Genomic DNA, 56,950 nt, shown 5'->3' with positions numbered 1-56,950 from the left:
CTTCGGCCAGGTCGGCCGTGACGTCTGCATCCTGTCGCTTACCGGTGTGCTGGGCGACCATCCGCCGACCGACCACGAGGGGTTCCTCGCCTTCGCCCGATCGCTCCCGGTGCCGGACGTCTACGAGGGGGTACGGGACGCCGAGGCGCTCGACGACCCGGTGTCCTTCACCTTCCCGGCGAGCGTCCGGCGTCGCTACGAGCGGCTGACCCGGATGCCCGACCGCCTCCTCGTCATGGGTGACGCGGTATGCAGCTTCAACCCGGTCTACGGGCAGGGGATGAGCGTCGCGTCCATCGAGGCGCTGACGTTGCGCGAGCACCTGCGGCGGGGTCGACCGCCGCGGACGGGCGAGTTCATGGCCGACATGTCCCGGGTGATCGACACTCCGTGGGACATCTCCGCGGGTGGTGACCTGGACTTCCCGGGCGTGCAGGGGCGACGGACCCTGCAGGTGCGGGTCGGCAACGCCTACATGGCCCGGGTGCAGTACGCGGCCACCAGGGACGCCCGGGTGACCGAGGGCTTCATGCGTGTGGCCGGGCTGATGGATCCGCCCCAGGCGCTGATGCGGCCGGCGATGGTGCTGCGGGTGCTGCGGCACGCGCCGCTGCGCCCGGCAGCTCCGCCCGGCAACCCCTCGCCCGCCACGCCCCGGGCAGGCACGGCGGTGCCGCCGGCCGCCTGATCCCGTCGCCGTGAACCGCCCCGGGCCGTGCGTCGGCCCGGGGCGGCTTGCGTCCGCCGACACCCACGGTGGGCCGTGGTCGGACAGGCGCCGACACCCACGGTGGGCCGTGGTCGGACAGGCGTGCCGGCAGCCGGGCGGATGCCCAGGAGTCACACCGGCCGCTCCGGCCCCCGCGAGGGGTGACCGGAGCGGCCGCGGTGGATCGGCGACGCGGTGGCTCAGTGCACCGGCTGCGCCGGGACTGCGGCGTCCGAGGTGGGCTCCGTCTCCTTCGGAGGCATGCCGGGCATCGGCATGTCACCGAGCGACGGCACGTGCCGCAGCCCGAAGAACGCCACGACGGCCAGGGCGACGAAGAGGAACACGCAGACCAGCGCGACGGTGTTCAGGCCGCTGGTGAACGCCTCCCGGGCCGAGTCGAGCAGCGCGCCGGCGGGCGAGCCGCCGACCTGCTCGGCCACCACGTTGGCGCCGGCGATGCTCTCCTTGGCGGTGGCCGCCGCGTCCGCCGGCAGGTCGGCCGGAACGCTCACCTGACCCCGGTAGGTAGCGGTGCCGATGAGGCCGAGGATTGCCACACCCAGGGCGACGCCCAGCTCGCCGACGGCCGAGGAGAGCGAACCGGCGGCGCCGGCCTTCTCCGGCGGCGTGGACGACATCACCAGGAACGGGGTCATCGGGCCGATGGAGGCACCACCGACGTAGACGATCCCGAGACCGACAAGCAGGGTGGTCAACCCGGCGGTGCTGCCCACCTGGGTCAGCACCACCATGCCGAGCGCCGCGATCAGGGAGCCACCGGCGAGCACGTAGGCGGGTCGGACCTTGCGGGCGATCGCCGGCGCCAGGTTGCCCACGACGATCATTACGACGGACGGGATCAGCAGCAGCGTGCCGACCCGCACCGGGGTGAGGCCCTCGACCATCTGCATGTAGAGGCTGCCCATCAGACCGGCGCCGCCCATGACGAAGGCGATCATCAGGGCCATCGTCAGGGCCGTCGAGAGCGCGCGGATCTTGAACAGGCTCAGGTCGAGCAGCGGGTGGGTCAGGTGGGCCTGTCGACGCAGGAAGACGACGAGGAAGACCAGCCCCGCCACCAGGGAGATCAGCGGCACCGGCGCCCAGCCGTCGCGCGCCAGCTCCTTGAGGCCGTAGACGAACGGCAGGATGGCCAGCAGCGACAGCGCCACGCTGAACAGGTCCAGACGGCCAGCGCTCGGGTCCTTGGACTCGGGGATCAGCGCCGGGCCGGCGAGCAGCAGCAGGCCCATGATCGGGACGGCGAGCAGGAACACCGAGCCCCACCAGAAGGCGCCCAGCATCAGGCCGCCGACCACCGGGCCGAGCACCACACCGGCCATCAGGGACGTGCCCCAGACGCCCATGGCGGCGCCCATCTGCTTCGGGTCCTTGAACATGGTCCGCAGCAGGGCGAGGATCGACGGGATCAGCGTCGCGCCGGCCACGCCGAGCAGCGCGCGGGCGATGATCAGGACGATCGTCGAGGTCGCGAACGCGGCAAGCAGCGACGCCGCGAGGAACGCCGCGCCGCCGAACAGCAGGACCTTCTTACGCCCGACCCGGTCGCCCAGCGTGCCCATGGTGACCAGGAAACCGGCGATCAGGAAGGCGTAGATGTCCGAGATCCACAGCTGCTCGGTGCTGCTCGCCCCCAGGTCCGCGGTGACGTGTGGCAACGCCAGGAACATGACGTTGAGGTCCACCGTCGTCAACATGGTGGGCAGGCACATCACGGCCAGGGCGAACCACTCCCGCCGGGTGGCCCGAGGAGCCACGGCCGGGGTGGCGGCTGCGCCCCCCTGCCCGTCGACTGTTGTCATGCTCTTGGTCCTCTCGATTACGGCCGCGCTGTCCCGCGGCTCACTGTTGAGACGGCAGCGCCCCGAAAAAGTCATCGCTCTATGGGCTGCCGTGTCACGAGGGGTCCGGGCGGAGGCCGCCACGGCCCGGCGTCTTCCCGGTTGCGCTGTGCCGCGTACCGCCTTGTCCCAGCCTCCGGCGCTCACCATGCTGAATGCGGGCCAGGCCGGCGTGACGGCTGCCCGGTCCGATCGGACCCGATGGCCTGCCCGGCCCGGCGAAAGGCGACCCATGACCGAGTTGGCAGACCGACCGACGGCCGACGTCCGCCGGACCCGCCCGATGACCGGCGACGAGTACGTCGAGTCGCTGCGGGACGGTCGGGAGATCTACCTCTACGGCGACCGGGTACGGGACGTCACCCGGCACCCCGCCTTCCACAATCCGGTACGGATGACCGCCCGGCTCTACGACGCCCTGCACGATCCACGGGCCCGTCCGGTGCTGACCACGCCCACCGACACCGGCAGCGAGGGCTGGACGCACCGGTTCTTCACCACGCCGCACAGCGCCGAGGACCTCGTCGCCGACCAGCGGGCCATCGCCGCGTGGGCCCGGTTGAGCTACGGCTGGATGGGGCGCAGCCCGGACTACAAGGCCTCGTTCCTCGGCACGCTCGGCGCCAACGCCGACTTCTACGAGCCGTTCGCCGACAACGCCCGCCGCTGGTACCGGGAGGCGCAGGAGAAGGTCCTCTACTGGAACCACGCAATCGTGCACCCGCCGGTGGACCGGTCCCGGCCGCCGGACGAGGTCGCCGACGTCTTCATCCACGTGGAACGGGAGACCGACGCCGGGGTGATCGTCAGCGGCGCGAAGGTGGTCGCCACCGCGTCGGCGTTGACCCACCACAACTTCCTGGCCCACTACGGCCTGCCGGTCCGCAAGCGGGAGTTCGCCCTCGTCGCGACCGTGCCGATGGACGCCCCCGGGATGAAGCTGATCTGCCGACCGTCCTACTCGGCCACCGCCGCGGTCATGGGCAGCCCGTTCGACTATCCGCTCTCGTCACGGCTGGACGAGAACGACACCATCCTGGTGCTGGACAAGGTCCTCATCCCCTGGGAGAACGTGTTCATCTACGGCGACCTCGGCAAGGTGCAGATGTTCGCCGGCAAGTCCGGCTTCACCGAGCGCTTCACCTTCCACGGCTGCACGCGCCTCGCCGTCAAGCTCGAATTCATCGCCGGCCTGCTGGCCAAGGCCCTGGACACCACGGGAACGTCCGACTTCCGGGGCGTGCAGAGCAGGCTGGGGGAGGTGCTCGCGTGGCGCAACCTGTTCTGGGGGCTCTCCGATGCGGCCGCCCGCAACCCGGTGCCGTGGCACAACGGCGCGGTCCTGCCCAATCCGGCGTACGGAATGGCGTACCGCTGGTTCATGCAGGTCGGCTACGCCCGCGTCCGGGAGATCATCATGCAGGACGTGGCAAGCGGCCTCATCTACGTCAACTCCAGCGCCGAGGACTTCGCCAACCCCGACCTGCGCCCCTATCTCGACAAGTACGTTCGTGGCTCGGGCGGGGTCGAGGCGGTCGAACGCGTCAAGATCATGAAGCTGCTCTGGGACGCGGTCGGCTCCGAGTTCGGTGGCCGGCACGAGCTGTACGAGCGCAACTACGCGGGCAACCACGAGAACACCCGGGTCGAGCTGCTCAACGCCCAGATCATCGGTGGCGAGCTGGACAGCTACAAGGCGTTCGTCGACAAGTGCCTGGGGGAGTACGACCTCAACGGCTGGCTTGTCGACGACCTCGACTCCTTCGAGGACCTGCGCGGGCTGCGCGACGTGCTGCGCGACAGGTGAGGGCTCACCTCAGCACGTGGCGCAGCGCCCCGACCGCCTCGCGCTCGGTGTCGTAGACCGCCTGGATCTGCTCGGACAGCCGGGCCAGGTCCGGCTCGGCGGGGAGCTTGCGGTCGTACTCGCCGATCAGGTCCCACAGCGTGTCGGCGGCCTCGGCGCGTTCGGCGACGGCGGAGTCGCCGGCCGCGACACCGGCGGAGATGGTGGCGACCAACTCCCGGAGCCGGGCGTACTCGGGGACGTCCCAGGGCAGCGCCGTCTCGGCCACGTCGTGCCACAGCCGCGCGGAGTCGCGGAACAGCCGCGCCGCGTCGGCCGCCGCGTCGGCGGAGTCGCCGAGCAGGGGCGCCGCCTCGTCCAGGAAGTCGGCGTAGAGGCCGCGCAGGTTGCCGCCGGTGAGCCCGGCCGGTTCGACGTGCTCCCAGACCGACAGCAGCGTGGTGACCATCCCCGCCTTGCCGTACAGCTTGGGCCAGCCCTTGGCGTTGCGGGGATCGGTGACCAGTCGGCTCCACTTGCTCCACGCCGGCAACGCGACGGTGGCGGCCTTGGCGTCCAGGTGCGCCACGCAGTCGGCGATGCCGGCGCGCACCGCGTCGGCCAGTGGGAGTGTCTCCGGCACCGAGTCCACGACGATCATGCGGTTCTTGGTGGAGCTGACCCGGGCCCGCGCGTCGGCGAGGGTGTCCGCGTCGACGGTGAGCGGGGCGAGGTTGCGGTCGTCGACCCGGATGCCGTCGTCGGTGACCGCGTACGCCACCACGGGACTGCGCCGGGCGCCGGAGAAGACCGGACGGCCACGGCCGGCCAGCGCGGGCTCCGGGGGCAGGTGCCAGTAGCCGACCAGCTGCCGGTCCGGCGCGATCATGACCGGGGTGCCGTCGGCGAGCTGCTCGTGCAGCGCGGTGGACGCGGACTTGCTGCTGCCTGTCGTCTTCACCTGGTAGCCCACGCCGAGCCGGTCCATTGTGCGCTCGGCCCAGTCGTGGAAGGTCCACCGGTAGCGGAATCCCAGGAAGAGGTTCGGGGTCTGCCCCTTGATCTCCCAGAGCATGTAGCCGGCCCCGAGGCCACCACCGACGCCGAGCAGCATCGCCTCGGTCAGCTCCGCGTCGCTGGAGCCGGCGCCCAGGTGGGTGAGCATGTTCGTCACGTTGGAGGTCTCGGCGTGCAGCCCACCGCGTAGCGCCCAGCCGGCGTCGGTCACCGGCCGCGGCGCTGTCCGGGCACCGGACAGCTCGGCACGCGCGGTCGGGTAGCTCTCGCCGGTGCGGGCCATCCGGGTCCGGATGCGGGCTTCGCTGGGCTTGCGGGTGGTCATGGTCCCCCTCGGGCGAGCTGTCGCTGGCGGCCGGCGGGGCGGCCGGGTACGTAGCCGGGCGCGCCAGGGCCGGGGCGTCCCGGTCGACGCCTCGTCGGAGGATACGTGCTAGCGGCGACCGTCGGGGTTGGTTCGACACGCGAGCCGCCATGACGACGGAAGGACCTCGCCCCCCGGTGGGGGCGAGGTCCATCGTGCCGTCGTCTGTCGGCCGGGAGGACGACAGGTGCCGGGGTGACCGGCGGGTCAGAACCGCCCGCCGAACAGCGGCATCTCGGCACGCGAGTGACGCATCACCCGCCACACCACGGCCGGGCGCAGCAGGGCCTCCAGCGGGTCGACCAGACCGGCGGAGCGCATGAACGCCTCGGTGAGGCTCGCGTCCTTGGTGGCCGCCATGTGCAGTCGCTTCATGTACGCGTGCAGCATCAGCACCTTGCGGGTGCGCTTGCCCTCGACGTCGGGGAAGCTGAGGTTGATCGCCTCGGTCATCTCCCAGGCCGGGTCGATGATCCGCCCGACCGTACGCATGAAGTCCTTGGCCTGTGGGGCCTGACCCGAGCGCAGCAGGTCCCGCAGCGCCAGCGCCTGCAACGCGGCAAGGGTCTGCGCCTGGGCGAACACCGGGTTCGGGGTGCAGACCGCGTCGCCGAGCACCAGCAGGCCGTCGGGGAAGCGGGACATCAGCTCGTAGCGCCGGCGCAGCGTGGTGGGGAACTTGAACAGCACCGGGTCGTCGAGCGGCTCGGCGTCGGAGATGCCCTCGTAGATCTCCGGGGCGGACAGCGACTTGACGAACTGGTTGAAGCCCTCCGGGTCGGTGGGCGGGTGGTCGCCCATGATGCCGTACGTGGTCAGCTCTACCCTGCCGCCGTCGGACTTGGTGAAGATGGCGCCCCGGGGGTTGTCCGCCGACGCCACCGAGATGATCGAGTGGCTGGTGCCGAACGGGTCGTGCCGCAGCTTGTAGTGCCGGGTGACGTAGCCGAGCCCGATCTTCGTGCCCTCCTCGGGCACGCGCTGGTAGCCCTGCGCCTCCAGCCAGACCGGGGTGCGCGACCCCCGGCCGGTGGCGTCGACGACGAGGTCGGCGGTGAGGATCTCCTCGCTGTTGCCCTCGCCCTGGCGCTGCACCCGCGCCCCGATGACCCGGGACTTGTCCGAGCTGAACACCAGGCCGGTGATGTCGGTGCGCTCCATGAAGGTCACGTTCTTCAGCGCGGCGACGCGCCGCCGCACGTGTCCCTCCATGATCGGCCGTCGGGCCGCGACGCAGGTCAGGCCGGCCCGGGTCTGGGCCAGTGGCCTGCCGTTCATGTACCACTTGACAGTGCCGGCCAGGTCGGTCAGCGGGCATCCGGCGGTGACCATCTGGGCGGTGATCTCGGGGAACAGGTCTTCCATGGCCCGGGAGCCGCGGGCGATGAGGCCGTTGATGTGACGGCCCTGCGGTGCGCCTCGGCGCGCGTCCCAGACGTCGACCATGTCGTCGCGATCGACAATGACGACCTCTCGATAGCCTTCGCTGAGCGCGCTGGCGGCGAACAGCGCCGTGATGCTCCCGCCGAGCACCACCACGCGATTTCCAATTTCGGAACCCACGGCTAACCTCTCCTGCCTGTCGAGCGAAACCGGGGAAACTGTCAGCGGTGGGGAATCGTGATTGGTGCTTCTCACACTCCGCCAATGCCGCTTCATAGCCGCCGACAAATGATGCCGGACCAGCTGGCGAAAAACGTTCTGCCGACCGGTCTTCTTCTAATCGGCCACAACGTAATGGTGGCATTAGGCGGCGGGGGAGGGCATCTTCTGTGTTGCCCCGGTCTTTCGTTCATGGCGGAGGACTCCTCGCGCCGCAAACACGACCGTGCCCACGCCCGGAACGGGCGTGGGCACGGAAGTGCGTAGCTCAGACGATGCCGCGCGCGGTGGCCAACCGGTGGAAGTTCGCCGCCATCTTGTTCGCCGTTTCGATGTCGGTGACGATGCCGTAGTAGAGCACGTTGCCCATCACCACCATCACGATGTGCTTGAAGCGGTCGATCCCACCGTTGGGCTCGACGCCGCCGTAGTACGTCTCAAGGATCTTGGTGCCCGCCGCGTCCTTCTGCGGCGGGAACGTGATCCGCTGGACCAGGCCCTTGACCTCGGCGCCGGCCAGCGATGGCGTCTCGAAGTTGACGTTGCTGAGCTTGCCCGGGGTCTTGCCGTCCAGCGTGATGTCGCCGTTGTTGCAGGCGGTCGCCGCCTTGTGCATGGCGTCCAGCTTCGGCCCCTCCGGCAGCTCGACCACGAAGTGCGCGAAGAAGTTGTCGTGGCCCAGGTTGTGGTCCTTGCCCACCGGGCTGGCGGTGTTGAACTGCATGAACCCGTTCAGGCCGGCGATGGTTGCCGGCGCCGCGGTCTGTAGCGGGGTGCCGGCCGCGTCGCCGATGGTCACGTAGTTGACGCAGGAGTCCGGAGTGAAGGCCATCCCCTTCGGGGGCGCCAGCAGTGACTTCTCCGCCACCTGCTTGAAGTCGAAGGTCAGCACCTCGTCCTTGCTGGCGTCGTCGTGCGGGTTGGTCAGCAGGTCCTTGAGGTCGGCGGGCGCCTTCGGCGTCGCCGGGGCCGGCGTCTCGGCCTTGGCGTCGGTGCCGGCCGAGTTGCCGTCCCCACACCCAGCCACCAACACCAGCATCACCGCGGCCATCACCGCGGAAATCTTTCCGCCCCGTACGGGCATGTTCTCCCCCATCCTGGTAAATGCGGCTTCAAATTCGTTCGCGCCGCTGATTCATGAGCGAAATGGGTGGTCGACAGCTGTTTCTGCGGCCCGCCACCACTTAATACCTCGAACGCGTACGGTAAGCAGTGGTCCGGCTTGTCGGCATCTTCCAGAGTGCTTATTTCGTGACCCGGCACCACGACGTGACCCATGCGGGGCGTTGCGCACGGCCGAAGATGTTCTGGCCGCCTGCGGCTGCCATTGTTTCGGGGAGTCCACCGGTAGGGCGCAGGTACGCCCGGCCGCCCACGCCTCGAGGAACAGGTGCGGTGGTGGACACAGTGGATCGCCGCCTGTCGGCCGTCCCCACCACGTACCGCGAAGCCCGCATCGTCTGCAACGAGGGAGTAGTCACGTGACGATTTCTACGACCAGAGCCGGGCGCGCCGTGTCCGGTGCCGACCTGGGGGAGCTGGACAAGCGCTACGTCCTGCACTCGCACCAGCGTGACAAGCGGCCGTTCCGCCGGATGATGGTGCGGGGCGTCGGCTCCACCGTGTGGGACGCCGAGGGCCGGGAGCTCCTTGACATGCTCGGTGGCGGCATCTGGGTCGCCCAGGTCGGCCACGGTCGCCGGGAGCTGGCCGAGGCGGCCGCCGCGCAGATCACCGAGCTGGCCCACTTCACCAGCTTCTTCGAGTTCGGCAACGACAAGTCCGCGCTGCTCGCCCAGCGGCTGGCCGACCTGGCACCGGGCGACATCAACCGGGTCTTCTACACCTCCGGCGGCTCCGAGGGCGTGGACACCGCCATCAAGCTGGCGCGGCTCTACCACCACCGGCGCGGGCAGACCGAGCGCAACTGGATCATCGCCCGGCACTTCGGCTACCACGGCGCCACCCTCGGCGGCGGCACCGCGACCGGCATCCCGGACATGCAGATCGGTGTCGGCCCGAACCTGCCGCACGTGGAAAAGGTCACCCCGCCGTACCCGTACCACAGCGAGATGTACGGCGGCGAGGACCCGACCGCCTTCCTGCTGCGGGAGCTGGAGGCGACGATCGAGCGGCTCGGGCCGGAGAACGTCGCCGCGATGATCGGCGAGCCGATCCTCGGCGGTGGCGGCGTCATCGCCCCGCCCGCCGACTACTGGCCGCGTGTGCGCGAGCTGCTTCGCGGCTACGGCATCCTGTTGATCGCCGACGAGGTGATCACGGCGTTCGGTCGTACCGGCACCTGGTTCGACTCCGCCGACCGTGGCATGGACGCGGACATCATCGTCACCGCCAAGGGCCTCACCAGCGGCTACCTGCCGCTGGGCGCGGTGCTGATGCGCGACGGGGTGGCCGACGTCATGGCCGCCGGGGAGGCCAGCTTCTTCCACGGCCACACCTACTCCGGTCACCCCACGGCCTGCGCGGTGGCGCTTGCCAACCTGGACCTGCTGGAGAACGAAGGGCTGCTGAAGCGGTCGTTGGAGATCGGTGACTGGATGCGGGCGGGCCTGGCGCCAGCCGCGGCCCTGCCCGCTGTCGGCGAGGTGCGCGTCGAGGGCGCGACCGTCGGCATTGAGCTGGTCAGCAACCCCGAGACGCGGGAGCCCGTCGCGCCGGACCTCGCGCTGGCCGTCGCCGACGAGCTGTACGAGAACCACCGCGTCATCACCCGCAACTACGGCCCGACCCTCGTGCTGTCCCCGCCGCTGGTCCTCGACGACCAGCAGGCCAAGCGGGCGTCCGCCGCGATCGTGGACGTGCTGTCCCGATTGGACGTCGAGGCCGGCAAGGTCAACCCCAGCTGACCCGCCCCGATCCCCGGTGCCCGGCAGTGGCTGTCCCCGCCGCTGTCGGGCACCGGCGTGTGCGAGACCGTTACGCGGCCGGCACGTCCTATAGTGCCGCGATGGACGAGGTCGTGGATCGGTACCTGCGCCGCTTCGACGCGTTCGCCCGGACGGCCGCGACGGTGCCGGACGCCGGCTGGGACGGCCCGACACCCTGCGGTGACTGGACCGTGCGCGATCTGGTGACCCACGTGGCCGAGATGAACACCATCCACCTCGGACGCGCCGGGGCGCCGCCGCCGGTCGTGCCGCCTGTGACCGAGGACCCGCTCGGCGCGTGGAACGCCATCCAGCAACAGGTACGCGCTGCGCTCACCGACCCCGAGGTCGCCGGCACGCGGGTCGGCGGACGACTGGGCGACTGGACGTACGCCGAGGTCGTGGACCGGGCGATAGGCATGGAGCTGGTGGTGCACCACTGGGACCTGGCTCGTGCCCTCGGATTCCGGGCGCGCGTCGACCCGGCCGACATCGACCACCTCTGGCGCACGATCGAGCTTGTCGGCGAGGACGAGGTCCGGTTCGGCTTCGGCCCAGCAGTGCCGCCGCCGGCCGCCGCCGACGAGCAGGCCCGACTCCTAGCCCACCTAGGCCGTCACGACAACGGCCGCTAACCCCCCCCTGCCCACCCGCGATCTTGCACTTTCGGTCCCTGATTCGTCCCGGTTCGGGGCTTTGGTCCAGGCAGAAAGTGCAAGATCGCGGGGGTGTTGAGGGCGGGCGCTCAGGGTCGAGGCGTGAAGGTCACCGGCAGCCGCTCCAGGCGGTGCAGCACGAAGCTGGCCTTCCACGTCAGGTCGTCCGCCGGCACGGCGAGCGCGAGGCCCTCCAGCCGCCGCAGCACCGTCTCGAACGCCACCTCACCCTCCAGTTTGGCGAGCGGCGCACCGAGGCAGAAGTGGATGCCGTGGCTGAAGCTGAGGATCTGCCCCTTGTTCTCCCGGCGCACGTCGAGCCGGCCCGGGTCGGCGAAGACCGACGGGTCGTGGTTGGCCATCGCTGCGGCGATGACCACGTGCTCGCCGGGGTGGATCTCGAAACCGCCGATCTCGAGTCGCTCCCGCGCGAAGTGGTACGTCACGCAGGACACCGGGCTGTCGTAGCGCAGCAGCTCGTCGACGGCGTTGGGCATCAGCGCCGGCGTGGTCCGCAGCAGTTCGGCCGCCTCGGGGTGCCGCAGCAGCGCGAGCAGACCGTTGGCGACCAGGTTGACAGTCGTCTCGAAGCCCGCGCTGAGCAGCAGCAGCGCGTTGGAGCGCAACTCCAGGTCGCTGAGCCGGTCACCCTGCTCCTGAGCGGCGATCATGGCCGAGATCAGGTCGTCGCGGGGATCCGCGCGGCGCAGCTCGACCAGGTCGCTGAGGTACCTGTCGAACCAGGTGCCCGCCGCGATGATCGAGTCGAAGCTCGCCGAGGCGTTGATGCCGGTGAGCGTCTCCGCGTGGTGTTCGAACTCGGCGCGGTCCTCGTACGGCACGCCGAGCATCTCGCTGATCACCGCGATCGGTAGCGGCAGGGCGAGGTCCCGGACGAGGTCCGCCTCCCCCCGCGCGATCACCTCGTCGAGCAGCCGGTCGGTGATCTCCTGGATCCGCGGCTTCATCTGCTCCACGCGGCGCCGCGTGAACGCCTTGGACACCAGCCGTCGCAGCCGGGCGTGGTCTGGCGGGTCCGCGAAGAGCATGTGCCGGGAGAGCGGATAGTCGTCACTGGCCAGCGGGTGGTATTTGTGCAGCTCCGGATCGGCGGCGTCGATGCTGCGCACCAGCCTGGGGTCGGACAACGCCTCCCGAGCCTCGCGGTTTCCGGTGACCAGGACGGACGGCATCCCGTCCGGCAGGGTCACCCGGTGGACGGGTCGCCGCTCACCCAACTCGGTGAGCAGCGCCAACGGGTTGGCGAACACCTCTGTGCTCAGCGCGACTGCGCCGTCTGGGTTGTGCATCGGTCTCCTCGGTGACTGCGGCGGGATGAGCAGGCCGCCGGAGGCTCCTCCGGCGGCCGGGCAGTGCGGTTCACCAGACGACGGGCAGGCACGCCAGGCGCTCGACGTCCCCGCTCTGGAAGGTGGGGATCTGTGCGGCCGGCACCGCGAGCCGCAGGTTGGGCAGCCGTCGGACAAGCGCGCGGAACGCGATGTCCAGCTCCAACCGGGCCAGGTTGTGCCCCAGGCAGTGGTGGATGCCGAAACTGAAGGCGAGGTGGTTCGACGGCGGCCGGGTGACGTCGAGGACTCCGGGGTGGCTGGTGACGCTCGGGTCCAGGTTGGCCCCCGCGAAGCTGACGAGGATGCCGTCACCGGCCCGGATGACGTGGCCGCCGATCTCGATGTCCTCGGTGGCCACCCGGGCGAGCTGCTCCACGAGTGAGATGTGGCGCAGCATCTCCTCGACCGCTCCGGGCACCAGGTCGGGATCGGCCACCAGGCGCTGGTACTGGCCCGGGTTCTCCAACAGGGCGAGGGTGCCCAGCCCGATGATGCTCGACGTGGTGATGGTGCCGGCGACCAGGATCGCCATCGCGAAGGAGACCAGCTCCTTGGGGGTCAGGGTGCCCTTGGAGACCTGGCCGGCGATCAGGTCGTCGATAAGGCCGGTGGCCGGTTGCGACTGCCGCGTCTCGACCAGGCCGGTCAGGTACGTGGTCAGCCACTCCATCGCGTCGTCGGCGCGCTCCGGCTCGAACAGGTCGCGGGTGAGCGGCTCGAAGATGGCACGGTCGGCGTACGGCACTCCGAGGTAGGCGCAGACCACACGGGTCGGCACCGGAGTGGAGAACGTGGACACCAGGTCACCCGGAGGGCCCTCGTCGAGCAGGGTGTCCAGGCACTCCTCGACGATGCGCTCGATCTCCGGGCGCAGCACCGCCACCCGCCGCACGGTGAAGCGCGGCACGAGCATCTGCCGCTGCCGGGTGTGCTCCGGCGGGTCCACCCCGAACAGGGCGCCGGCAAAGCCGCCCTCCTCCTCCTTCGCCATCTCCCGGGTGGCCCGCATCCGGGTGTGGCGCTCGTCCATCACCGGATAGTTGGGGAAGTCCGAGCGGTTGGAGACCCGGCGGTCGGCGAGCAGGGCACGGGCCTCCGCCGGCCCGGTGATGAACCAGGCGACCTTGCCGTCGTAGAGCCGCACCTTCGAGACCGGTCCGGGCTCACGCAGGCGTGCGGTCTCCGGCGACGGGTGGTACGGACACTCACGGGGGATCGGGTAGCTGGGCAGTTCCGACGAGCCCGGCTCCGATGTGGTCTTCGTAGGCACGGCCATGGCCACCTTTCGAACGAAAGTGGAACCGTCGTCCTGCGGACGGCGCGGTCTGCTGCTGACAGGACACCGTCAACCGTCTCTTTCCCTGGCTGGCCTGCGCATCCTCCCGATTGCGATGGGCGCTGCCGCGGCCCGGCCCGGTCGGCTGCCACGCGCCCGCAGATCAGCATTTCCGGAGAACTGACGGGGGATCCACGTTGCTAGATTGCCGGCAACGCAAATGGCAGTCGCGTCTGCCGTGTACATAGATCTGGCGCCCGGAGAGGACGGCCGCGAAAATGACAGCGATAGACGAGGCGTCGACACAGACGAAGGAGTCCGTTCCGACGAGACTTCCGTCCCTGACCGCACTGCGCATCATCGCCGCGAGTCTGGTGTTCATCGGGCACGGGCTGATCTTCCCGTTGTTCCGCAACGGCGACGTCAACGAGATGTACGGCAGACTCGCCCACAACACCGGATCGGTCGGCGTCGCCTTTTTCTTCGTACTCAGCGGATTTGTCCTCACCTGGTCCGCCCGGTCGAGCGACTCCACTGGTGCGTTCTATCGCCGACGCTTCTTCAAGATTTTCCCCAATCACGTGGTGGTCTATCTCGGCGTGTTGGCCCTGATGTTGATCGCCGGTCTGCCGGTCATGCTCGGGCCGACCCTGGCCAGCCTTCCGCTCATCCAGGGCTTCCTGCCGGATCCGAATTACCACCTGTTCGCGGTAAACGGTGTCACCTGGTCGCTCTCGGTCGAGCTGCTCTTCTACGCGCTCTTCCCGCTGCTGCTGCCGCTTGTGAACCGGATCCGGCCGCAGCGGCTCTGGCTCACCGCCGGGCTGTTCACCGCCGGAGCCATGCTGCTGCCGGTGATCGCCCGCGCGGCGCTGCCGGACGGCCCGCTGAGCCCGATGTCGACAACGCTGACCTGGACGGAGCAGTGGTTCATCTACTTCTTCCCGCCGGCGCGGCTGTTCGAGTTCCTGGTCGGCATGGTGATGGCCCGGATCCTGATCTCGGGTCGCTGGATCGGCCTGCGCACCGTGCTGCCGACGCTGCTACTTGTCGCGGTCTACGCGGCGACGATCCCGCTGAGCCTGATGGACGGCTACCAGTCGGTGCTGCTCGTCCCCATGGCACTGCTGATCACCGCCGCCGCGGCGGGCGACGTGGCGGGCCGCCGCTCGCTGCTGAACAACGGGCCGATGGTCTGGCTCGGCGAGATCTCCTACGCGTTCTTCCTGGTCCACGTGCACGTCCTGTTCCTGCTGCACGCGGCGGTGAACGGTCAACTCGGCGTGCGAGCGGCATACCAGCCGTACCAGTTCGACACGTTCACCGGCTTCGCCTTCCTGATCGGCGTCTACCTGGTCTGCATCCTCGTCTCCTGGGTGCTCTACACAGTCGTGGAACGGCCCGCGATGCGGCTCTTCGCGTACCCCCGGCGTGAGGAGCGGGCTCCGTCCGTGCCTCGCTGACCCCGCCGCCGGCCCCGGCCGGCCGGTGGAGGATCCCCGGTGGGTGGCAGCGTCGCCAGCCCGCCGGGGATCCGACCGTCGACAGCGCCCCCGCCCGGATCGGGCGGGGGCGCTGTGTCGTGGCGATCAGTCCGCGGGAGCAGGCGCGGGCGCGACAGTCACCGGGACACCGCTGAACACGGCGTTGCCGGAGAGTACGTCCACGACCCTCTCGTCGGTCAGGGCGTTCGCGTTGACGCCCGGGTCGCGGGCGGCCAACCGCTGGCCGGTACGGCGATGCCCCCAGCCGTGCGGCAGGCTCACCACGCCGGCCATCACCGTGTCGTTCGGCTCCACAGGCACGACGACCTCGCCTGTGGCGGACCGGACGACGGCGTGCCCGCCGAGGCCGAGCCGTGTGACATCGGCCGGGTTGACGTGCAGGGTGCACCTGTTGCTGCCGCCGGTCAGCGACTCGGTGTTGTGCAGCCAGCTATTGTTCGAGCGCAGCTGGCGCCTGCCGACGAGGAGGAACTCCGGCTGCGGCCCGGCGAAGCGGGTCCGCAGTCGCGCCACGTCCGCCGTCAACGGCGGCGGGGCCAGCTCGACGCGCCCCGACGCGGTGCGCAGCAACTCCGGCAGGCGCGGCTCCAACGGCCCCAGGTCGATGCCGTGCGGATTGGCCCGCAGCTTCTCCAACGACAGGTCGTACGGCCCGAGCCGCAACATCGCGTCGAGCATCAGCTCCGGGCCGCTGTCGCCTGTCAACTCGGCGCGCAGCTGCGCCACGTCCGCGCCGGCGAGCGGCGAACCCGGCGCGGACGTGCCGCCGCGCAGCACCGCGTCGATGATCGCCTCGTCGGCCAGTGCCGGGTCGGCGTCGGCACCCTGACCGGTGATGATCAGCAGCAGCCGGGCCATGATCTCGGCCTCGGACGGCTGGCCCGGTGCCAGCGGCAGGATCTGCGGCGAGAACCGGGTGTAGTTGCGGACCGTCACGATCAACAGCAGGAAGTCGTAGTGCGGCATCTGCAGGATCCGGGGCGGAGGCAGGATGACGTCCGCGTGCCGGGTGGTCTCGTTGAGGTACGGGTCGATCGCGACCATGAAGTCCAGGTCGGGCAGCGACTGGTCCAGTCGTGGCCCGTTCGGCGCCGAGAGCACCAGGTTGCCGGCGATGCAGACGAACGCGCGGATCTGACCCTCGCCCGGGGTGTCGATCTCGTCGGCGAGGGTCGCCACAGGGATCTCCCCGAGCACCTCCGGCAGCTTGCGGACCCGGCTGTGCCACCGTCCCGTGGTGAACGGCTGTCCGGTGCGGAAGATCTCCAGCGCCGCCGTCCGGGTGAACATCACCCCGCCGGGGCGGTCGAAGTTGCCGGTGAGGATGTTCACCACGTCGACAAGCCACTGGGCCAGGGTGCCGAACTCGACTGTGGACGTACCCACTCTGGTGTAGACCGCTGCGGTGGGCGCGGCGGCCAGGTCACGGGCGAGCCGTCGGATGTCGGCGGCGGCGACTCCGCAGACCGGCGCCACCGCCTCCGGGCTGAACTCGTCGGCCAGGGCGCGCATCTCGTCGAGGCCCTCCACCTCCACGTCGACCTGGGTCAGCCCGTCGGTGAAGAGGGTGTGGACGATCCCGAGGAGCAGGAACGCGTCGGTGCCGGGACGGACCGGCAGGTGCTCGTCGGCGAATGCCGCGGTGCGGGTCCGTCGTGGGTCGACCACCACCACCCGGCCGCCCCGGGCCCGCAGCGCCCGCAGCCGGTTCCCGAAGTCCGGCGCGGCGCAGAGCGACCCGTGTGACTCCAACGGGTTCGCCCCGATGATCAGCAGGTAGTCGGTCCGGTCCACGTCGGGCACCGCGATGGCGAACGGGTCGCCGAACATGTAGCCGGTCGAGACGTGCTTCGGGATCTGGTCGATAGTGCTGGCCGAGAAGACGTTGCGGCTACCGAGGGCCTGGGTCATCGGCTCGCGGTACATGAAGCCCGCCATGGTGTGGTAGGTCGGGTTGCCGAAGTACACGGCGAGCGCCTCGCGGCCGTGCTTCGCGATCACCCCGCTGAGGCCCTCGTCGACCCGGCGGAAGGCCTCCTCCCAGCTCACCTCCCGCCACTGGTCCCCATCGCGGACCATAGGCGTGCGCAGCCGGTCCGGGTCCTCGTCGAGCCGGCCGAGGCTGGCACCCTTCGGGCAGACGTACCCGCCGCTGAACGGGTCGTCGGGGTCACCCCGGACGGAGGTGACGTGGTCGTTGTCGTCGAGGGTGAGCCGCAGGCCGCAGACGGCGTCGCAGATCGGGCAGGTCCGGTGGACGGTTCGCATGGTGCTCCTGGGGGTCGGGCCCAGCGCCGACCGTGGCACGCGGGACGGGACCTGACCCCTCCCGCCGGCTGGCCGGGGGACCTCGAAGGGTCCCCCGGCCGGGTGCCGACGCGGGCGCGGCGGGCTGCGGTGACTGTGGTTGTCGGCCGGACCGCGATGGACCGGCCGGAGGTTCAGCGGCGGGCCGCCTGGAAGCCGAGGTGCGCGTAATGGTCGGCGATGGCGTGGAAGGACTCCTTCGGCTCGACCCGGTACGTCGACGCCGTGTCGGCGAAGTCGTCCCGGATCGTCTTGACGATCGCCATGCTCGCGGTGTCCAGGTCGAGGCGGGGATCGGCGGAGTGCGGGTGGGTCGGGTGGATGAACTCCGAAACCCACACGCCGTTCACCCCGGCCTGCTCGAACAGCTCGAACATCCGCAGGTGGTACGCCGCCTGACGACCCTCGTCACGGATCACACCGTCGAACACGAGCGGCGTCGGACCGGACCGGTCCACCACGTCCCAGAAGAAGAACGCCTTTTCCTCCGCACCCTGATAGGTGGCGGTGCCGAACTCGGCGACCTGGATGGGCAGCCCCCAACGGCGGTAGCCGTCGAGCACCGCATGGTGCTGCTCCGGCGTGTGGTGGGTGGGCAGGTACTGCCACATCAGCCCGATCCGGTCGAACAGCGACCAGTCGACCTGCTCGAAGGGCGCTGCCGAATAGCTGACCGGCCCGGCGAACGCCTGCTGCGCCACCTTGCTGGCCCGCGCCAGAAACTCGTTGAGCCGCGGCGACGCCTCCGCGAAGTCGATCTGGCCGGTCGGGTGGAGCAGGTGATGGTCCGCGTCCGCGTACGCGTTGGCCATCCGCTGGTGGTACTGCTCGCCGTCGGTGATGCCCGGGGTGAACAGCAGGTGCACCGCGCCGACGGTCAGGTCGATCCGGGCGTCCTGCTGGCGCAGCGACTCGGCCAGCCGGGCGGCCTCGGCGAGGTGGTCGAGCACCTCACCCTGCGGCCGGTCCACCAGCCGGGGCTGCAACCGTACGTGCAGGTCCCGCTCGATCGCGGCCTCCGCGGTCTCCCGCAGCCGCTCCAGGTCGGTGCCGTAGATCGTGATGGAGTTGCAGTTGAGCTGATCGCTGATCAGGCTCAACTCCTCAAGCATCTGGCGTCTGCTCCACGCCATCCGGGACAGGTCGCCCTGGCCGGTGGCGAAGTTCGTGCCGGTGTCGTAGGCGATGCCGCGATACTCCAGGGCCTCGCCGGTCGCGTCACCGGCTTGGCCGGTGCGGGGCTGTGCCATGCTGCTCCTTCGCCTCGTAGCCGTCAGGGCCGGTCACCACTGCACGGGCAACTCGTACAGCCGTTGCAGGGTGCCGTCGTTGTTGTTGCTGGGCAGGTTGTCGAGCGGGACCGCCGCGCGCAGGTTGGGCATCCGCTCGACGAGCGTCTTGAAGGCGATCTCCAGCTCCAACCGGGCGAGGTTGTCGCCGGGGCAGCGGTGGATGCCGTGGCTGAACGAGAAGCTGGGCTTGGCGGACCGGCGGATGTCGAACGTGTTCGGCTCCTGGACGTGCGCCGGGTCGAAGTTGACCCCGGCGCAACTGATCAGGATCCCCTCGCCGCTGCGGATCACGTTGCCGTCGCCCAGGTCGATGTCCTCCACCGCGACCCGGGCAAAGGCCTCGACGAGGGAGACGTAGCGCAGAATCTCCTCGACGGCGGCCGGCACGATCTCCGGGTCGGCCCGCAGCGCCTCCCACTGCTCGGGGTTGTCCAGCAGCGCCATCGTGCCCAGCGAGATCACGTTGGTGGTGGTGTCGGTGCCGGCCACGAGCATCGCCATGGCGATGTGCACGAGCTCCGAGCGGGTCAGCTCACCCGTGTGCAGGTGGTTGGCGATCAGGTCGTCGAGCAGACCGACGGCACCGGCGCCCGGGTCGTTCTCCTTCTTCTGGATCAGCCGGTCGAGGTACTCGCCCAGCTCGGTGGTGGCCTCGTCGGCCAGCTCCGGCACGAAGAGCTTGTGCGCGGGCGTCTCGAAATCCTCGTGCTCGTCGTACGGCACGCCGAGCACCGTGCTCATCACCATCGAGGGCACCGGCTGGGCGAACATGCTCACCAGGTCCGCCGGCGCGCCGTGGCGCATCATGTCGTCGAGCTTCTCGTCGACGATGCGCTGGATGTCCTCGCGCAGCAGCGCGGTACGCCGCAGCGTGAAGCTCGGCATGATCATCGAGCGTTGTTTGGTGTGCTCCGGAGGGTCCACCCCGAACAGGACGTCCGCGTAGCCGCTGTCGACGACCTTCTCGAACTCTTCGTTCAACAGTGGATAGTTGCCGTGGTACGGGCGGATCGACACCCGCCGGTAGTCGGAGAGCACCGCCCTGGCCTGCGCCGCTCCGGTGACCAACCAGGCAATACGTCCGTTGTAGAGCTTGACCTTGGTCATCGGGCTGTCCGCCCGCAGGTCGACGTGTCGGGCTGACGGCCGGTACGGGCATTCCCGGGGGATCGGGAAGGCCGGCGGGTCGACGGCTTCGGTAATCGCCATGGGTCACCCCTCACTGCCCACGGGTCGCCGCACGCGTGTTGGCACACATGTCGCCCGCAGGATCCGATGTCGTCCGGCGCTCATCGTCCAACCGGCCGCGAACGGACAGCAACTTCCCGATTGCCCACCGTCAACCGGGCGGGCTGCCGGTCGGACGAACCGGTGCGGGCCTGCGCACAGCAGGAGAAGCCGGGCCGGCGTGGTGTCGGCATCCTGATCACCAGGCCGGCGACCGCCGTGCCGGTGCCGGTGCGGTGTCCGTGCCTGCCCGAGTGGGGTGTGCCGTGCCCGGACGCCGAGGACCGACAGTCACCCCGCGTGCCCGAGGAGGACCCGTGCGTGTCTTGATAACCGTCTATCCAGCCGTGGCTCATCTGTACCCCGTCGTGCCGTACGCCTGGGCTTTGCAGAGCGCCGGGCACGAGGTCCGGGTCGCGTCCCACGCCGGCTTCGCCGACACCATCGCCAGCACCGGCCTGGTCCCGGTCGCGCTTGGCGACGCGGGGTCACCGGAGCCACGACTGCGCGACGACGCCCGCCAGCCACCGACGCCGGAGAACGTCAACGCGTACGCGCGGGCCATGGGCCTGAGCCCGGAGGAGCGCGAGCACTGGATCGCCTTCTACCAGTGGAACCTCAACCCGGCTTCGGACTACGTCCGCGCGGACCTGCCCGACGCGCCGGATCTGGTCGAGTTCGCTCGCGCCTGGCGTCCGGACCTGGTGCTGTGGGATCTGGTCTTCCCGGCCGGTGCGGTGGCGGCGCGGGCCGCCGGCGCGGCACACGGCCGGCTGCTCGGCAGCAACCTGGACTACTTCGCGTTCAGCCAGGAGCGGCTTGCCGCGCATCGGGACGCCGTGCGCAGCGCCGGGCTCGCCACCGACCCGCTCGGCGACCTGGTCCGCCCGCTCGCCGAGCGGTACGGGATGACGGTCGACGACGAGCTCCTTCTCGGACAGTTCACAGTCGACCCGCTGCCCAAGGGGCTCAGCCTCTCCACCGCCACCTCGAAGGTGGCGGTTCGCAAGGTCCCCTACACCGGCGCGTCGGTCTTCCCGCGCTGGCTGTACGCCCGGCCGCAGGGGCGGCCCCGTGTCGCGTTGTCGCTCGGCGAGTCCACCCGCCGCTACGTGGCGGGCGACTGGGGTCGTACGCCCAAGCTGCTGGCCGCCCTGGCCGAGCTCGACGTCGAGGTGGTCGCCACGCTCAGCCCGCTGCAACTGGAGGCCGTGGGCACGTTGCCGGACAACGTACGTGCGATCGAGTGGGTGCCGCTCACCCAGTTGCTGCCCACCTGCGACGTTCTCGTGCACCACGGCGGCATGGGAACGCTCAGCTCCGCCATCGCCGCGGGCATCCCGCAACTGGTCTGTGACACCGACGACTCGCTGCTCTTCCGCCCCGCGTCGGCGGCCCCGGCCGAGGCCGACAGCGGCACCTACCGGGCCGGCCGGGAGTTCGGCGCCGAGACCGGGCAGGCGGCCGAGGAGGCGGCCGGTTGGCTGCACCCGGAGAAGAACCTGCTGGCCACGCCCTGCGCCAGCTACGTCACCGACCAGGGCGCCGGGGTCCGGCTCGACCACCAGAAGCAGTCCGTCGAGGAGATTCGGGCGGACATCCACCGGGTGCTCAGCGAGCCGGCCTTCCGGGAGGCCGCGACAAGGCTGCGCGACACCTGGCAGGCGATTCCCAGCCCCGCCGAGATCGTTCCGGCGCTTGTGGCGTTGGCCGACCGTCGGCCCTGACCGGCCGTCGCCGTGATGCGGCAATCGCAAGGATGTAGCGCCGGTCGGGCCGGGGCGAGCATGCAGGAACGGCGCGGGCGGACGATCGTCCGCCCGCCCGCGCCGCCGGTCTGACGCCGTGGCGTTCGGACGGAACCGATTTCGAGTCGTGCACAGGACGGGTGGTGGTTGGTGATGAGAGCGGCGGTTGTGCCGGGAGTCGACGTTGCCTGGGAGTTGCGTGAGGTGGCGAACCCCGAGCCGGGACCCGGCGAGGTTCTCGTTCGCGTACGGGCCTGCGGGGTGTGCGTCAACGACGTACTCGCCACCCGGGGGATGCTGCCCTTCCCGGCGATCGAGCCGGCCGTCACCGGGCACGAACCGGTCGGCGAGGTGGTCGACGTGGGTGCGGGGGTGACGAGCCGGCGTCCCGGTGACCGGGTCGGTGTGACCTGGGTACGGTCCGGCTGCGGCAGGTGTGACTACTGCCTGCGCGGCCTGCCGGTGACCGGGCAGACCGCGCTGAACTGCCCCGCGCCGACGACCACCGGGTTCACCGCACCCGGCGGGCACGCCGAATATCTGGTGGCTGCCGCCGAGTCGACGGTGCTCCTGCCCGACGGGCTCGCCTGGGAGCTGGCTGCCCCGGTGATGTGCGCCGGTTACACCGCCTGGTCGGCGCTGCGCGCGGCGGAGCCCCGCCCGCACGACAGGGTGGCCGTGATCGGCATCGGCGGCCTCGGCCACCTGGCCCTTCAGTACGCCAAGGCGTGCGGGCACGAGACCATCGCGGTCACCGGCTCGGCGGACAAGCACGAGGCGGCCCGCCAGCTCGGCGCCGACCTGGTGGTCGCCGACGGGGACCAGTTGCGCGCCGCGGGCGGCGCCGACGTGGTCCTGCTCACCGCCCCGTCCCACCGGGCGGCCGCCGCCTGCCTCGCCGGGCTGCGGGTGCAGGGGCGGATGGTGCTGGCCGGCATCGACGGCGCCGAGCCGTTCACCATCCCGCCGGCCATGGCCTACCCGTTCTTCGCGCAGGGGCAGCGGATCACCGGCGCCACCCATGGTGGCCCCCACCTGCTACGGGAGGCGCTGGACCTGGTCGCGGCGGGCAAGGTCACCCCGTGGGTGGAGACGTTCGAGGCGCACCGGGTGGCCGAGGCCGTCGACCGCGTCGCCAAGGGCGAGGTGCGGTTCCGCGCCGTCGTCGAATACTGACGCCGCACGGCCCACCCATCGCACGCCGTCGGGCGGCGTCGTCGGACGGCCGCGTCGTCGGTGCCGGCGTTGCCGGAGCGGCGTTGCCGGAGCGGCGTTGCCGGAGCGGCGTTGCCGGAGCGGCGTTGCTGAGTGGCGTTGCTGAGTGGCGTTGCTGAGTGGCGGCGTTGCCGGGCAAATCGGTGGACGACACGCCGAACCGGGCGTTCCGCCGATGATTTTCGCGCCTGCCGACCGTCGTACAGGTAGTGCCCCGGTGCCGCCAGGACTGGCGTCCGCCGGGGCCACCTGACGTCGAGTGGCAGGAGAGCGGTTATGTCAACGGTCAAGCCTGGACGGACAGCCGATCCGTCGGTGCGTGGTGCGGGGCTCACGGCGGAGGAGCAAGCCGTAGCCGACCGGTTCGCCCGGCTCGGCGCGCAGTTCGCCGACCGGGTCGCCGCGGTCGGAGCGGACGCGTGGTCGGGGCCGACGCCCTGCACCGAGTGGACCGTGCGTGACCTCGTCGCGCACGTCGTCGAGATGAGCGAGATCCACCTCAGCATGGTCGACCTGCCGGTGCCGGAGGGCCCCGGCGTGGACGTCGACCCGTACAAGGCGTTCGTGCGCGTACGGGACCAGATCGAGACCAGCCTGAACGACCCCGAGCAGGCCCGCGCGGAGTTCGACGGGCGGTTCGGCCTGCGCACCTTCTCCCAGGCGATCGACAGCGCGGTCTCCACCGAGCTGGTCGTGCACGGCTGGGACCTGGCCCGCGCCACAGGCCAGGACGAGCGGATCGACCAGTCCGACATCGACAAGGCGTGGGAGTCGCTGCGGATGGTTGGGGAAGAGGTGGTGCGCAGCCGCATGGTGAGCGGGCCCGCCCTCGAGCCGCCGCCCGGCGCGGACGAGCAGACCAAGCTGTTGGCGTACCTGGGGCGCCGCGCCTGACGGGCCGCACCGCCGGCCGGGACGGCCCGGCCGGCGGTGCCTCCACCGTTCCTCGACGGATCCTCGACCGGTGGCGTTGACCATGGGCGTACCGATCGTGGAGCGGAGAGGGTGCGAACATGACGTCGCTGAAGGATCTGGTGCTCGAACAGACCCGCAAATACCACCGGGAGAAGGAGTCGACAGACTTCGTGCCCGGGATGACCCCGATCCTGTCGTCGGGGGCGGTGCTCGACGAGGACGACCGCGCCGCCTTCGTCGAGGCCGCACTGGAGATGCGGATCGCCGCCGGGATCAGCGCGCGGCGCTTCGAGAGCGCGTTCGCCGCCTACTACAAGCTGCGCAAGGCGCACCTGGTCAACTCGGGCTCGTCGGCGAACCTTCTCGCGCTGACCGCGCTGACCTCCCCGAAGCTCGGTGAGGCACGGCTGGGGCCCGGCGACGAGGTGATCACGGTGGCCGCCGGCTTCCCGACCACTGTCAACCCGATCCTGCAGAACGGCTTGGTGCCGGTCTTCGTCGACGTGGAGTTGGGCACCTACAACACCACCGCCGAGCGGGTCGCCGAGGCGATCTCGCCGCGTACGCGGGCGATCATGATCGCGCACACCCTGGGCAACCCGTTCCCCGTCGCGGAGATCGCGGACCTGGCCACCGAGCACGATCTTTATCTCGTCGAGGACAACTGCGACGCGGTCGGTTCGACGTACCGTGGCCGACTGACCGGCACCTTCGGCGACCTCACCACTGTGAGCTTCTATCCGGCGCACCACATCACCGCCGGCGAGGGGGGTTGCGTGTTGACCGGCAGCCTGGAGCTGGCCCGCATCGTCGAGTCGCTGCGGGACTGGGGCCGGGACTGCTGGTGCGAGCCCGGCACCGACAACACCTGCCTCAAGCGGTTCGACTACCAGTTGGGCACCCTGCCCGCCGGCTACGACCACAAGTACGTCTACTCGCACGTCGGCTACAACCTGAAGGCCACCGACCCGCAGGCCGCGCTCGTACTCAGTCAGTTGCGGCGGCTGCCGGAGTTCATCGAGGCCCGGCGGCGCAACTTCCGCCACCTGTACGAAGGGCTCGCGGACCTGCCCGGCCTCCTGCTGCCGCAGGCGACCCCGGACAGCGACCCGAGCTGGTTCGGCTTCCCGATCAGCGTGCGGCCCGAGGCCCCGTTCACCCGCCAGGAGCTGGTGGCGTGCCTGGAGGACCGGAAGATCGGCACCCGGCGGCTCTTCGCCGGCAACCTGACCCGGCACCCGGCGTACCAGGACGTGCCGTGCCGCATCGTGGGGGACCTGGCCAACTCGGACTTCGTCACCGAGCACACCTTCTGGATCGGCGTGTACCCCGGCATCACGCTGGAGATGGCCGACTTCGTGATCGACACCATCCGCACCTTCGTGACCGGGCGGCACTGACGCTCAGCCCTGCTCCCACAGGGCCTCGATCGACTCCCGGACCCCGGTTCGGGGGGTCCACCCCAGTAGGCGTCGGGCCGCGCGGATGTCGGCTCGCGTCCACGGGCCGCCGTTGCTGGGCACCGGGGCGTCGATAAGGGACACCGCCTCCGGTCGGATGCCGGACGTCGCCAGCAGGACCCGGACCAGGTCCCGGACGTCCTCGGCGACGCCCCGCCCGATGTTGATCGCCTGCCCGGTGACGGGGGCGCGGGCCGCCAGCACCACCGCCTCGGCCAGGTCGCGGGCGTCGACGAAGTCCCGGCGGGCTGCGGCGACACGCACCGTCAGCCCCTCCGGGCCGGCCCGTCGCAGCCGGTCGCGCAGCGCCCCCAGGAAACTCGCGGGAGTGGTGTACGGGCCGTACACGTTCACCGCCCGCAGCACCACGGCGTCCACCGTGCCGGCCTGCGCCGCCCGGAGCACGATCCCGCTGCCGGCCCGCTTCACCCGGCCGTACGCGGTGTCCGGCCGGAGGTCGGCTGTCTCGCTGACGCTTGTGCCCGCGAGCTGCGGACCGTACTCGTGGACCGAGCCGATGTGCACAAGCCGGGGCCGGGTCTCCATCGCGCCGAGGGCGGCGACGAGCCGGCGGACGAGCTGGACATGCCCCCGCTTCAGCTCCTCGGGGCGTGCCCACCCGCCAGCGGCGTTCACCACCGTGTCCACGCCCTCGGCGGCGAGGATCCGGGCCAGGTCGGCGGGCGCGGTCGCGGCGACGTCGAGGGGCAGCGGAGCGGCGCCGACGTCGGGCAGCGGCGTCCGGGCGACGGCGAGGACCCGGTCGCCGCGCCGGGCATACGCCGCGCAGACGGCCCGCCCGACACAGCCGGTCGCGCCGAGCACGGCGACTCGCCTCGGGCCGTCGTCGGTCGTCGCGTCGATCATCGCCACACCTCCATACGGCCCTGCGTCAGGTGGCGGGACGGCAGGCGCCCCGCCGCCGCCGCGCCGGGCCGTGCGGGGCGGGCGGGGCTCGGGTACGTCGGCGGGGCCGACAGGTGGTGGCAGCGTAGGTCGTGCCGCTCGACGGCTGGTTGAACCGTGATCGAGGGCTGTCGCACGCGCCCCGGTGGGCGGCGGGCACGGTAGAGGATGCGGACGCGACGTGCCGCCGATGACCATAAACATCCGCTCACGTCGACACGAGCAGGGGCGCGCGTGAAAGCTACGGATCAACCTATCGAGATGGCCGTGCTGGGACCAATGTCCGTACGCGTGCGGGGAGTCGACTGGACGCCGACGGCGCCGAAGGTGCGCAACGTCCTCGCCGTGCTTATCGCGCACGCCGACCAGTTGGTGCCCGCGTCCTCGCTGAGCACCGAGCTGTGGGGGGACGACCCACCGGCCAGCGCGTCGACCACAGTGCAGACGTACATCCTCAGCCTGCGCAAGCACCTCGCCGCCGCGACCGGCTGGCCCGCGGCGGTGGTAAGCACCGACCTCCTGGAGACCCGCACCGGCGGGTACCTGCTGCGTAGTCGTCAGACCGGTTTGGACCTGCGCCGGTACGAGCTGCTGGCCCTGCGGGGGCGGCAGGCGCTGGCCGACGGGGACGACGACAGGGCCGTGCGGCACCTGTCGGAGGCGCTGCGGCTGTGGCAGGGACGGGCGTTGGTGGACGTGACAGTGGGCCGGCTGCTGGAGGCGCGCCGCCGGCAGTTGGAGGAGTCCCGGCTCGTCACCCTGGAGTATCTGGTCGACGCCGAGCTGCGGCTGGGCATGCACCGCGAGGTGCTGACCGAGCTGGCCGCCCTGATCGTCGAGAACCCGCTGCACGAGGGGCTGCACGCGCAGTACATGTGGGCGCTGCACCTCAGTGGTCGGCGGGCGCAGGCGCTTGAGGTCTTCCACCGGGTGCGGGGCAACCTCGTCACCGAGTTGGGCCTCGAACCCGGTGCTCCGGTCCAGCGCCTGCATCAGGCGATCCTCAACGCCGACAACGACGTGGACGCCTGGTCGTCGCAGCGTAGGCCCTTCGTGGGGACGCGGCCGTCGCCGGCCGGCCGGCCGTGACCGACTGCTGATCGCCCCGCTCCGCAAGGCGGAAGAAGCGTCCGCGTACGGGGGGCGACGACACTACCGGGGAGATCGACAGTTGCACGTGGCGCTCGGCGCCAGCGACGGGGTCGCCAGTCTCCGTCCCATCGTTTTCGTCAATTCAAGGGAAGGAGAGGGGCATGCGCGTAGCCGTATCCGGCCGACGTGGCCGGGCCCGATCAACCAGGGCGGCCCAGGCCGGGGTCGTCGCACTAGTGGTGGCTGCCGGGGTGGGGCTCAGCGGCCCGGCCCACGCCGGCAGTGGCGGCTCGGACCGGATTCTCGGCCTCTGGGAGGTGCAGAGCATCGACGGCTCCGGCAACAACCGGGCCAACCCCAGCTGGGGAAAGATCGACACCATCTACCCCCGGGTCGGGCCGGCCTGGTACGCCGACGGAATCAGCGAGATCGTCGACCTGCCGCCCGAGCGGTACGTCAGCAACCGGATCTTCAACGACGCCGACGTGAACATCTACTCGCCGAACCAGGTGAGCCAGTGGGGCTTCGTGTGGGGCCAGTTCGTCGACCACTCGGTCGCCCAGCGGCTCGGCCGGCGCCTGGTCAGCCCTCCGGGTGAGACCCGCAACATCGTGTTCGACAACTCCGACCCGATGGAGTCGTTCCGCAACGACATCGGCATCGTCCCGTTCGACAGGTCCCGCCCCGCCGACGACACAGGCGTCACCACGCCCCGGGAGCATATCAACACGGTCAGCTCCCAGCTCGACGCCGCCGCCGTCTACGGCAACAGCCACGACCGGCTGGACTGGATGCGTGAGGGCGTCGTCGACGGCGATCCGCGCAACAACAAGGCCAAGCTGCTGATGCCCGGCGGTTATCTGCCCCGACGGGACACCAGGGGGGACGCCTCCACGGCGCCGAACATGGTCGCCGGTGGGCAGCTGTTCAACACCCCGGAGAAGGCAGCGGTCGCCGGTGACCAGCGCGCCAACGAGAACCCGGGTCTGCTGGCCATTCAGACGCTCTTCGCCCGGGAACACAACCGGATCGTCGCGCAGCTGCCGAAGTGGCTCTCCGAGCAGGACAAGTTCGAGATCGCCCGTGCGGTGGTGATCGCCGAGAAGCAGCACATCACCTACACCCAGTTCCTGCCGTCGCTCGGCGTCGAGTTGCCCCGCTACACCGGCTACAAGCCCGGCGTGGACCTCTCGGTGAGCAACGAGTTCGCGACCGTCGGATATCGCGCGCACAGCCAGATCCGCGGCGACTTCCGGCTTGAGGCCGAGGTCGGCAGGTACAGCCAGCAGACCCTCGACCGGCTGCGGGAGTTGGACGTCGAGGTGACGGTGCAGGGCAACACGGTCCGGCTGATGATTCCGTTCGGCGAGGACGCCTTCTTCAACCCCGACCTGCTGGAGCTGCTCCAACTCGGACCGATGCTGCAGGGCGTCGGGCTGCGTCCGCAGACCCGCAACGACGAGTTGATCAGCAACATGCTGCGCAGCTTCCCGTTCTTCATCCCCGTGCCGGGCAACCCCACCTGCTCCGACGACCCGGCCCTGCCGGCGTGCCTGCCGGGCCGCAACGACCTGGGCTCGATCGACATCGCGCGAAGCCGCGACCACGGCATGCCGAGCTACAACGACATGCGCAGGGCCTACGGGCTACCGGCCAAGTCGTCGTTCAAGGCGATCACCGGCGAGCGGTCGGAGGCCTTCCCGGCCGACCCGAAGCTCACCCCCGGTGCCGAAATCGACGACCTGGACAGCCTGGACTTCACAGCCCTCTACAACGGCGCCGGTAAGCGCACGACCGTGGCGGCCGACGACGCCGTACGCGCCGAGCGTCGTACCCCGCTCGCGGCCCGACTCAAGGCCGTGTACGGCAGCGTCGACCGGCTCGACGCGTTCGTGGGCATGTCGGCCGAGCCGAACCTGCCCGGCAAGGAGTTCGGTGAGCTGCAGTTGGCGATCTGGCGCAAGCAGTTCACCGCGATGCGCGACGGGGACCGGTTCTACTACGGCAACGACCCGCTGCTCCCGCTCATCCGCGCGGCTTTCAAGATTGACTATCGGAAGTCGCTCGGCGACATCATCGCCCTGAACACCGACGTTCCTCGATCCAAGCTGGCGGCCGACGTGTTCCGTACGCCGCAGGGCCAGCACCGGTCCGTCCGTGCTCCCGGCGGCGAGAAGCTGCTGCCCGGCAGCGGGACGCGTGGTCTCGGCTTCGGTAAAGCCGGCTCCGCGAAATCGTCCGGGTCCCTGCTGATTCCGCCGGGTCTGGCACCGAGCGGCTCGGGGGCGCGGGCACCCCGGCGCGCGCCGCGCCGCGACAACCGTCCCTAACCGCTTACCGATCGGGCCGGGTGCGTCGCGCACCCGGCCCGATCCACGGGCTCACCCGACCTGTCAGGTCGAGTCGGTGACGGTGTCCCGCGCCGCGTCACGTTTCGGGGCGCTGCCGGTGGGCGTGCTGTCCGTCTGGTGCTGGGTCGCCAGGAGGGCGAGCAGGCGCATGTTGTCGTGCGAGAGGCTTCCGGGGTCGGTGGTGTAGACGAACAGCGTCTGCTCCTCGTCGCCGGGCAGCGCCAGCGCCTCGTACCGGATGGTGATGGGGCCCACGGCCGGGTGGCGCATGTGCTTGATGCCGTGCGTGCGCTCGTGCACGCGGTGGCCGTTCCACCAGGTGCGGAATTCGGGGCTCTTGATGGTCAACTCCCCGACCAGTTCGTTTAGCTGAGGGTCGTCGGGGAACCGCCCGGCGTAGAGACGCAGGGTGCCGACCACCTCGGCCGCCACTGTCGGCCAGTTGAGAAAGGCGTCCCGGGCAGCCGGGTCGAGGAAGACCCACCGGGTGTAGTTGCGCTGCCGGGACGGCAGGCGTGTCCAGTCGGTGAGCAGGGCGCGTGCCAGCACGTTCGAGGCGAGGACGTCCGTGCGCCTGCCGACGACGAAGGCCGGGTGGTCGACCATCGGATCCGCGTCAACCTGGTCGAGCCGGGCTATCTGCGCACCGACTTCCTGCGCACCCACAGCCTGCGTCTGCCCGAGCAGGCCGCCGACGGCTACGACGGCATCCGCGAGATGACCGCCAACCACCTCGCCATGCCCGGCACCCAGCTCGGTGACCCCGCGAAGGCCGCCACCGCCATCATCACTATCGCCCGAACCGGCGCCGCGCCCCTGCACCAGGTCCTCGGCTCCGACTCGTACGCGCTGGCCACCGCCCACGTCCAGAACCTCGCCACCGACATCGAAGCCGGCCACGCCGGCGGGGTCAGGCGTCGGGTGGGTTCCGGCGCGAGACCGCCACCAGCAGAGCCGTCACCGCGCCCCGGTTGTGCAGCGCCCGCAGCGGGAGAGCGGCCAGCCACAGCACGTCGCCGCACCCGACGGTCTGTCGCGCGCCACTTACCGCCTCCAGCTCGACCTGGCCCTGCTCGATCACGACTATCGCGTCCCGCCAGTCGGCCTCGTCGTAGTCGAGCGCCCCGCCCGGCGGCAGGGCCACCACCCGCATCCCCATGTCCGGCCCGAGCCGGGAGCGCAGGAAGGAGAACGGTCCCTCGCCATCGTCCATCAGCAGGCGGCACGCAAGTCGTGCGGACCGCGTGCGCGGTCCAGTGGGGCTCGGGTCGCCTGAACCACTGTCACGTACCACTCCCCGGTCGTCTGTCGGCCTCGTGCCGTGCTTGCAGATATGACGGCCGGACGCGGGAAAAGTCATCGCCTCCCGCCGCCGGACCGCAAGCGGAACGCCGTTTTTGGGCCGTGGGGCCAAATCCGGCCGCCACACGTGCGCAACCGGGAAGAAGAGTGACGGCGCGGTGACATCTAGTGTGCTTGCTGGGATATCCAGCCACCTGGATGGAGTACACACATGAGCGTGGCCAAGGAAAGCACCTCGCGTCGCGGACTGCTGGGTGCGATCAACGGACCGCACCATCGCACGGTCCTCTGGTTGTACATGGCCGTCGTGCTCGCCCACTGGGCCGAGCATCTGGTGCAGGCCTTCCAGATCTGGGGGCTCGGATGGGCCCGCCCGCAGGCACGTGGCGTCCTGGGCATGCCGTTCCCGTGGCTGGTCAGCTCGGAATGGCTGCACTACGCGTACGCGATCATCATGCTTATCGGCCTGTTCGCCCTGCGTGGCGGATTCGTCGGCCGGGCGAAAACCTGGTGGACCGTCGCCCTGGTGATCCAGTTCTGGCACCACATCGAGCACCTGCTGCTGCTGTTGCAGGTCCAGATGGGTTTCCTGCTGCCCGGGACGACGGTCCCCACCAGCCTGGCGCAACTCATCGTGCCCCGCGTCGAGCTGCACCTGTTCTACAACTCGATCGTCTTCATCCCGATGCTTATCGCGATGTACCTGCACCTGCGGCCGAACGACGCTGAGCTGCGGCAGATGCAGTGCACCTGCGCGCCCCGGAACGAGCGCCGGCTGACCCTCGCGTCGTCCGTCGGCTGAGCGGGTCGTCTTGTCCGCCGTGCGCCGTACCCTGGCGGTCGCCACCGCCCTGGCCTCCGTCGGGATCGCCGCCGTCGTCGCTCTCGCCGTCCGGCAGTCGGACGGCGAACCGGCCCGCGTGCTGGCGGTGACCCCGGCCCGCGACGCCGTGCTGGCGACCACACCGGACGAGATCACCCTGCGGCTCTCGACAAGCGCCGACCCGGTGCTGTCGCACGTCACCGTCCGCGACAGCACCGGGGCCACGGTCAACGACGGGCGGGTCCGGACGGCCGGGGAGACGGGGTTACGCCAGCCGGTCCGCGTCACCCTGGCCGGTGACTACAGCGTCGCCTACCACGTCACATTCACCAACGGGCATGACGACAGCGGCGCGCTGCGGTTCAGTGTCGGCACCGGCACGGTGCCCCGCGACACCGGCAAGATCCTCGACGCCATACCGGACACCGACGGGCACGCCCACGGCGTCGACCCGTTCGGCGCCACCCTGCTGGTCGCCGACGGGATCGTGCTCATCGTCGTGCTCGTCCTGCTGCTGCGCCGACGTCGCGCCGTCGCGGTGGAGCCAGCGGGTCGCGGATAGGCGTCGCTGGCCGAGAGCGGCGCGTGGCCCCGCTCACCGCGGGCGGATGAGACACATTCCGCCCGTGGTGGGCCGGTCCATCGAGGCCAACGCGTCGGGTACGTCGTCGAGGCCGATGGTGCGGGTGACCAGGTCGGCCGGGCGCAGCACGCCGGCGGTGACCAGCCGCAGCAGCTCCGGGTAGGCGTGCGCGGCCATGCCGTGGCTGCCACGCAACTCCAACTCGTACGCGATCACGACATCCATCGGCAACGCCGGACGGCCCTGGACGGCGGGAAGAAGCCCGACCTGGATGTGGCGTCCCCTGCGCCGCAGGCTCTCGATCGAGGCGGCGCAGGTGGCGTGACTGCCCAGGGCGTCAAGCGACAGGTGCGCTCCGCCCCCGGTCACGTCGCGAACGGCGGCGGCTACCGCGCCGGGGCCGGTGAGGGCGCCGCCGTCGAGGCAGACAGTGGCCCCGAGGCTCCGGGCCAGGTCGAGTGCGCCACTGGCGATGTCGACCGCCACCACCCGCGCACCGCAGGCCACGGCGATCATCACGGCGGACAGCCCCACACCGCCGCAGCCGTGCACCGCCACCCACTCACCAGCGGCCACCCGCCCCTGCTGCACCACCGCGCGGAACGCCGTGGCGAACCGGCAGCCGAGCGCCGCCGCGGCCGGGTAGCCCAGGTCGTCGGGGAGCCGGACCAGGTTGACGTCGGCGTCGTGCAGCGCCACGTACTCGGCGAAGGACCCCCAGTGGGTGAAGCCGGGCTGCGTCTGCCGCTCGCAGACCTGTTGGTCGCCGGCGAGGCAGGCCGGGCACCGCCCACACGCGCACACGAAGGGCGCGGTGACCCGGTCGCCGGGCCGCCAGCCGCGTACGTCGGCGCCGACCGCCGTGACGACACCTGCGAACTCGTGACCGGGGACGTGGGGTGGGCGGATGTCCGAATCGTGCCCCTGCCATCCGTGCCAGTCGCTGCGGCACAACCCGGTGGCCTCGACCCGGATGACGGCGCCTCCGGGCGGCGGCGCTGGGTCCGGGACGTCGCGGACCTCGGGGAGGGCTCCGAACTCGTCGAAGATCACGGCGCGCATGGCCCGTATCCTCACATGTTCGCTGGGCTGCTGGTTCAGCTGCCCGCCGGGGCCGGCCAGGTGTGGTCGACCCCGGCGGACACGCCGGTCAGGGCGCCCAGGGCGCGGCGATGTTCCAGGTGCTGTCGGCGGTCCACAGCGCAGGCGTGTTGTACGCGTCGCCGCCGGCGCCGTTGCTGAGCCAGACCTCCGAGTTGTAGTGCCGCAGGAACTTGCCGCGGAAGTTGTACGACTCCAACGAGACACCGCTGCCGGTCAGACCGACCCGGGCGCACCAGGTGGCATCGGCACGCAGCAGCGCGGACCCGTCGTTCGGCGAGTTGCGCACCCGGGACTCCTGGTGGCGCAGGTACTGCCCGGGGAAGTTGACCGACTCGAACGAGTAGCAGTTGGCGTCGGCCAGGCCGGGTCGGATGGTGTACGTGGCGTCGTTCTTGAGCAGTGCCGAGCTGCCCGCCTCGACCACCTCGGTGTACGCCATGCTGTTCTGGTGGCGCAGGTACCTGTTCGTGTAGCCGGGAGTGGTCACCTGCAACGACCGCCGGGTGTTGAGCGGCAGGGCGACGGGCGCCGAGCTGCCGATCGACTTCGAGGCGTTGATGAGGGCGGTGTTGGCGGCGCGTACCCGGGCCTGGTCCATCTTGACGACCTGCCGGTCGTAGGTGAGGAAGCCGTTCAGCTCGCCCTCCTGATCGGTGATCTCGGTGTAGACGGAGGCGCTGAGCCCCTTGCCGAGCATCAGGTTCTGCGTGCCCTGCACAAGCCCCACGTAGCGGTCGGTGAGCACCGCCGACGTGGGCTGCCACTCGTAGGCGAAGAACTGGCCGTTGGGGCTGTATTCGTGGCCGGGCACGTGCAGGCCCAGGCCGCCGAACTCGCCGAGCACGGCGATGCGGCTGGCCGAGGGTGAGGGGGAGTCCGGGCCCAGGTAGACGTGCCAGTCGTCGATGTCGCCGTTGCCGGGGTTGCCGAGCGACTGGCAGCAGTTGTAGCCGCTGTGGGTGTTGACCAGGCGGGTGGGGTCCTGGTTCTTGATGTTCTGCCCGACCCGCCGGGTGTCGGCCAGGTTCCGCTCACCCCAACCCTCGTTGTACGTCGTGTAGGCGACGACCGCCGGTGAGCTGCGGTGCTCGTCGACGATCTCCCGCGCCTCGGTCTCGAACTGCGCCTGCTGGGCGTCGTTGGCGTCGACGTCCTGTGCTGTCATCGACGGGATGTCCTGCCAGACGAGCAGGCCGAGGCGGTCGGCGTGATAGAACCAGCGCTGCGGCTCGACCTTTATGTGTTTGCGGACCATGTTGAAGCCGAGGTCCTTGTGCTTCTGCAGGTCGAAGGCGAGTGCCGCATCGGTGGGCGCGGTATACAGCCCGTCCGGCCAGAAGCCCTGGTCGAGGGTGCCGACCTGGAACACGAACTGACCGTTGAGCTTGGGGCGCAGCACCCCGTTCACCAGGCCCGTGGTGATCTCCCGCATGCCGAAGTAGTGACCGGTGCGGTCCACAGTCGCGCCGCTGCCGTTGCGCAGCGTGACCCGCAGGTTGTAGAGGAACGGGTCGTCGGGTGACCAGCGGCGCGCGTTGGGCACCGGCACGCTGAACTCGGTGAAGCCGCCGGTGGCCGAGCCGACCACTGTGGTGCCGTTCAGCGCCTCGGCGAGCACGCTGTGGCCGCCGACGTCGCCCCGGGTGAAGACCCGTACGCGCAATGTGTTGTTCGTGAGGTTCGGATAGACGTCAACGCTGCTGATCGACGCAGCGGGCACCGGTTCCATCCACACCGTCTGCCAGATGCCGGAGCTGGGTGTGTAGAAGATGCCGCTGGGTGTCTTGGTCTGCTTGCCGATCGCCGGAAGGCTGCTGTTCTGCCGGGTGTCGGTGGGGTCCCACACCTTGACGACGATCTCGTTCGAGCCGGCACGCAGCTGCGGGGTCACGTCGAAGCTGAAAGCGTCGTAGCCGCCGGTGTGCGCGCCGACGCGTACGCCGTTGACCCAGACGGTGCTCTGCCAGTCGACAGCGCCGAAGTGCAGCAGCGTCCGTCGGCCCGACCAGTTCGGCGGGACGGTGACCGTACGCCTGTAGAAAAGGTAGTTGCGGTTGTCGTTGGCGGCCCGCTGGATCCCGGAGAGGGCGCTCTCCACCGGGAACGGCACGTTCACCCGCTCGGGCAGGTTGGTGCCGAACTGTGGGGCGTCGTCGGTGGCGGACTGGCGCAGCTGCCACTCACCGTTGAGGTTGAGCCAGTCCGGTCGGGTCATCTGCGGTCGCGGGTACTCCGGCAGTGGTGTGCCGACAAGCGCCTGACTGGTCCAGGGGGTGGTCAGCGGCGGCGTCTTGGCCGGCGCGGCCTGTGCCTGACGGGTCGGCGCGGCGAGTACGCCGGCGACCAGGGTGAGGATGAGGAGCAGGGGCAGGGCGGGGCGGATGGGGACTCGACGTGTCATGCCGTCTCCGGGGGACGAGTCGCCGCGGGCGGTGCAGCTGGCCCGAAGCGCGCGGGCGGTGGGCATCCGGTGGTCGCTGTGCGGGGTGGGATGGCGGCGGGTTCCTACGGCGACGACCGGCAACATTGTTGACACCCGTCGTTACATATATAACGTTATAGAGGAGGGTGGACCTGCGGTCAATCCTTGTTCGTCGATGCATACTCAGATGTCCGCGCCGACCGCCACACTCGGGTGGCTCCGGAAAGGGTGGGTCGATGGGCGTGAGCCTGAAGGACATCGCCGAGCGCGCGGGTGTCTCGCTGGCCACGGTGTCCAACGTGGTCAACGGATACCGGCCGGTGGGGGAGCGGACCCGCCAGCGCGTGCAGCAGGCGGTCGACGAGCTGGGCTACAGCCCCAACCTCAGCGCCCGGCACCTGCGTCGCGGGCGTACCGGGCTGATCGCACTGGCCATCCCGGAGCTGACAAACCCCTACTTCGCCGAGCTCGCCGAGATCGCCATCCGGGAGGCGGCCGGGCTCGGCTACACACTGGTCATGGAGAACACCGCCGCGGACCGCGACGCGGAGCGGCTGCTCCTGGACGGCTCACGGCGGCAGATCATCGACGGTCTGATTCTCAGCCCCGTGCGCGTCGGCCGCGCCGAGGTGCTCGACCGCAGGGCCGGCACCCCACTGGTGCTCATCGGCGAGGGCGTCTACGACACCCCGTACGACCACATCGCCATCGACAACGTGGCCGCGAGCCACGCCGCGATCCGGCACCTGGTGGCGATCGGCCGCCACCGGATCGCGTTCATCGGCGCGCCACCCGGCGACGAGCGGCAGTCGGCGCAGTTGCGCCTCCGCGGCTACCGGGAGGCCCTGGCCGCAGCCGGCCTGCCCTACAGCCCTCAGTTGGTAGCCCGCACCGACGGGTTCGACCGGATGGAGGGCAGGCGCACCATGCGGGACCTCCTCGCCCTCGACGAGCCACCGGACGCGGTGTTCGGCTACAACGACCTGATCGCGATCGGCGCGCTGCGTGCCCTCACCGAGGCCGGCCGCCGGGTGCCCGAGGATGTCGCTGTGGTCGGCATCGACGACATCGAGGAGGGGCGGTTCGGCGCGCCGACGCTCACCACAATCGCACCGGACAAGGAGGCGATCGGCCGGCTGGCGGTGCGGCGCCTCGTGGCCCGGATCGAGAGCACACCGGTGGCCGGCCCGCTCACGGTGCAGACGCCGTTCCGGCTGATCCGCCGGGAGAGCACCGCCGCGCGGGCCGGCTGAACCGGCCCGCGCGAGCCACCACACCGGCCCGCAGACGCGTGGCGCTGTCAGCCGGCGGGGCGGGGTTCGATGCCGAGCTGTCCGCAGGCCTCCCGGTACATCCGGACCACCTCGCGGCGGATCTCGGCACGTTCGGTGAGCCGGTGGGCGAACGGGACCCGGACCGCCACATCGAGGCCGTCCACCGTGGCCACGAAGTCCATCCCGTCGGCGTCCAGACCGGTCGTCCGGGCCTGGGTAGCCGTCGGGCAGCCGCCGAGAGAGCGGCAGATCAGCAGGGTGTCCGCGGCGTGGTCGTCGTTCATGTGCCGGCTGACGGCAGCGACCACGTCCGGGCCGAACGGCTGCCCGCTCATGCCACGGCCGCCGTGGCATCGATGCCGCCACCGGCCGGCACGTGTCCGGCCAGCGCGGCGAAGACGTCGGTGTTGTGCTGGTATGCCACGAGTACCTCCTCCAGCAGCGCGTTCGCCGTCGCCTCGTCGAGCGGCAGCGCGTCCAACCGGGCCCGGTAGGCGTCCTTGTACACCTTGGGGCGCGGGATGTCGTCGAAGCGGTAGAAGGCGACCCCCGCTCCGTCGTCGAGGCCGTAGTGTCGGACCACCGACCGGCCGATGTGCAGGCCGCCGGAGAGGTCGCCCAGGTAACGGGTGTAGTGGTGGGCGATGAAGCGCTCCGGCGAGTCCGCGCAGACCTCCCGGATCCGGTCTACGTACGCAACGGTGGCCGGAGTCCGTACGGTCCGGTCGGCCCAGTCGGGGCCGACCAGGTGCGCCAGGTCCGCTTCGAGGGCGGGGAGCCGGATCAGCGCGGCATCGACGAAGGGCCCGGCCAGCGGATCGTCGCGCAGCCGGTCACCGGCGGCCTCCAGCGCGGCGTAGATGGCGTGGTGCTGCACCACCAGGTCGGCGTATCCGGCCAGGTCGAGCTCTCCGGCCAGCAGGGCGGAGACGTACCGCTGGGACTCCGCGGTCTCGTGGGCTCCCGCGCTGGCGGCCCGGACGCGGGCCGAGAACGGGGTCGTGGTGACAATCATGTCTTCTCCGAAGTGGCGGTAAGGCCGGTCGATGGCGTCGTTGACGGGTGCGCGGCGGGGCGGTGGCGGAGGGGTACGACCAGCGGCAGTTGGTTGCGCGGGTGCGGGACGACCTCGATGTCGTGCCGGTACACCTCGCTGAGCAGCGCGGCGGTGAGCACCTCGGCGGGTGGGCCGACGGCGCGGACCCGGCCGTCGCCGAGCAGGGTGATCACATCGGCGTACGCCCCGGCCAGAGCCAGGTCGTGCAGCACGACGACGACGGCGTCCCCGTCTGCGGCGCGATCCCGGGCGATCCGCATGACCAACTCCTGATGGTGCAGGTCGAGCGCGGCGGTCGGCTCGTCGAGCAGGAGGACCGCGGCGCGCTGGGCCAGCACCCGGGCCAGCGCGGCGCGGGCCTGCTCCCCACCGGAGAGCGACGGGAACTGCCGGGAGGCGAGGCGGGCGACGTCGCACAGGCTCATGGCCTCGGCGACGATGGCGTCGTCCTGCTCCTCCTCGGGCAGACCGGCCCACGGCGCCCGTCCCATCCGGACCGTCTCCTCGACGGTGAAGGGGAAGCTCAGGGTGCTGCGCTGGGTCAACACCGCCCGGCGCATTGCCAGCTCCGCCGGTGACCACTCCCGCAGCGCGCGGCCGTCCACCTCGATGGTGCCGGTGGCCGGCAGATCGCCGCTGATCGCGGCCAGCAGGGTGGACTTGCCGGCGCCGTTCGGGCCGACCAGGGCGTGCACCTCGCCGGCGCGTACCCGCAGGTCGACCTGGTCCAGCACGGGCCGGCCGGCGCGCTGCACCCGTAGTCCGGCGACGTCGATGCGTACGTCCGGGGTGTGGGTCGGCGCGTGCGGCGGGGCGGTCCGGCCCCGGCCGAACAGCCGGAAACGTCCGGCGCCAATCCGTTCGGTCCGGCTCATCCCCAACCTCCGGAGCGTTCCCGGGTGCGCCGCAGCAGCCAGAAGAACGCCGGCCCGCCGACCACCGCCGTGAGCACGCCGAGCGGAAGTTCCTGGTGCTCGACGATGGTACGGGCGAAGAGGTCGGCGAGGACCACCACGATCGCGCCGCCGAGCGCGCTGGCCGGCAGCAGTACCCGGTGGCCCGGCCCGGCGACCATTCGCACCAGGTGCGGGACGACCAGGCCGACGAAGCTGATGATGCCGGTGAAGGCGACCGCGGCTGCCCCGAGCAGCGCGGTGACCACGATCATCCGGATCCGCAGCCGCTCCACGTCGACGCCGAGGTGCCGGGCCGAGCGCTCGCCGAGCGCGAGCAGGTCGAGCCGGCGGGCGTCGACGAGAGCGACGGCCAGACCGAGTGCCAGGCACGGCGCGGCCAGATAGACCGCCGACCAGTTGGCCTGGGCCAGGCTGCCGAGGTTCCAGAAGGCGATGGACTGTACGCCGGACTCGTCGGCGACGAACATGAGCAGCCCGATGGCCGCCCCGGCGACCGCGTTGACCGCGACGCCGGTGAGCACCAGGGTCACCACCTCGGTCCGGCCGTTGGACCGGGCCAGCAGGTAGACCAGGTATGTGGTGACGAGCCCACCGGCGAACGCGGCCGCCGGCACGGTCCAGGCGCCGAGGACGGTGACCCCGGCGGCGATGGCCAGCGCGGCGCCGACGGCGGCTCCGGCGGAGACGCCGATGACACCTGGCTCGGCCAGTGGGTTGCCGAAGACGCCCTGCATGATGGCCCCGGCGGAGCCGAGCGCGGCGCCGACCACGGCGGCGAGCACCACCCGGGGAAAGCGGACGATCCAGAGCGCGTTCTCGCCCTGCGGGGCGGCCGGCAGGCTGCCGACGTCCAGACCGAGCCGGTGCAGGATCGAGCCGAGCACCTCGGCCGGGGAGATCTGGACCTGCCCGCGGCCCGCCGCGACCAGGGCGACCGCCAGCAGGGCGAGCGCGAGCCCGGCGACCAGCAGCCGGCCACGCCGGGGGTGCTTCCCGGCGGGGCGTGCGGGGCCTGGCCGTGCGACGGGACGTGTGTCCACATCGGTCATGACGCCGCTCCGCACGCGTGTACGGCGCGGGCCAGGGCCTGGACGGCCTGCCCGGAACGGGTGCCGAAGGTGAGCAGGACACCGTCGTCCATGTCGACGATCCGACGGGCGGCACCAGCGGGGGTCTGCGCGACGCCGGGGAGTTTCAGCAACCCGTCGACACCGCCGACGGATGCCAGCCCACCGCTCATCACCAGGATCACGTCCGGGGCGGCGTTGATCAGGCCTTCGCTGGTCAGCGGACGGAACTTCGACAGCCCGATCGCGCTGCCGGCGTCCTCGCCGCCCGCTGCCTCGATCATGGCGTCGGATCCGGCGCCCTCGCCGCCGATCAGGTACACACCGGCGGTGCCGCGCAGGTAGAGGAAGGCGATCAGGGGTGCCGTGTTCCGGGGTACGCCGCGCTTCGCCTCGGCGATCTCGCCTTCGACCCGGCTGACGAGCTGGTCGCCGGCCTCGACGACGCCGAGAGCGGCGGCGACCGCGCGGACGTGCGCTCCCACCCCGGCGAGCGTCTGCTCGGCGTCGACCAGCACGACCGGGATCCCGGAGGCGCGGAACTGCTTGAGCGCCTCCGGTGGGCCGATGCTGTCGTCGGCGATGATCACGCTCGGGTTCAGGTCGAGCACCGCCTCGGCGGAGAGGTCGTGCCCGGCCGGGGTGACCACGGGCAGGTGCGCGGCGGCGGGGAAGGTGGTGGCGGTGTCCCGGCCGATGACGTTGCCCCCGAGGCCGAGACTGAACACGATCTCGGCGATCGAGCCGTACAGGTTCACCGGCAGGATCCGGTCGGCGTTGGTGACCGTGGTGCGGACGCCGTCGGCGGAGGTAATGGTCACCGGCAGGGCGGGAACCGGTGTCGGGGTGAGCGGTGTGACGTCGGACTGGCCGACGGTGGCGGTGACCGGACCGCAGGCGGTGGCCGACGGCGCGGCGGCGGTCTGCTCGGCGCAGCCGAACGCGGTGCCGGCGAGCAGGACGAGCAGGGCGGAGAGGACGGCGGTGCGGCGGTTCACTGGGCCAGCTTCCGTCGCCGGCGGCGCAGTCCGATCAGGAGCGTCACGAGCACGAGGAACGCGCCGAGCGCGACCGGCCACCAGCGGCCGACGTCGACGTTCGATGCCGCGCTGACCCGGGTGACCTCGGCCTGCGTGGGCGCGGTGCCGACGGTCGGGGCGGTGCCACCCGCGTCGACCGGTGCGCCGCCTGTCGCACCACCGCCAGCGGTGGTCCCGGGGGCCGACGGGAGCGCCGCGGTCGACGGCCCGGCGGCAACCGTGCCGGCACCGCCCGGCTGGGCCGCACCGGCGGCGGTGCCACTGCCGGTCGTCGGTGGTGCCGCGCTGCTGCGGCTCGGTGCGGGCGCGGCGGCGAAGGTCACCGGCACCCGTACGTCCTGGGATCGGTCGGCGGGTCGGGTGTGGTCGGCGCGGGTGGCGACCACGCACCGGCGAACCGTGCAGTCGACGTCGCCGATCGTCGGGGTGATCTTCACGGTGACCCGGAACGAGCCACCCGAGCCGTACGGGGTGGCCAGGTCACCCGCGTAGCTGGGCGGGTTGTTCGAGATCCAGTGCGAGGCGCCGAGGCTGCCGCTGGTGTCGGCTCCGCCGCCGCAGGGTGTCGGTGTCTGGCCGGCGCCGTTGTCGACGCAGTATCCGACGTAGATGCCCTTGGTGGTGTCGTACCCACTGCCGGTGACGGTGACGCTCGTCCCGGCCCGGCTCACCCCGGTGCTCGGAGTGGCGGTGAGGGTCTGACCTCCGGGGCCGCGGGCGGTGCCGGCGTATGCCGGAAGCGCACCGACGACGACACTCACCGTAATCAAGGCGGCGGGCAGAGCGGCGCGACGCAGTGCTCGCATCGGACTCCTCACAAGATGGATCACCAGGGGGAACTGACTAAGGTTTGGCTAACCTAAGTTAGAAACACGCAGGTCACAAGGGGTTCTTCGGATGAAGATCTTTTAGCCAAACGAGTGAGGGTGTACTTAGTTAGGGTTGCCTAACCTTTGCGGGTCCGCAGTGCGTTCCGTGAAGGGAAACAAACATGGTCCGATCCAGAGCCGGTGCCACCTGGCGCCGGTCGATGCGATGGGCGGCAGTCGTCGCCCTCGGCGCGTCGGCCGCCCTCGTCGGCGCCGGCCCCGCCTCGGCGGCCGAGGCCGAGATCACCGGAGGCAGCCTGAACTGGGGTTTCAAGTCCTCGTTCCGCAACTACGTGAAGACCGGCAACGGGAATCCGCCGCTCGCGGCGAGCGACGGCGCCACCATCAAGACCGACGGGACCTTCACGTTCCCGTCGACGGGTGGCACCCACGACCCCGCCACCGGGGCGATCACCGCCGAGTACGGCGGGAAGGTCGTCTTCTCCTACCCGGCGCACTTTTTCACCATCACCCTGGCCAACCCGACGGTCTCCGTCTCCGGCGGCTCCGCCGAGCTGAAGGCCGACGTGGAACTGGTCACCAACGAGGTCGAGCCGGTCTCGGTCCACCAGGCCACCATCGCCACCATCGCCGGCAACCCCGCCAGCAGTGGCGGTACGGTGACCGGCACCAACCTGGCGGCCACGCTGACCGCCGCGGGTGCCAGCGCATTCAACGGCTTCTACGCCGCCGGTGAGGCGCTCGACCCGCTGTCGTTCACCTTCACCACGGGCGATGCCGAGCCAGCCGGTCCGGCGGTCACCGTCACCCCGCCCGGCGGGCTCGACCCGAACGGGTCGACCATCACCGTGCGGGGCAGCGGCTTTGATCCGGAGGCCAACGGCGCGGCCGGCTTCTACGTCTCCTTCGGACCGAAGGTCGCCGAGCACTGGGCCAACGCGGGAATCCTGCAGACCACCAAGTGGGTGAACAAGACCAACGAGCCGACCGACGCCCGGGACCGGCTCAACGCCGACGGCACTTTCAACACCACCCTGTCGGTCAGCGCTGCCTACACCGCCCGTACCGGTGAGGAGGTCGACTGCACCGCCGTGCAGTGCTACGTGATCACCTTCGCCGCCCGCGGCTCGGCCGATCGCAGCCAGGACACCTTCACCCCGGTCACCTTCGCCGGCGGTGGTTCGGGCGGCGCGAACGCCAGTCAGCGGATCACCGCCACCGTCACCGGCGGCCCGCTGACCCTCGGTGTGGCCGGTGACACGGTCGCCCTGCCCGCGGTGAGCAACGGCCAGGTCGCCAGCGGGGCGCTGCACGCCGCCACGGTGGCGGACCTGCGCGGCACCAACGCCGGCTGGAGCCTGGTCGGTCAGGTCTCCGACTTCACCTCGGCCGGCGGCAGCATCGCCGCCGACAACCTGGGCTGGGTGCCGAGCGCCAGCGTGGTCGCCGACCCCCTGGGCGGTACGCCCGGTGTGGTCACCCCGGGTGCGACCGCCGCACCCGGTGCCGGCCTGGGTGGGGCGCGTGCGCTCTGCACCTCGCCCACCGGCACGAGCAACGGCACCTTCAACTGCGGTGCCCAGCTCAACCTGGGGATCCCGGCGTCGGCCACGGCCGGCGACTACGCCGCGACCCTCACTCTGACCCTCTCCTAGGTCAGCGTCGGTAGCCGGTGGGGCGGGAACTTCCCGTCCCGCCCCACCGGCCCGACCGCACCTGGTAACACCCCGGAGCCGCACCCATGCCTCGCACCACCGCCCTGTCCCGGACCTGCGCCGCGCTCGTCGCCGTGCTGGCCGTGACGGCCCCGGCCTCGCTGGCCGTCGCCGCACCGAGCCCCACCCCTGCTCCGGCCGCCGGCAACTCGGTCGCGCGGTGGGCGGTACAGCCGTCCAGCCCCGACGGGCCCACCGGACGCAACTACTTCATCTACGACCTGACACCCGGCAGCACGCTCACCGACCATCTCGGCGTCACCAACCTGAGCGATCGGCCGCTCACCTTCGACGTGTACGGCACCGATGCCCACACCACTACCGACGGCGCGTTCGCCCTGCTCCCCGCCGACCAGGCCGCCGTGGACGTGGGCTCCTGGATGCGCCTGGAGCAGCGTCGCTGGACGGTGCCGCCCGGCAAGCGGGCCGACATCCCGTTCCGGCTGACCGTGCCGAAGAACGCCTCCCCAGGCGACCACGCCGGTGGGATGATCGCCTCCCTGTGGCAGGCCGGCACCACCGCCGACGGTCAGCGGGTCCGGATGGACCAGCGGCTCGCGGCCCGGGTCTACCTCCGGGTGACCGGGGAGGTGCGACCCGCCGTCGCCGTCGAGTCGGTCACGGTGGCGTACGACAATCCGGTCAACCCGCTCGGCGGCGGCGACCTGACGGTCAGCTACCTGCTGCGCAACACGGGCAATGTTCGGGTCGGCGGAACCGGCTCGGTCATCGTCGACGGGCCCTTCGGCTGGGAACTCGCCCGGACCGCCCCCGTGGACCTACCGGAGTTGCTACCCGGCGCCACCTTCGCGGTGACCGAACGGATCACCGGGGTTCCGCCGGCAGTGCGCTTGTCCGCCACTGTGGACCTCGCCCCGACCACCACCGACACCGCGCTGCCTCCGGTGCTCCGCACGGCGGGCGTCTGGGCCCCCCCGTGGCTGCTCATCGCTCTGCTCGCCGCGGTGGCCGGCTGGTTCGGCGTACGGCGGTGGCGTCGCCGCTCCGCCACCCGCCCGGCGTCCACGACCACCCCATCGGCGTCCGCGAGCAGGTCACCGACCGGTGCCGAGCCGCGCGGTGCCGAGCCGCTCAGCGGCACGTCGTGAAGCGGCTTGCCCTGCTCGTCGTCTCCGTCGTTGCCGTCCTGCTGGCATCCACCGGGTCGGCCCTCGGCACCGACCGGGCACCTGACGTTCAGCCCCGCGTGGCGCTGCCCGAAGGGACCCACCGGGTGGGAGACCGGGTGCTGGTGGCGCTCGACGGTTGGCCGGCCGGCGTGGTCCAGATCGCGGTCTGCGGCAACGAGGGCCGTCGGGGCGCGCTCGATTGCGCGACGGAGCGGGCCACCGACGGCCAGGTGCGGGCCACCGGCAGTGCCCGGGTGCCGGTGCTGCTCGCCGCGCCGCCGGTCGCCTGCCCCTGCCTTCTGCGCGTACGGACCCCGACCGGCGCGACCACCGCCACGGTGGCTCTGCCGCTGGCGGGCGTATCCACGCCGGCTGCCGTGACGACCGGGCCGGCGGTGCTGACCCTGGCCGGCCTGCACGCGGTGGACGAGTCAGGGGTGGGCGGCTGGTTCGGCCTGCCTGGCGAGATGAGCGTGCGGCTCACCCTGCACAACCCGGGCTCCGTCGACGTGATCGAGCCACCGGTCACGGTGCTCGCCGGCCGCCCCGGGCGGGTGCACACGATGGTGGCCGCCCCGCCCGTCGGTACCGTCCCCGCCGGGCAGAGCCGCGACTACGTGATCCGGGTGCCGCTGAGCGTGACGACCTTCGGCCGGTACGAGGTGCACGGCCTGATCGAGCCCGGGGCCGGGCCGCTGCCCTTCGTGGTGGCCACCGCGCGGCACCCGTGGGGTCTGCTCGCGGTACCGGCGGCGCTGCTCGCTCTGCTGCTCGCCGGCGCCGGCCGGCGTGTCAGACGGAGATGACCACTTTCGCCCGGGCGTGTTCACCTTCGAGGTACCGGATGGCGTCGGGCACCTCGTGGAGCGGATAGCTCCGGTCGACGACCGGCGTGAGACGGCCGGCCTCGGCGTGGGCGCGCAGCGATTCGAGGTGCTGCCGGCTGGGTGCCGCGGTGAGGGTGACGATGCGCTGCCGGACGAAGGGCGCCAGCAGCCGCCCACGGGCGAGCAGCCAGACCGGTCCGACGAGGCTGCTGCCGCGATAGACCCCGCCGCCGGAGAGCACAAGCGTCCCGGTCGGGGTGAGCGCCCGCCGGAGCGCGGTGAGTGAGCGGTTGCCGACCAGGTCGAACACGACGTCGTGTCGGCGTGCGTCGCGGGTGAAGTCGTCGCGGGTGTAGTCGACGATGTGGTCGGCGCCGAGAGCGCGGACCAGGTCGACGTTGCGGGTGCTGCACACCCCTGTCACTGTCGCGCCGAGCGCCTTGGCCAGTTGCACGGCGAGGGTGCCGACACCGCCGGAGGCGCCGTTGACGAGGACACGGTGCCCTGGCTGGACCTGCCCGACATCGCACAGTCCCATGAGCGCGGTGACGCCGGCCAGCGGCAGCGCGGCGGCCTGCTGCGGTGTCAGGTTTGCCGGGCTCGGTGCGATCAGGCTCGCGGGCACGCACACGTATTCGGCGAAGGCGCCGTTGGCGTCGCCGAGATCGCCGAAGACGGCGTCGCCCGGGTGGACCTGCCGAACGTCGGCGCCGACCGCCTCGACGCGGCCGGCGAAGTCGCGGCCACGGATGCGCGCTCGGGGCCGTGACCCGCCCATGGCCAACCGCGCCATCCGTGGCTCGCCCCGCATGGCGTGCCAGTCGTACGCGTTGAGCGCGGCGGCCTCGACCCGCACGAGCACCTCGTCGGCGGCGGGCACCGGTGTGTCGACGTCCGCGAGTTGGAGCGTCTCCGGGGGGCCGTATCGGTCCTGCACGATCGCCTTCATCTTCGCCTCCCTGCCGGTGTACGGCGTACACCTCGTGGGAAACACTGTAGGTGTACGCCGTACACCAGTCAATGCGGTTATGGTTTCAACCGCCGCCGGGAGACGAGGATCGAGATGGCTGAGCAGGTGGAGACGCTGCGCCGGACGCCGTTGAGCAGGGATCGGGTCCTGCGCGCCGCCGTCGCGCTCGCCGACGAGGCCGGGATCGAGTCCCTGAGCATGCGCAACCTCGCCAAGGATCTGGGCGTCGTGCCGATGGCCCTCTACAAGCACGTGGCAAACAAGGACGAGTTGCTCGACAGCATGATCGACGTGGTCGTCGCCGAGATCGACCCGCCGATGCCCGACGCCGATTGGAAGCAGGCCGTCCGGGGGCGCATTCTCTCCGCGCGGCAGGCGCTGCTGCGCCACCCCTGGGCGCCGCTCGCCATCGACACACGGAACATGGCGACACCGGCGATCCTGGCCTACCTCGACTCGATGGTCGGGGCGTTCCGATCCGGCGGATTCTCCGTCGACCTCACCCACCACGTCATGCACGCCATGGGCAGCCGCATCCTGGGCTTCAGTCAGGAGTTGTTCGACGACTCCCGGCGGGCCGGCCGGTCCGGCGCGACCGAGCCCGCCCCGTCGGCCGCCCTGCCGCCGGAGGTCGCGCTCCGGTTCCCGCACCTCGCGGAGATCGCCACGGCGGCGTCGCACGACGACGAGTCGGTCGTCGGGCAGGGCTGCGACGACCAGTTCGAGTTCGAGTTCGCGCTGGACCTGCTGCTGGACGGCATCGAACGCCTGCAACGGCAGGGCTGGACCTCCGCGCACCCGCCCCGCTGAGCGCCCCGCCGGGCCGGCGCTCGCCCCTGTTGCCGCGCGGTGAGTGCGAGCGTGACCGTCGCCGTCAGCGGGCCCGCGCCGCGGCGACGACCCGTCCACGCTCCGACTCGGGGAAGCGGTCGAGCATGGCACGCACCTCGTCGGCGCTCACGTTGGCGCCGAACAACTCGCTACCCGGTTCGAGACGTACGCCCTCGGCGAGGTCACCGGCGACGACCGGGTCGAAGCCCAACGCGTCCACGACTGAGGCCACGGCGGCGCGGTCGGCGCGGTCGTCGCCCGCGATGGCGATGGCCTTGCGGTCAGCCGCTCCCGCCGGCCGCGCCCCATCCTCCAGATCGTGGTAGCCCATGTGGTTGAACGCCTTGACGACCCGCGCGCCGGGCAGGAACGCCTGGACGGTCTCACTGGACGAGGTGCCCGGGTCGGTGAGGTCGTCGCGGATGCCGTCGACCTCCCACCAGTAGTTCATGGCGTCGATCACGAGCTTGCCGCGCAGCGCCTCGGCGGGAACCGTGCGGTACTTGCCCAGCGGCAGGGCGAGGATGACCACGTCGGCGGCGGCCACCGCGTCGACAGCCGTGGTGGCGACCGCCCCGGGTGTCAGCACCTCGACGGTGAGGGCGATCTTCGCCGGGTCGCCGGAGCCGGCGACGAGCACCCGGTAGCCGGCGGCGAGGGCGAGCCGGTCGAGCACGGTGCCCACCTTGCCGGCACCGAGCACGGCGAGGGTCTGGCCGTTGTCGAACATGTCATCCCTCCGATGTCGGCGCGGGGGTCGGTCAGCTTGCCAGCAGCTCGCGGACCATGGGGATCACCGTCGAACCGTAGAGTTCGACGGCCCGCATCCGGGCACTCACCGGCTGCGCTCCCGCCGTGTAGATGAGGTCGAACCGACCGACGCCGAGGCCGCGGATCGCGTCGGCCATCCGGCGGGCCACGGTCTGCGGCGAGCCGATGTAGAGGGATCCGTGCTCCACCTCGGCGTCGAACTCGGCACGGCGAATCGGTGCCCAGCCGCGCAGCGCGCCGATCCGGTCCCGCATGATCCGGTAGTGCGGCCAGTAGATCTCCTTCGCCTCGTCGTCGGTGTCGGCGATGAAGCCGGGCGAGTGCATCCCGACCGGGTGCGCTGTCGTGCCGAGCTGGTCGGCCGCCCTGCGGTAGAGGTCGATGTACGGCGCGAAGCGCTCGGGCGAGCCGCCGATGATCGCGAGCATCAGCGGGAGCCCGTACTGGGCGGTGCGCACGACCGACTGCGGTGAGCCGCCCACGCCGACCCAGGTGCTGAGGTGGCCCGATTCGGTCTTCGGGAAGACGTCGGCGTTGTCCAGCGGGGCACGCAGGGTGCCGCTCCAGGTGACAGGCTTCTCGTCGAGGAGCTTCACGAACAGGTCGATCTTCTCCTCGAACAGCGTGTCGTAGTCCCGCAGGTCGTAGCCGAAGAGGGGGAAGGACTCGGTGAAGGAGCCCCGGCCGAGGATGACCTCGGCCCGGCCGTTCGACAGCGCGTCCACAGTGGCGAAGCGCTGGAACACCCGGACCGGGTCGTCCGAGCTCAGCACTGTCACCCCGGAGGCCAGCCGGATTCGCGAGGTGCGGGTGGCGATGCCCGCCAGCACCGTCTCCGGGGTCGACACCGAGTATTCCGGCCGGTGGTGCTCGCCTAGGGCTATGACGTCGACGCCGAGCCCGTCGGCGAGCACCGCCTCGTCGACGACCTGCCGGATCGCGGCCGCGTGCGAGAGGGGCATGCCGGAGTCGTCCTGCGGTACGTCGCCGAAGGTGTCGAGGCCGAACTCGAGGTCAGACATGGTGTGCTCCTTTGCGGTCGAACCAGCCGTGAAGGCGTCTCGCCGGTTGACGTGTCAATGATGCTAACGTGGTGATTGACACGTCAATTCCGGGGGAGCAGATGACGGAGGCCACACCCGAGCGGCGGCGACGCCAACTGCCGACGGCTGAGGAACTACGGATCTGGCGAGACTTCGTCGAGACGACGGGGGCGCTCAACTCCCAGCTCACATCACGCCTCCAGGTCGAGTCCTCGCTGTCACCGGGGGACTACGCCGTCCTGCTCGCGCTCAGCGAGGCACCGGACCAGCAGATGCGCTCCTCCGAACTCGCGTCGCACATCGGGTGGGAGCGCAGCCGGCTCTCCCACCACCTCGGCCGGATGGAGCGGCGCGGGCTCATCCGCCGCCAGGAGTCCCCGACCGTCCCCCGCGGTGCGGAGGTGCTCCTCACCCCGAGCGGAGCGGAGGCCTTCCGGCGGGCGACCGTGCCGCACCTGCGCGCGATCCGCGACCTCTTCGTCGACGCCCTCACGCCGGACCAACTCCGGGCGGCGGGCGAGATAGCGGCGGCGCTTCGCGCACATCTCGATCAGTGAGGTCGCGGCCTCACGCAACGATAGGCAGGAACACCCGCCCCAGAGGGCGGGCTCAGGGAAATTCCCCGGTCCGACGAGATCGCCGACAGTGCTCGGCCGCCGCGTCGCGTGCATGCGACACCGCCCACCGGGTACGCCGCTGCTCGACCCAGGGGAGGCCGCGATGTGCCCGAAGACCGCCCAGGCAGACGCGAGTGTGACGGCGAGCGTCCAGAACCTCGACACGAAGCTTGAGGTGATCGTCGTACCGGTGTCGGACGTTGACCGCGCGAAGGCGTTCTACGTGCGCCTTGGGTGGCGGCTCGACCAGACACCGCCCGGCATTGTCCAGTTCACCCCGCACGGCAGCGGCTGCTCGGTGCAGTTCGGCCCGGGCCTCACGTCGGCGGCGCCCGGCTCGTCCACGGCGTACCTCATCGTCTCTGACATCGAGGCGGCCCGCGACGCCCTGGTCGCCGCGGGCGTCGCGGTGGGCGACGTCTTCCATGTCGGGCCGGACGGCCCGGTCGACGGGCTGGATCCCGAGCGGCGCAGCTACTTCTCGCGCGCCACGTTGCGCGACCCGGACGGCAACACCTGGCTGATGCAGGAGATCACGACCAGGCTGCCTGGCCGCGTCGAGGATGGCCTGACGTCGTTCGGGTCGGCGAGCGACCTGGCGGGCGCGTTGCGACGCGCGGCGGCGGCACACGGCGAGCACGAGAAGCGCACCGGCGAGACGGACGACAACTGGCCCGACTGGTACGCGGCGTACCTGGTGAGCGAGCAGTCGGGGGCCACACCGCCCCAGTGAGCCGCCGTTACCGCGGCCTGCGCGCCGCCCGCTCGTGCCGGTCGACAGCTCGGGCGTGCGCGACAGTGAGCAGTCGGTCGATCTCGGGCAGCATCTGCGGGCCGGGCATCACGATGCTGGCGAAGCCGTACAGCGCGTAGCCGGGGTGCGGCACCACCGTGTCCAGTCGAGCGAAGTCGAACCTGTCGCGGTGGGCCTCGAAGTCCTTTGGCGCGAAGCCGAACAGCCTCTCGAACTCGGCCCGGCCCAGGTCCAGGTTGAGCCGGAAGACGCCGGGCCGGTCGAGCTGGGAGCTGTCGTCGAAGCCGGGTACGTCGTGCTCGACGATTGTGGCGAACGGCTGGCGGCGGTCCGGGCCGACGTAGAAGAAGCGGTCGCCCCAGGCGCCGTCCGGCGAGCCGTTCTCGGCGCTCGCCACGAGCTGTTCGACGCCGGGCAACGCGGAAATCCGTTCGGCGATCGTCGCCGGGCCGATGCCTGTCGGAATGTGCAGCACCCCGTCCGCGTGCGCGATCGTGGCCTCGTCGAGCGGGAAGTACCTGTAGTCGTGCGACCTCTTCTCGGCGGGCTCCACGTCGGCAGCGCGGACGTACCGGGGGAGGGGTGCGTCGCGCTGGAGTTTGCCCTCGTACGTCGAGGCTCCGGGCGCGTCGATGCCGAGCGCGGGGCTCGCGCCGAGGCTGCCGACGATCACCGCGTACCGGTCACCGAGCAGCGCGCCGACGATAGTGCCGGCACCGAACCACGGCGTGTCGACTCCGGCCACTGTCATCGTGCTCGGATTGCGCTGGAGGTGCCGGTTGTGAGCGAAGACAAGCGTCGGCCCACGGTGCGCCTCGGCCGCGCGGATCGCGAGCAGGTTCTCGGCCATCAGCGCGTCCCGGACCTGGGCCAGACGGGCGAAGCGTTCCTCCTGCGGGAGCGGCGCGGCGGCCTCGGCGTGGTAGCGCAGCAGGGCGACAGCGCTGGTCGCCGCCACGTTCGCCGCCGGCCAGCCCTCGGGGCGCTCGGGTGCCCGCAGGAGCAGCTCGGTCAGCAGGTCGTCGGTGATCACCCGCAGGCGTTCGGCGTCGGGGGAGCGCCCGACCGACCGGCCCGGCTCCCAGATCGCGGCCGGGTCGCTCCACCGGGCATCGTCGCCGATCAGAGCGTCGATCTCGGCGAACCGGTCCGAGTCGAGATAGTCACAGACCTGGGCGAGGTGGCGTCGCGGGCTCGGTGCGTGATCCATCTCCAGTGGGGCGTCGAAGCCGTGGAACGTCAGGCGCTCGGAGGCCGGCCGACCACTGTTCCACTCGCGCATCCACAGCAGCAGGTCGCGGTTGGCCGGTGCGGCCCCGAACCCGTGGCTGAAACCCTCGGTGAGCGCGCGGTCGAGCGTCACGCCGATGTCGCCCTGGACGAACGCGTCGGCGATCAGCCCGGCCGCCCGGTCACTCTCCACGGCTATCGAGCGGTAGCCGCGTTCGGCCAGCGACGCGAAGGCCTGGTTGCGGATCTGGAGGAAGGCGGATTCGCCATGTGTCGGCTCGCCGAGCGCGAGCAGGTCCGGGGGTACGGCGAGCAGGTCGAGAAAGAACGTCATTCCATCGACCGTATCGTTGAACCACCGTTTGAGACTTGCGAGCGATTGAGCGCGATGACACCCACAAAACCCTCAAACCCTGGGGTACGTCGACCGGTCGACCTCGCCCGTGCCCACGGCCTCTCCGCGCAGGCCGTGCGCAATTACGAGCGAGACGGCGTCCTGCCGCCGGCGCAGCGCAGCCCGAGCGGCTACCGCCGGTTCACCGAGGCGCACGCCTTGGCGCTGGACGCCTACCTCGCGCTCGTCGCCGGCCACGGTTACGCGGCCGGTGGCGAGATCATGCGTGCGGTCAACCGGGGTGAGATCGACACGGCGTTGCGGGTCGTCGACCGCGGCCACGCACTGCTGCAACGTGACCGGGAGACCCTCGACGCGGTGGAGGCGGCGGTCCCGCTCCTCGTCGGCGTCGAGCGTGAGCCGCAGAGCCGCCGAGCCGTGCCGATAAGCGCGCTGGCGCACCGGCTCGGCGTACGGCCGGCGACCCTGCGCAAGTGGGAGCGTGCCGGTCTGCTCCAGCCCGTGCGCGACTCGACAACCCGGCACCGCCTCTACTCGCCGGACGACGTCCGTGACGCCGAACTCGCCCACCTGCTGCGCCGGGGCGGGTACCGGCTCGACCACATCGCCGGTGTCCTGGGTCAGGTGCGCGACGCCGGCGGCGCCGAACCGCTCGCCGCGTCCCTGCGTCAGTGGCGGCACCGGCTCACCGAACGCGGCCGGGCGATGCTCACCGGAGCGGCCCGGCTCGCCGAGTATCTCGACAGCGGTGCCGCCACCCGGTGACCGGGTGGGTGTCCGAACCGGGCGAATACCACCTCTTCGCTCTATATGCTGCATCGAGTATCGGGAGGTCGATAATCACGAGCCGGACGCCGCAAGCCCCGCAACAGTGGAGATCCGATGGCCAGCACTGGATCCGGGCAGCCAGCGCGTCCTCCGAGTCAGCCCGACCCGCAGGACGCCTACCGCGTGTTCCGCTATCCGATCCTGGCCCTGGCGGTGACCACCGCTACCGCCGGCTTCGTCGACGCCTTCGCGTTCCTGCGTTACGGCGTCTTCGTCGCCAACCAGTCCGGCAACGCGATCTTCCTCGGCATCGGTCCGGCCGGGCGGCACCCGGCCTGGCCGGCCGCGTTGACCTCACTGGTGGCGTTCGGCGCCGGCGCGGGGGTGGTGGCGCGACTGCGAGCGATGGGCCCTCCCCGTACGTCGGCGACCCGCGGTCTCGCCGCCACCGTGATCGCCATGGCGGTCTGGTCGGCGGTCAACGTCCTCCTCGAGTACGGCCGCACCAGCCCGCAGTCCCGGGCGGTGCTGGCTGCCTTCGGCGGCTTGGCCATGGGCTCCCTGGCGACGCTGTTCGTGCGTACCGCCGGGGTCGCCACCACCATCACGTACCAGTCGGGCACCGTCGCGAAGACCGGCGAGCGGATCGTCAGCTGGATCGCTGGTTCGGGCAACAAGCGGTCGCAGGCCCGGAAAGGCTCACTGCTCGGGCTGCTGACCCTCGCCACGTACGCGGTCGGGGGTGCGCTCGGCACGCTGGCGCAGCAGTGGCCCCTCTGGGTGCCGGTCTGGGCGACGCTCGTTTTGGCGGCCATGGCGCCCGCGCTCCGTCGTTCCTGAGCCGGAGGCCCGGTCGGGGGACGTTCCGCCGTTTCCGGCCGGGCGGGGCCGCCCCTGCCATAGCCTCGGTGGCCGGTGATCTCATCCATCGGGCGTCGATTCCAGGCGCTGCCCCGCGAGCGGCGGGGCAGCCCGCAAGCGGTCCAGCAGCCACCGGGCCGCGTTGGCCCGCTCCGCCCGGTGGGCGGGACGTGAGCGAGCCGAGGCCGGCGATAAACTTGATTTATTCCAAAAGAGCGAGCTATGGTCTGCCGGTGACGTCCGACATCGAGGCCCAGCTGCGGGGGGCCTCGCTGCGCGTGACCCGGCCCCGGCTGGCGGTGCTCGCGGCGCTGCGGGATCATCCGCACGTCGACACCGACACGGTGATCGCGCTGGTCCGGGCGGACCACCCCACGATCTCCCACCAGGCGGTGTACGACGTGCTGCGCGCGCTCACCGACGCCGGTCTGGTGCGGCGCATCCAGCCGGCCCGGGCGACCGCCCGCTACGAGTCGCGGGTGGGGGACAACCACCACCACGTCGTGTGCCGCTCGTGCGGCGCGATAGCCGACGTCGAATGCGCTGTCGGCCACGCTCCCTGTCTCACCGCCTCCGATGACCACGGCTTCGTGGTCGACGAGGCGGAGGTCGTCTACTGGGGCACCTGCCCCGGCTGCGCGACCGCACGCACCTCCCAGTGATTCGCCAGTTCGGAAGGAAGTACATGAGCGACACCCAGGACAACCGCCCTGTCAGCCCCCAGGGCGTGGACGAGAAGGCGGCCGCCGGCTGCCCCGTTGCGCACGACTCCGTGACCGCCCACGGCAGCGAGAGCGAGAACCCGGCGATCGACTCGCCGACCCCGAAGACCGGTGGTCGTCCGCGGTCCAACCGGGACTGGTGGCCCAACCAGCTCGACCTCTCGGTGCTGCACGCCCACTCGTCAAAGGGCAACCCGCTGGGAGAGGACTTCAGCTACGCCAAGGAGTTCGCCAAGCTCGACGTCGAGGCCCTCAAGCGGGACATCACCGAGGTCCTCACCACGTCGCAGGACTGGTGGCCGGCCGACTTCGGCCACTACGGCGGCCTGATGATCCGGATGAGCTGGCACGCCGCGGGCACCTACCGCATCGAGGACGGCCGCGGTGGCGCCGGCGACGGCGGCCAGCGGTTCGCCCCGCTCAACAGCTGGCCGGACAACGCCAACCTGGACAAGGCCCGCCGGCTGCTCTGGCCGGTCAAGCAGAAGTACGGCCAGAAGATCTCCTGGGCCGACCTGCTGGTGCTCGCCGGCAACGTGTCCCTGGAGTCGATGGGCTTCAAGACCTTCGGCTTCGGCTTCGGCCGTGAGGACGTCTGGGAGCCGGAGGAGATCTTCTGGGGTCCCGAGGACGCCTGGCTCGGCGACGAGCGCTACGCCTCCGAGAAGGAGATGGTGGCCGGCGTCGGCGCGACCGAGATGGGTCTGATCTACGTCAACCCGGAGGGCCCGCGCGGCAACGCCGACCCCCTCGCCGCGGCGCACTTCATCCGCGAGACGTTCCGCCGGATGGCGATGAACGACGAGGAGACCGTCGCCCTCATCGCCGGTGGCCACACCTTCGGCAAGACCCACGGCGCCGCTGTCGCCGACAACCACGTCGGCCCCGAGCCCGAGGGCGCCCCCCTGGAGGCGCAGGGCCTGGGCTGGCTGAGCACCCACGGCAGCGGCAAGGGCGGGGACACGATCACCAGCGGCCTCGAGGTGACCTGGACCGACCGGCCGACCGAGTGGAGCAACCGCTTCTTCGAGATCCTCTTCGGCTACGAGTGGGAGCTCACCACGAGCCCGGGTGGTGCGAAGCAGTGGGTCGCCAAGGACGCCGAGGCGATCATCCCGGACGCCCACGACCCGTCGAAGAAGCACAAGCCGACGATGCTCACGACCGACCTGTCGCTGCGCGTCGACCCGGCCTACGAGAAGATCTCGCGGCGCTTCCTGGAGAACCCGGACGAGTTCGCGCTGGCGTTCGCCAAGGCGTGGTACAAGCTGCTGCACCGCGACATGGGTCCGGTGGACCGCTTCCTCGGGCCGTGGGTCCCGGAGGCCCAGCTGTGGCAGGACCCGGTGCCGGCCGTCGACCACGAGGTCGTGGGTGACGCCGACATCGCGGCGCTCAAGGCGAAGGTGCTGGAGTCCGGCCTCACGACCGCCCAGCTGATCTCGACCGCGTGGGCCTCGGCCGCCACCTTCCGCTACACCGACAAGCGCGGTGGCGCCAACGGTGCCCGGATCCGCCTGGAGCCGCAGCGCAACTGGGAGGTCAACCAGCCGGAGCAGCTCGCGACGGTCCTGGAGACCCTGGAAGGCATCCAGCGGGACTTCAACTCCGCCGGTGGCGCGAAGATCTCGCTCGCGGACCTGATCGTGCTCGCCGGCTCGGCCGCTGTCGAGAAGGCGGCGCGTGACGCCGGCGTCGAGGTGACAGTGCCGTTCCGGGCGGGCCGCACCGACGCCAGCCAGGAGCAGACCGACGTCGAGTCCTTCCGCGTCCTCGAACCGCGCGCGGACGGGTTCCGTAACTACCTGCGCCCCGGCGAGAAGACCCAGCCGGAGGTGCTGCTCATCGACCGCGCGTACATGCTCAACCTGACCGCGCCCGAGATGACAGTCCTCATCGGTGGTCTGCGCGCTCTCGGCAACAACGTGGGCGGTGCGCAGCACGGTGTCCTCACCGACCGGCCCGGTGTTCTCACCAACGACTTCTTCGCCAACCTGCTCTCTCCGGGCACCCGGTGGAAGGCGTCGGAGTCCGAGGAGCACGTGTACGAGATTCGGGACCTGGCGACCGACCAGGTGAAGTGGACCGCGACCGCGGTCGACCTCATCTTCGGCTCCAACTCCCAGCTGCGCGCCCTCGCCGAGGTCTACGCCAGCCAGGACGCGCGGGACAAGTTCGTTACCGACTTCGTCGCGGCCTGGACGAAGGTCATGGAACTCGACCGGTTCGACGTGGCCTGACCCCTGCACCAACTAACGAGCCCCGGGCGATCCTCAGGGATCGACCGGGGCTCGTTCGTCGTGTTGGGGGGCCGCCACCACGGGGGCGGGGGGGGCCGGGGGGTTTTGGGTGGGGTGGGGGGCCAGCAACAACCCCGGGGGGGGGCGCCCCCACGACGGCGAGA

General features: G+C 71.0%; 48 protein-coding genes (1 of these 48 cut by a window edge). 24 read left to right on the top strand and 24 right to left on the bottom strand.

The window, feature by feature from the left end; translation table 11 throughout:
- A protein-coding gene (locus ACFY2Q_RS16715; protein ID WP_387131289.1) for an FAD-dependent oxidoreductase crosses the window boundary here: on the top strand, positions 1-688 show its 3' portion. It extends 665 nt beyond the left edge of the window; only the last 688 of its 1,353 coding nucleotides appear in the window; its start codon lies beyond the left edge, outside the window; its stop codon occupies positions 686-688.
- 221 nt (positions 689-909) lie between these two features.
- On the opposite strand, the gene ACFY2Q_RS16710 is transcribed toward ACFY2Q_RS16715, so the two are convergent.
- Positions 910-2,535, bottom strand: a complete 1,626-nt coding sequence (locus ACFY2Q_RS16710) for an MFS transporter (protein ID WP_387131040.1) — start codon at positions 2,533-2,535, stop codon at positions 910-912.
- Positions 2,536-2,806: 271 nt separating this feature from the next.
- On the opposite strand from ACFY2Q_RS16710, the gene ACFY2Q_RS16705 reads away from it, so the two are divergent.
- The gene (locus tag ACFY2Q_RS16705; protein WP_387131038.1) at positions 2,807-4,381 is read left to right on the top strand and encodes a 4-hydroxyphenylacetate 3-hydroxylase family protein; all 1,575 of its coding nucleotides are present in this window, start codon (positions 2,807-2,809) and stop codon (positions 4,379-4,381) included.
- Between the two features lie 4 nt (positions 4,382-4,385).
- Here ACFY2Q_RS16705 and ACFY2Q_RS16700 read toward each other — a convergent pair whose 3' ends face one another.
- The 3 genes from ACFY2Q_RS16700 to ACFY2Q_RS16690 form a co-directional block, all read right to left on the bottom strand.
- Complete coding sequence (locus tag ACFY2Q_RS16700; protein ID WP_387131036.1) at positions 4,386-5,702, bottom strand: DUF4872 domain-containing protein; 1,317 nt, start codon at positions 5,700-5,702, stop codon at positions 4,386-4,388.
- 246 nt (positions 5,703-5,948) lie between these two features.
- A complete protein-coding gene (locus tag ACFY2Q_RS16695; protein ID WP_387131034.1) occupies positions 5,949-7,304 on the bottom strand; it encodes an FAD-dependent oxidoreductase in 1,356 nt (451 codons plus the stop codon).
- Positions 7,305-7,611: 307 nt separating this feature from the next.
- Positions 7,612-8,427 carry a hypothetical protein gene (locus ACFY2Q_RS16690; protein WP_387131033.1) on the bottom strand — a complete coding sequence of 272 codons (816 nt, stop codon included), beginning with the start codon at positions 8,425-8,427 and terminating at the stop codon, positions 7,612-7,614.
- 397 nt (positions 8,428-8,824) lie between these two features.
- Between ACFY2Q_RS16690 and ACFY2Q_RS16685 the strand changes: the two genes are divergently transcribed.
- Together ACFY2Q_RS16685 and ACFY2Q_RS16680 are read left to right on the top strand one after the other, a co-directional pair.
- The gene (locus tag ACFY2Q_RS16685; RefSeq protein ID WP_387131031.1) at positions 8,825-10,210 is read left to right on the top strand and encodes an aspartate aminotransferase family protein; all 1,386 of its coding nucleotides are present in this window, start codon (positions 8,825-8,827) and stop codon (positions 10,208-10,210) included.
- Positions 10,211-10,311: 101 nt separating this feature from the next.
- Positions 10,312-10,866 carry a TIGR03086 family metal-binding protein gene (locus tag ACFY2Q_RS16680; protein WP_387131030.1) on the top strand — a complete coding sequence of 185 codons (555 nt, stop codon included), beginning with the start codon at positions 10,312-10,314 and terminating at the stop codon, positions 10,864-10,866.
- Positions 10,867-10,976: 110 nt separating this feature from the next.
- Here the strand turns inward: ACFY2Q_RS16680 and ACFY2Q_RS16675 are convergent, their stop codons facing one another.
- Positions 10,977-12,197 (bottom strand): cytochrome P450, encoded by a 1,221-nt coding sequence (locus tag ACFY2Q_RS16675; protein WP_387131029.1) that lies wholly within the window; start codon positions 12,195-12,197, stop codon positions 10,977-10,979.
- A 70-nt stretch (positions 12,198-12,267) separates the two neighbouring features.
- Entirely contained in the window at positions 12,268-13,515 is a 1,248-nt protein-coding gene (locus tag ACFY2Q_RS16670) for a cytochrome P450 (protein ID WP_387131028.1), read from the bottom strand.
- Positions 13,516-13,793: 278 nt separating this feature from the next.
- On the opposite strand from ACFY2Q_RS16670, the gene ACFY2Q_RS16665 reads away from it, so the two are divergent.
- Positions 13,794-14,978, top strand: coding sequence for an acyltransferase family protein (locus ACFY2Q_RS16665; protein ID WP_387131027.1), 1,185 nt, complete (start codon positions 13,794-13,796; stop codon positions 14,976-14,978).
- A 126-nt stretch (positions 14,979-15,104) separates the two neighbouring features.
- Here the strand turns inward: ACFY2Q_RS16665 and ACFY2Q_RS16660 are convergent, their stop codons facing one another.
- From ACFY2Q_RS16660 to ACFY2Q_RS16650, 3 genes are all read right to left on the bottom strand, one after another.
- Positions 15,105-17,288 (bottom strand): molybdopterin-dependent oxidoreductase, encoded by a 2,184-nt coding sequence (locus ACFY2Q_RS16660; RefSeq protein ID WP_387131026.1) that lies wholly within the window; start codon positions 17,286-17,288, stop codon positions 15,105-15,107.
- 173 nt (positions 17,289-17,461) lie between these two features.
- Positions 17,462-18,577, bottom strand: a complete 1,116-nt coding sequence (locus ACFY2Q_RS16655; RefSeq protein ID WP_387131025.1) for an abortive infection protein — start codon at positions 18,575-18,577, stop codon at positions 17,462-17,464.
- Between the two features lie 33 nt (positions 18,578-18,610).
- Positions 18,611-19,828, bottom strand: a complete 1,218-nt coding sequence (locus tag ACFY2Q_RS16650; protein WP_387131023.1) for a cytochrome P450 — start codon at positions 19,826-19,828, stop codon at positions 18,611-18,613.
- A 335-nt stretch (positions 19,829-20,163) separates the two neighbouring features.
- Here ACFY2Q_RS16650 and ACFY2Q_RS16645 point away from each other — a divergent pair, with 335 nt between their 5' ends.
- The 4 genes from ACFY2Q_RS16645 (at position 20,164) to rfbH (ending at position 25,124) form a co-directional block, all read left to right on the top strand.
- Entirely contained in the window at positions 20,164-21,573 is a 1,410-nt protein-coding gene (locus ACFY2Q_RS16645; protein WP_387131021.1) for a nucleotide disphospho-sugar-binding domain-containing protein, read from the top strand.
- 174 nt (positions 21,574-21,747) lie between these two features.
- The gene (locus ACFY2Q_RS16640; protein ID WP_387131020.1) at positions 21,748-22,770 is read left to right on the top strand and encodes an alcohol dehydrogenase catalytic domain-containing protein; all 1,023 of its coding nucleotides are present in this window, start codon (positions 21,748-21,750) and stop codon (positions 22,768-22,770) included.
- Between the two features lie 315 nt (positions 22,771-23,085).
- Positions 23,086-23,703, top strand: a complete 618-nt coding sequence (locus ACFY2Q_RS16635) for a TIGR03086 family metal-binding protein (RefSeq protein WP_387131018.1) — start codon at positions 23,086-23,088, stop codon at positions 23,701-23,703.
- A 119-nt stretch (positions 23,704-23,822) separates the two neighbouring features.
- A complete protein-coding gene (rfbH, locus tag ACFY2Q_RS16630) occupies positions 23,823-25,124 on the top strand; it encodes a lipopolysaccharide biosynthesis protein RfbH (RefSeq protein WP_387131017.1) in 1,302 nt (433 codons plus the stop codon).
- Positions 25,125-25,127: 3 nt separating this feature from the next.
- Here rfbH and ACFY2Q_RS16625 read toward each other — a convergent pair whose 3' ends face one another.
- On the bottom strand, positions 25,128-26,051 hold the full coding sequence (locus ACFY2Q_RS16625; protein ID WP_387131016.1) for an NAD-dependent epimerase/dehydratase family protein: 924 nt from the start codon (positions 26,049-26,051) through the stop codon (positions 25,128-25,130).
- A gap of 300 nt (positions 26,052-26,351) precedes the next feature.
- Between ACFY2Q_RS16625 and ACFY2Q_RS16620 the strand changes: the two genes are divergently transcribed.
- Positions 26,352-27,179 (top strand): BTAD domain-containing putative transcriptional regulator, encoded by an 828-nt coding sequence (locus tag ACFY2Q_RS16620; RefSeq protein ID WP_387131014.1) that lies wholly within the window; start codon positions 26,352-26,354, stop codon positions 27,177-27,179.
- 164 nt (positions 27,180-27,343) lie between these two features.
- On the top strand, positions 27,344-29,512 hold the full coding sequence (locus ACFY2Q_RS16615; protein WP_387131012.1) for a peroxidase family protein: 2,169 nt from the start codon (positions 27,344-27,346) through the stop codon (positions 29,510-29,512).
- 63 nt (positions 29,513-29,575) lie between these two features.
- Here ACFY2Q_RS16615 and ACFY2Q_RS16610 read toward each other — a convergent pair whose 3' ends face one another.
- Both ACFY2Q_RS16610 and ACFY2Q_RS16605 read right to left on the bottom strand, forming a co-directional pair.
- A complete protein-coding gene (locus tag ACFY2Q_RS16610) occupies positions 29,576-30,433 on the bottom strand; it encodes a hypothetical protein (RefSeq protein ID WP_387131009.1) in 858 nt (285 codons plus the stop codon).
- A 10-nt stretch (positions 30,434-30,443) separates the two neighbouring features.
- The gene (locus ACFY2Q_RS16605; protein ID WP_387131007.1) at positions 30,444-30,746 is read right to left on the bottom strand and encodes a hypothetical protein; all 303 of its coding nucleotides are present in this window, start codon (positions 30,744-30,746) and stop codon (positions 30,444-30,446) included.
- A gap of 300 nt (positions 30,747-31,046) precedes the next feature.
- On the opposite strand from ACFY2Q_RS16605, the gene ACFY2Q_RS16600 reads away from it, so the two are divergent.
- Both ACFY2Q_RS16600 and ACFY2Q_RS16595 read left to right on the top strand, forming a co-directional pair.
- Positions 31,047-31,637 (top strand): hypothetical protein, encoded by a 591-nt coding sequence (locus ACFY2Q_RS16600; RefSeq protein WP_387131005.1) that lies wholly within the window; start codon positions 31,047-31,049, stop codon positions 31,635-31,637.
- Between the two features lie 19 nt (positions 31,638-31,656).
- On the top strand, positions 31,657-32,220 hold the full coding sequence (locus ACFY2Q_RS16595) for a copper resistance protein CopC (RefSeq protein WP_387131003.1): 564 nt from the start codon (positions 31,657-31,659) through the stop codon (positions 32,218-32,220).
- A gap of 33 nt (positions 32,221-32,253) precedes the next feature.
- Here the strand turns inward: ACFY2Q_RS16595 and ACFY2Q_RS16590 are convergent, their stop codons facing one another.
- Positions 32,254-33,303: a zinc-dependent alcohol dehydrogenase family protein gene (locus ACFY2Q_RS16590; protein ID WP_387131001.1), complete on the bottom strand. Its 1,050-nt coding sequence runs from the start codon at positions 33,301-33,303 to the stop codon at positions 32,254-32,256.
- Positions 33,304-33,391: 88 nt separating this feature from the next.
- Positions 33,392-35,746 (bottom strand): AbfB domain-containing protein, encoded by a 2,355-nt coding sequence (locus tag ACFY2Q_RS16585; protein ID WP_387130999.1) that lies wholly within the window; start codon positions 35,744-35,746, stop codon positions 33,392-33,394.
- A 257-nt stretch (positions 35,747-36,003) separates the two neighbouring features.
- Here ACFY2Q_RS16585 and ACFY2Q_RS16580 point away from each other — a divergent pair, with 257 nt between their 5' ends.
- Entirely contained in the window at positions 36,004-37,020 is a 1,017-nt protein-coding gene (locus ACFY2Q_RS16580; protein ID WP_387130997.1) for a LacI family DNA-binding transcriptional regulator, read from the top strand.
- 47 nt (positions 37,021-37,067) lie between these two features.
- Here ACFY2Q_RS16580 and ACFY2Q_RS16575 read toward each other — a convergent pair whose 3' ends face one another.
- From ACFY2Q_RS16575 to ACFY2Q_RS16550, 6 genes are read right to left on the bottom strand one after another with little or no spacing between them, the layout of a single operon-like run.
- Complete coding sequence (locus ACFY2Q_RS16575; RefSeq protein WP_387130994.1) at positions 37,068-37,376, bottom strand: DUF2470 domain-containing protein; 309 nt, start codon at positions 37,374-37,376, stop codon at positions 37,068-37,070.
- Positions 37,373-38,056 (bottom strand): heme oxygenase (biliverdin-producing), encoded by a 684-nt coding sequence (locus ACFY2Q_RS16570; protein WP_387130993.1) that lies wholly within the window; start codon positions 38,054-38,056, stop codon positions 37,373-37,375. Before ACFY2Q_RS16570 ends, ACFY2Q_RS16575 begins: the two co-directional genes overlap by 4 nt.
- Positions 38,053-38,973, bottom strand: coding sequence for a heme ABC transporter ATP-binding protein (locus tag ACFY2Q_RS16565; protein WP_387130991.1), 921 nt, complete (start codon positions 38,971-38,973; stop codon positions 38,053-38,055). The genes ACFY2Q_RS16570 and ACFY2Q_RS16565 overlap by 4 nt, the downstream gene beginning before the upstream one ends.
- The gene (locus ACFY2Q_RS16560; protein ID WP_387130990.1) at positions 38,970-40,064 is read right to left on the bottom strand and encodes a FecCD family ABC transporter permease; all 1,095 of its coding nucleotides are present in this window, start codon (positions 40,062-40,064) and stop codon (positions 38,970-38,972) included. Before ACFY2Q_RS16560 ends, ACFY2Q_RS16565 begins: the two co-directional genes overlap by 4 nt.
- On the bottom strand, positions 40,061-41,080 hold the full coding sequence (locus ACFY2Q_RS16555; protein ID WP_387130987.1) for a hemin ABC transporter substrate-binding protein: 1,020 nt from the start codon (positions 41,078-41,080) through the stop codon (positions 40,061-40,063). Before ACFY2Q_RS16555 ends, ACFY2Q_RS16560 begins: the two co-directional genes overlap by 4 nt.
- Complete coding sequence (locus ACFY2Q_RS16550; RefSeq protein WP_387130985.1) at positions 41,077-41,928, bottom strand: hypothetical protein; 852 nt, start codon at positions 41,926-41,928, stop codon at positions 41,077-41,079. The genes ACFY2Q_RS16555 and ACFY2Q_RS16550 overlap by 4 nt, the downstream gene beginning before the upstream one ends.
- Before the next feature lie 185 nt (positions 41,929-42,113).
- Between ACFY2Q_RS16550 and ACFY2Q_RS16545 the strand changes: the two genes are divergently transcribed.
- From ACFY2Q_RS16545 to ACFY2Q_RS16535, 3 genes are all read left to right on the top strand, one after another.
- On the top strand, positions 42,114-43,607 hold the full coding sequence (locus tag ACFY2Q_RS16545; protein ID WP_387130982.1) for an HtaA domain-containing protein: 1,494 nt from the start codon (positions 42,114-42,116) through the stop codon (positions 43,605-43,607).
- A gap of 86 nt (positions 43,608-43,693) precedes the next feature.
- On the top strand, positions 43,694-44,776 hold the full coding sequence (locus ACFY2Q_RS16540; protein WP_387130980.1) for a WxL protein peptidoglycan domain-containing protein: 1,083 nt from the start codon (positions 43,694-43,696) through the stop codon (positions 44,774-44,776).
- Complete coding sequence (locus ACFY2Q_RS16535; RefSeq protein WP_387130977.1) at positions 44,773-45,603, top strand: hypothetical protein; 831 nt, start codon at positions 44,773-44,775, stop codon at positions 45,601-45,603. The genes ACFY2Q_RS16540 and ACFY2Q_RS16535 overlap by 4 nt, the downstream gene beginning before the upstream one ends.
- On the opposite strand, the gene ACFY2Q_RS16530 is transcribed toward ACFY2Q_RS16535, so the two are convergent.
- Positions 45,590-46,573, bottom strand: a complete 984-nt coding sequence (locus ACFY2Q_RS16530) for an NAD(P)-dependent alcohol dehydrogenase (protein WP_387130976.1) — start codon at positions 46,571-46,573, stop codon at positions 45,590-45,592. The two genes, ACFY2Q_RS16535 and ACFY2Q_RS16530, sit on opposite strands and share 14 nt — an antisense overlap.
- Before the next feature lie 114 nt (positions 46,574-46,687).
- Between ACFY2Q_RS16530 and ACFY2Q_RS16525 the strand changes: the two genes are divergently transcribed.
- Entirely contained in the window at positions 46,688-47,404 is a 717-nt protein-coding gene (locus ACFY2Q_RS16525) for a TetR/AcrR family transcriptional regulator (protein ID WP_387130974.1), read from the top strand.
- A 64-nt stretch (positions 47,405-47,468) separates the two neighbouring features.
- On the opposite strand, the gene ACFY2Q_RS16520 is transcribed toward ACFY2Q_RS16525, so the two are convergent.
- Together ACFY2Q_RS16520 and ACFY2Q_RS16515 are read right to left on the bottom strand one after the other, a co-directional pair.
- Positions 47,469-48,155 (bottom strand): NADPH-dependent F420 reductase, encoded by a 687-nt coding sequence (locus ACFY2Q_RS16520; RefSeq protein ID WP_387130971.1) that lies wholly within the window; start codon positions 48,153-48,155, stop codon positions 47,469-47,471.
- Between the two features lie 31 nt (positions 48,156-48,186).
- Positions 48,187-49,218, bottom strand: coding sequence for an LLM class flavin-dependent oxidoreductase (locus ACFY2Q_RS16515; RefSeq protein WP_387130969.1), 1,032 nt, complete (start codon positions 49,216-49,218; stop codon positions 48,187-48,189).
- Between the two features lie 68 nt (positions 49,219-49,286).
- On the opposite strand from ACFY2Q_RS16515, the gene ACFY2Q_RS16510 reads away from it, so the two are divergent.
- A complete protein-coding gene (locus tag ACFY2Q_RS16510; RefSeq protein WP_387130966.1) occupies positions 49,287-49,796 on the top strand; it encodes a MarR family winged helix-turn-helix transcriptional regulator in 510 nt (169 codons plus the stop codon).
- A 112-nt stretch (positions 49,797-49,908) separates the two neighbouring features.
- A complete protein-coding gene (locus ACFY2Q_RS16505) occupies positions 49,909-50,589 on the top strand; it encodes a VOC family protein (protein ID WP_387130964.1) in 681 nt (226 codons plus the stop codon).
- A gap of 7 nt (positions 50,590-50,596) precedes the next feature.
- On the opposite strand, the gene ACFY2Q_RS16500 is transcribed toward ACFY2Q_RS16505, so the two are convergent.
- On the bottom strand, positions 50,597-52,174 hold the full coding sequence (locus ACFY2Q_RS16500) for a DUF6194 family protein (RefSeq protein WP_387130961.1): 1,578 nt from the start codon (positions 52,172-52,174) through the stop codon (positions 50,597-50,599).
- A gap of 54 nt (positions 52,175-52,228) precedes the next feature.
- On the opposite strand from ACFY2Q_RS16500, the gene ACFY2Q_RS16495 reads away from it, so the two are divergent.
- From ACFY2Q_RS16495 to katG, 4 genes are all read left to right on the top strand, one after another.
- Entirely contained in the window at positions 52,229-52,960 is a 732-nt protein-coding gene (locus ACFY2Q_RS16495) for a TioE family transcriptional regulator (protein WP_387130960.1), read from the top strand.
- A gap of 117 nt (positions 52,961-53,077) precedes the next feature.
- Positions 53,078-53,803 carry a YoaK family protein gene (locus ACFY2Q_RS16490; protein WP_387130957.1) on the top strand — a complete coding sequence of 242 codons (726 nt, stop codon included), beginning with the start codon at positions 53,078-53,080 and terminating at the stop codon, positions 53,801-53,803.
- 254 nt (positions 53,804-54,057) lie between these two features.
- Entirely contained in the window at positions 54,058-54,486 is a 429-nt protein-coding gene (locus ACFY2Q_RS16485) for a Fur family transcriptional regulator (RefSeq protein WP_387130955.1), read from the top strand.
- Between the two features lie 23 nt (positions 54,487-54,509).
- Entirely contained in the window at positions 54,510-56,786 is a 2,277-nt protein-coding gene (katG, locus tag ACFY2Q_RS16480) for a catalase/peroxidase HPI (RefSeq protein WP_387130953.1), read from the top strand.
- Positions 56,787-56,950 lie beyond the last annotated feature (164 nt).

The sequence above is a fragment of the Micromonospora sp. NPDC000316 genome (genome assembly GCF_042898885.1).
GTDB lineage: Bacteria > Actinomycetota > Actinomycetes > Mycobacteriales > Micromonosporaceae > Micromonospora.
This window is presented reverse-complemented; position numbering and strand designations above follow the sequence as displayed.

Coding starts and splice junctions, on each gene's coding strand:
- ACFY2Q_RS16500 (WP_387130961.1), bottom strand. CDS start 52,174: ATGACGTTCTTTCTCGACCTGCTCGCCGTACCCCCGGACCTGCTCGCG.
- ACFY2Q_RS16520 (WP_387130971.1), bottom strand. CDS start 48,155: ATGTTCGACAACGGCCAGACCCTCGCCGTGCTCGGTGCCGGCAAGGTG.
- ACFY2Q_RS16590 (WP_387131001.1), bottom strand. CDS start 33,303: ATGCGCGCCGTGATCTTCGACGAGTTCGGAGCCCTCCCCGAGGTCCGC.
- ACFY2Q_RS16675 (WP_387131029.1), bottom strand. CDS start 12,197: ATGCACAACCCAGACGGCGCAGTCGCGCTGAGCACAGAGGTGTTCGCC.
- ACFY2Q_RS16540 (WP_387130980.1), top strand. CDS start 43,694: ATGCCTCGCACCACCGCCCTGTCCCGGACCTGCGCCGCGCTCGTCGCC.
- ACFY2Q_RS16670 (WP_387131028.1), bottom strand. CDS start 13,515: ATGGCCGTGCCTACGAAGACCACATCGGAGCCGGGCTCGTCGGAACTG.
- ACFY2Q_RS16605 (WP_387131007.1), bottom strand. CDS start 30,746: ATGGACGATGGCGAGGGACCGTTCTCCTTCCTGCGCTCCCGGCTCGGG.
- ACFY2Q_RS16650 (WP_387131023.1), bottom strand. CDS start 19,828: ATGGCGATTACCGAAGCCGTCGACCCGCCGGCCTTCCCGATCCCCCGG.
- ACFY2Q_RS16625 (WP_387131016.1), bottom strand. CDS start 26,051: ATGATCGACGCGACGACCGACGACGGCCCGAGGCGAGTCGCCGTGCTC.
- ACFY2Q_RS16690 (WP_387131033.1), bottom strand. CDS start 8,427: ATGCCCGTACGGGGCGGAAAGATTTCCGCGGTGATGGCCGCGGTGATG.
- katG (WP_387130953.1), top strand. CDS start 54,510: ATGAGCGACACCCAGGACAACCGCCCTGTCAGCCCCCAGGGCGTGGAC.
- ACFY2Q_RS16705 (WP_387131038.1), top strand. CDS start 2,807: ATGACCGAGTTGGCAGACCGACCGACGGCCGACGTCCGCCGGACCCGC.
- ACFY2Q_RS16660 (WP_387131026.1), bottom strand. CDS start 17,288: ATGCGAACCGTCCACCGGACCTGCCCGATCTGCGACGCCGTCTGCGGC.
- ACFY2Q_RS16680 (WP_387131030.1), top strand. CDS start 10,312: ATGGACGAGGTCGTGGATCGGTACCTGCGCCGCTTCGACGCGTTCGCC.
- ACFY2Q_RS16565 (WP_387130991.1), bottom strand. CDS start 38,973: ATGAGCCGGACCGAACGGATTGGCGCCGGACGTTTCCGGCTGTTCGGC.
- rfbH (WP_387131017.1), top strand. CDS start 23,823: ATGACGTCGCTGAAGGATCTGGTGCTCGAACAGACCCGCAAATACCAC.
- ACFY2Q_RS16580 (WP_387130997.1), top strand. CDS start 36,004: ATGGGCGTGAGCCTGAAGGACATCGCCGAGCGCGCGGGTGTCTCGCTG.
- ACFY2Q_RS16570 (WP_387130993.1), bottom strand. CDS start 38,056: ATGATTGTCACCACGACCCCGTTCTCGGCCCGCGTCCGGGCCGCCAGC.
- ACFY2Q_RS16615 (WP_387131012.1), top strand. CDS start 27,344: ATGCGCGTAGCCGTATCCGGCCGACGTGGCCGGGCCCGATCAACCAGG.
- ACFY2Q_RS16585 (WP_387130999.1), bottom strand. CDS start 35,746: ATGACACGTCGAGTCCCCATCCGCCCCGCCCTGCCCCTGCTCCTCATC.
- ACFY2Q_RS16635 (WP_387131018.1), top strand. CDS start 23,086: ATGTCAACGGTCAAGCCTGGACGGACAGCCGATCCGTCGGTGCGTGGT.
- ACFY2Q_RS16620 (WP_387131014.1), top strand. CDS start 26,352: ATGGCCGTGCTGGGACCAATGTCCGTACGCGTGCGGGGAGTCGACTGG.
- ACFY2Q_RS16600 (WP_387131005.1), top strand. CDS start 31,047: ATGAGCGTGGCCAAGGAAAGCACCTCGCGTCGCGGACTGCTGGGTGCG.
- ACFY2Q_RS16515 (WP_387130969.1), bottom strand. CDS start 49,218: ATGTCTGACCTCGAGTTCGGCCTCGACACCTTCGGCGACGTACCGCAG.
- ACFY2Q_RS16550 (WP_387130985.1), bottom strand. CDS start 41,928: ATGCGAGCACTGCGTCGCGCCGCTCTGCCCGCCGCCTTGATTACGGTG.
- ACFY2Q_RS16575 (WP_387130994.1), bottom strand. CDS start 37,376: ATGAGCGGGCAGCCGTTCGGCCCGGACGTGGTCGCTGCCGTCAGCCGG.
- ACFY2Q_RS16505 (WP_387130964.1), top strand. CDS start 49,909: ATGCGACACCGCCCACCGGGTACGCCGCTGCTCGACCCAGGGGAGGCC.
- ACFY2Q_RS16710 (WP_387131040.1), bottom strand. CDS start 2,535: ATGACAACAGTCGACGGGCAGGGGGGCGCAGCCGCCACCCCGGCCGTG.
- ACFY2Q_RS16495 (WP_387130960.1), top strand. CDS start 52,229: ATGACACCCACAAAACCCTCAAACCCTGGGGTACGTCGACCGGTCGAC.
- ACFY2Q_RS16655 (WP_387131025.1), bottom strand. CDS start 18,577: ATGGCACAGCCCCGCACCGGCCAAGCCGGTGACGCGACCGGCGAGGCC.
- ACFY2Q_RS16560 (WP_387130990.1), bottom strand. CDS start 40,064: ATGACCGATGTGGACACACGTCCCGTCGCACGGCCAGGCCCCGCACGC.
- ACFY2Q_RS16525 (WP_387130974.1), top strand. CDS start 46,688: ATGGCTGAGCAGGTGGAGACGCTGCGCCGGACGCCGTTGAGCAGGGAT.
- ACFY2Q_RS16530 (WP_387130976.1), bottom strand. CDS start 46,573: ATGAAGGCGATCGTGCAGGACCGATACGGCCCCCCGGAGACGCTCCAA.
- ACFY2Q_RS16490 (WP_387130957.1), top strand. CDS start 53,078: ATGGCCAGCACTGGATCCGGGCAGCCAGCGCGTCCTCCGAGTCAGCCC.
- ACFY2Q_RS16545 (WP_387130982.1), top strand. CDS start 42,114: ATGGTCCGATCCAGAGCCGGTGCCACCTGGCGCCGGTCGATGCGATGG.
- ACFY2Q_RS16665 (WP_387131027.1), top strand. CDS start 13,794: ATGACAGCGATAGACGAGGCGTCGACACAGACGAAGGAGTCCGTTCCG.
- ACFY2Q_RS16700 (WP_387131036.1), bottom strand. CDS start 5,702: ATGACCACCCGCAAGCCCAGCGAAGCCCGCATCCGGACCCGGATGGCC.
- ACFY2Q_RS16640 (WP_387131020.1), top strand. CDS start 21,748: ATGAGAGCGGCGGTTGTGCCGGGAGTCGACGTTGCCTGGGAGTTGCGT.